The following is a 56562-nucleotide window of genomic DNA, read 5'->3' on the forward strand; positions in this document are numbered from 1 at the left end:
GAGAAGCTGGCCGACACCGACGCGTCGTTCGAAAAGCATCTGCTGGAAAACCGCGGGTTCGCGCGCTGGGTCGAACGTAACGTGCGTCCGCACAAGGTGACGGGCTATGCGTCGGTGACGCTGTCGCTGAAGCCGACCACGATCGCCCCGGGCGATGCGACCGACGCGCAGATGGAAGCCGTCGCCGACTGGGCCGACGAGTACTCGCTCGGCGAGATCCGCGTGTCGCACGAACAGAATCTGATCCTCGCCAACGTCAGGAAGCGCGATCTGTTCGCGCTGTGGGAAAAGGCCAGGGCACAAGGTTTCGCGACGCCGAACATCGGCTTGCTGACCGACATCATCGCGTGCCCGGGCGGCGATTTCTGCTCGTTGGCCAATGCGAAGTCGATCCCGATCGCGCTGGCGATTCAGGAGCGTTTCAGCGACCTCGATTACGTGTACGACCTCGGCGACGTGTCGCTGAACATCTCGGGCTGTATCAATGCCTGCGGTCACCACCATATCGGCAACATCGGCATTCTCGGTGTGGATAAGGACGGCTCCGAGTGGTATCAGGTGACGCTCGGCGGCGAGCAGGGCAACGGCACGAACGGCGCCAGCCTCGGCCGCGTGATCGGCCCGTCGTTCTCGGCGGAAGAAATGCCGGACGTGATGAGCAACGTGATCGATACGTTCGTCGAGAATCGCCAGGAAGGCGAGCGCTTCATCGAAACGTATAACCGCATCGGCATGGCTCCGTTCAAGGAACGTGTGTACGCCTCGCGTCAACCGGCTCACGCGTAACCGCGACAAGGATATCGAACAGATGGCTTCTATCATCAAGAATCGCGCGATCGTCAACGACGACTGGACGCTCGTGCGTCCCGCCGAAGACGGCTCGCTGCCGGAATCGAACGACCTGCCCGCGGGCAAGGTGCTGGTGCCGCTCGCGCTGTGGCAAGCGTCCCGCGACGCGCTGATCGCGTCGCGCAGCGCCGCCGAACTGGGCGTGTGGCTCGCGCCGGATAGCGAACCGGCCGACCTCGTCGCCGACTTCGACAAGATCGCGCTGATCGGCGTGGACTTCCCGGTGTTCCGCGATGGCCGCGGCTACAGCATCGGCCGTCTGCTGCGCGAGCGTTATGGCTACAAGGGCGAACTGCGCGCGATCGGCGACGTGCTGCGCGATCAGATTACGTTTATGTTTCGCTGCGGTTTCGATGCGTACGCGCTGCGTGAAGACAAGGATTTCGACGACGCGCTGAAGGCGTTCGACGAGTTCAGCGTGCAGTACCAGGGCGCGGTCGATAATCCGTCGCCGCTGTTCCGCCGCCGCGCTGCCGCAGCTTCGGCTGCCGCAGCTTCGGCTGCCGATTCGACCGCCAAGGTTTCGGCATGAGCGTGGCCACCTCGCTTACGCCGGAACTCGCCGCGAAGGTCGAGCGCCTGAACGCGCTGCTCGACTCGATCGCCGCGCGTCACGCGAACGTGAAGCTTGCCAGCAGCCTCGCGGCGGAAGACATGCTGCTCACCCACGCGATCCTGTCGCGCGGCGCGAAGATCGGCATCTTCTCGCTGAACACGGGCCGCCTGCACGCGGAAACGCTTGGCATGCTCGATCGCGTGAAAGACCGTTACGGTTACGAGATCGAACAGTTTCATCCGGTCGCCGCATCGGTCGACGAGTACGTGAATTCGCACGGTCTGAACGCGTTTTACGAAAGCGTCGACCTGCGCAAGCGTTGCTGCGAAATCCGCAAGGTCGAGCCGCTCAATCGTGCGCTGTCGGACGTCAGCGCCTGGGTGACGGGCCAGCGCCGCGAGCAGTCGGTGACGCGTGCCGAACTGCACGCGGAAGAACACGACGCCGCGCGCGGTATCGCCAAGTTCAACCCGCTCACCGACTGGACCGAAGCCGAGGTGTGGGATTACCTGAAAGCCTTCGACGTGCCGGTCAATCCGCTGCATGCGCGCGGGTATCCGAGCATCGGCTGCGAGCCTTGTACGCGCGCCATTCGTCCCGGTGAAGACAGCCGGGCAGGGCGCTGGTGGTGGGAATCGCGCGATACGAAGGAATGTGGGCTGCATATCACGACGATTACGCCGATTCCGGCCGATACCGGCGCGAACGCATCGGTCTGAAAGAAAGTTCTGGTCAAATCCGGGCCTTGGCTTTCCGTCCGGATACCGCACATACTGATTCGAATACTTCCGCCGCGGCAGGCGACAGCTTGCCGGGCGAATCTACGAAGGACCCAAACATGAGCACCACGCTCGATTCCACTGTGAACGCACCACTCGCCAACACGGCAAACCGGATGGATCACCTCGATTGGCTCGAAGCCGAGTCGATTCACATCCTGCGCGAACTGGTCGCCGAATGCAGCAAGCCCGCGCTGCTGTTTTCGGGCGGCAAGGATTCGGTGGTGGTGCTGCACCTCGCGCTGAAGGCCTTCGGCATCGGCGCGGGTCGCAAGACCGTGCTGCCGTTCCCGCTCGTGCATATCGACACCGGCCATAACTATGGCGAAGTGATCGACTTCCGCGATCGCCGTGCGAAGGAAATCGGCGCGGAACTGGTGATCGGCCATGTCGAGGATTCGATCAAGCGCGGCACCGTGCGTCTGCGCCGCGAGACCGATTCGCGCAACGCTGCGCAAGCGGTGACGCTGCTCGAAACCATCGAACAGTACGGCTATACCGCGTTGATCGGCGGCGCGCGCCGCGACGAGGAAAAGGCCCGCGCGAAGGAACGTATCTTCTCGTTCCGCGACGAGTTCGGTCAGTGGGACCCGAAGGCGCAGCGCCCGGAACTGTGGAGTCTGTATAACGCGCGTCTGCATAACGGCGAACATCTGCGCGTGTTCCCGATCTCGAACTGGACCGAACTCGACGTGTGGCAATACATCGCGCGCGAACAGCTGGAACTGCCGTCGATCTATTACGCGCATCAGCGCGAGATCGTGCGCCGCAACGGCCTGCTCGTGCCGGTCACGCCGCTCACGCCGATGCGCGAGGGCGAGACCAGCGAAACCGCGCTGGTGCGTTTTCGCACCGTCGGCGACATTAGCTGCACGTGCCCGGTGGAAAGCGATGCCGACGACATCGAGAAGATCATCGCCGAAACGGCCGTGACCGAAATCACGGAGCGCGGCGCGACGCGGATGGACGACCAGGTGTCGGAAGCCGCGATGGAACAGCGTAAGAAACAAGGTTATTTCTAAGCACACGAGAGTACGAAAATCATGACTGGTATTCACCAACCCGAAGACCTCGGCGTGCTGCGTTTCATCACCGCGGGCAGCGTCGACGACGGCAAGAGCACGTTGATCGGCCGCCTGCTGTACGACAGCAAGGCCGTGCTTTCCGATCAACTGTCGGCGCTGTCGCGGGCAAAGAACAAGCGGACCGTCGGCGACGAAATCGATCTGTCGCTGCTGACCGACGGCCTCGAAGCCGAGCGCGAACAGGGCATCACGATCGACGTCGCGTATCGCTACTTCGCGACCGCCAAGCGCAAGTTCATCATTGCCGACACGCCGGGCCACGAGCAGTACACGCGCAACATGGTGACGGGTGCCTCGACCGCGCACGCGGCGATCATTCTGGTCGACGCGACGCGCGTGACCTTTGTCGACGGCGTCGCGCAACTGTTGCCGCAAACCAAGCGCCATAGCGCGATCGTCAAGCTGCTCGGCTTGCAGCACGCGATCGTCGCGATCAACAAGATGGACCTGGTGGATTACAGCGAGCAGCGCTTCAACGAGATCCGCGACGCGTACGTCGAACTCGCGCGCCAACTGGGCCTGAGCGATGTGCGTTTCGTGCCGGTGTCGGCGCTCAAGGGCGACAACATCGTGACGGCGAGCGAAAGCATGCCGTGGTACGCGGGCGAGCCGCTGCTGGATCTGCTCGAAGCGTTGCCGGTTGATGTGCCGACAGGTCAGGCGCTGCGTTTCCCGGTGCAATGGGTGGCACGTCAGGACGGCAGCCAGGCCGACGATTTCCGCGGCTACATGGGCCGTGTCGAAGCGGGCGAAGTGAAGGTGGGCGACACGATCGTCGTGCTGCCGGCGAATCGCGAAGCGACGGTTGCGGAGATCATCGCGCCGGTGGTCGGCGGCACGGCGCAGGTGGATCGCGCCTTTGCCGGGCAGACCGTGACGATCCGTCTGGCGGAAGACGTCGACGTGTCGCGTGGCGATACGTTCGTGCTGAGCGAAGCCGCGCCGGAACCGGCGAAGAAGCTGGAAGCCGATCTGTGCTGGTTCGACGATGCGCCGTTGTCGACACAACGCAAGTACCTGTTGAAGCAGACCACGAACACGGTGTTCGCGCGGATCGGCGCGATCAAGGAAGTGCTCGACGTGCATACGCTGTCGCAGGCGACCGATCGCAAGGAACTGGCGATGAACGATATCGGCCGCGTTGCGCTGACGTTGCAGAAACCGCTGGTGTGCGATGTGTACGACTCGCATCAGGGCACGGGCGCGTTCGTGCTGATCGACGAAGCGACGCACCATACGGTGGCGGCGGGTATGATTCGGGCGTTTTCGGCTTAAGGTTGTCCACTTAAGATCCGTTGCGGGCGATTTTTGGTTTTTTTATTCTGTCGTTTTACTGCGTGCCGTTGACGGTTCCTCGGATAGGTTGATGCGAATGGGTAAGGTTTTCTTGATCGGCGCAGGGCCGGGTGCCGCAGACCTCATCACGGTGCGCGGTGCGCGGTTGCTGGCCTCCGCCGATGTCGTCCTGCATGATGCGCTGGTCGAACCGGCCATGCTGGACTATGCGCCGGCGCATGCCCGCAGGATCGCCGTCGGCAAGCGGTGTGGGCAGCTTTCTACCGCGCAGCAGTTCATCAATAAGCAGATCGTGGATGCTGCGCGCGAGCATGCGGTCGTGGTCCGGTTGAAGGGCGGCGATCCGATGCTGTTCGGGCGCGCCGACGAGGAGATGCGGGCGCTCGAGGCGGCTGGGGTCGAGTATGAGGTCGTGCCTGGGATTACGGCTGCGCTGGCTGGGGCGGCTTCGTTGAAGCGGTCTTTGACGCTGCGAGGTGTGTCCCGGAGCGTTGCGCTGGCTACTTTTAGCCGGGCGCCTGGGTCGGAGGAGATTCGGGAAAGCGTTAATGCCGATTCGATTGTTTTTTATATGGGCCGGGATAGTGGGGTTGAGATCGCTATTCAATTGATCGAGGCTGGGAGGGCGGGGTCTACGCCTGTGGCGGTTGTCGAGGCTTGTAGTACTTCGCGGGAACGGATGCTTACGCTGACGCTTGAAGGGCTTGCCTCCGGCGAGGCTCAGAGGTGGGTTGATGCTTCGCAGCCTAGTCTTGTGATGATTGGGGAGGCTTTTGCCGCGCGGCGGGGTGAGGTTGATGGGCGGCTGGATTTTGTTGCTGCGGCTTGAGGTTTTGGCCTTTTCTTGTTTTTGTTAGTGGTCTATTAGCGTTGCCCCTGTGCGGGGCGGCACTCACTTTTCTTTGCTGGCCGCAAAGAAAAGTAAGCAAAAGAAAGCGGCTCACACCGCTAGCTCATAAGCGGGCTCCGTGGTCCGCTACGCGGTAGTGGTGCATCTGGAATCCGTGCTCTCGCACATTCCGCGTTCGTGACACAGCAGTCATTATTCCGGCGGCGCTGCGCGCGCCGTCGTGGTCGTTCCTTTGTGGGGCTGAGTGGTTCTTGGCGTTCGCGATGCTTCTTTAGACGGTTGCCAGGATTAGACGCGCGGGCGTCGCGCCGATATGCAGGCCGTCGGTGCGGTTCGCGAGGTAGCGCTCGTTCAGATCGTCTGGGGTCCAGGTGGTCGTGCTGCTGAAGCCGAGTGCGTTCAATGTCTCGGTCAGGCTCGCCGGATCGAAGAAACTCTTCCATGGCTCGCCTCGCTCGGCAAACTGCGCCGTCAACTGCTCCATCGCAATGCGCATGATCGGCGGTAAGTTCGATAGCGGCATCACATACTCGAATAGCACGGCACTTCCCCTCGCGCAGCCGGCAATGAAACGCAAAGTCTCCATGACCGCCGCCTCGTCGAGGTACATCGTCACGCCAAGCCAACTGAAAAGGGCAGGTGCGCCGGCGTCGAAACCGGCACGCGCCAAGCCCTCCGCCAGGCCGACACTCTCGAAATCGATCGGCACGAAACGCAGCGGCGGCGGTGTCGTCATGCCGGTCTCGCGCAGGCGCGTCTGCTTCCACTGCTGGGTCTCCGGCAAGTCGACTTCGAAGATGCGGCCGGGTGCGTCAGGGTGCCGGTAAGCGCTGGTGTCGAGTCCCGCACCGAGGACGACATACTGGCGAATGCCCCGTTCTATCGCGTCGCCCCACACGTCGTCGGCAAGCCGGCTGCGCACGATCACCGAGCTGCGCATGCCAAGCGACGCGGGATGCCGGAAGCGGTCGATATGCTCACGCAAGGCCTGCGCGTCGGCCGTGCCGAGGATGGTCAGCGCGACCGGATCATCAAGCACCAGCGGCCGATCGAGCAACTGGTGCGCGGCCCGTTGCGTTGCCACCATCAGCGCGCTGGGCTTCGGCCCCGCGTTGACCGGCGCAATGTCGTGGCCGACGAGATGCGCCTTGTTCAGATAAGCCAACAGTGAATCGTCGAGGCCGATGCCCAGTTGCAGGTCCGGCTCGCGCATCAAGGCATCGCGCACGCGCGCTTCCAGGACTGCGTCGTTTCCGCAGAAGCTGTCGCGAAACAACTGCTGCCAACGCTCGACGATCGCCTGCACGGCGGGCGCACCGGCATCGGTGCCGGCCTCCATGTGTGTCCGCAGTTCGACCACCAATGCCGGCCATGCCTGGCTCTTCGCGCTGGCGAACTGGCGGCGCCTTACCTCGTCGGCCTGAGCCGGGCTGAGGTATCGGGCGAACAGCGCGCAGCGTGCATGCGTGAACGCCTCATCGATCCACGTCAGCATATCTGGCGTGATGCCGACGATCTGCTGGGCGCGAGGTTCGCCGAGTTGCATCATCGTGAGCTTGATGGCGAGTGCGGGATCGTTGCGGGTCAATTGAATCGCGAGGCGGACCCAGCGCCAGGCGAGCGCCTGTGCATCGCCGCTTTCGGGCGGGAGCGGTTGCTCGACCGCATGACGGACTTCGCCGACGAGCGCGGACCATGCTGGATCGGTTGGCGCGACCGTATCGGGCCCGGATGCGAGGAGCGCATCGAGTTCGTGGTCGTCGAGGTGTTTCTGGTACATGTTCATGAGCTCCAGCGTATCCAGCCAGTCGGGCGCCGAGGTTTCGGAGCCGTCGGCGATTGCGTCGACGAGATGTTGCAGATGACGACTGAGACGCTGTGCGCGCGAAGCTTGGGCGTCGAGCTCCGCGATCTGGCGCACGAGGATATCGAGCGGCGGCTGGACCGCGTGACCGTCGAGACTAGCCTTGATAACGGGAAGCGAGTACCCGAACCGCTTGAGCGCTTCGATGCGATGAAGCCGGATGAAATCATCGAGCCCATAGAGGCGTGCGCCGCCGCCGGTGCGCAGCGGGGGGGAGAGCAAGCCGATCGCATCGTAGTGATGCAGCGCCCGAACGCTCAATCCAGCCTTCTTTGCCAGTTCACCGATTTTCAGTCGCATGGCGTTCCCAATCGTCGATATCAACCATAGAAGGTAACGTAGCGTCAGGTGCAAGAGAAACCTACGCATTCGAGAACAGGATCTAGTAAATCGATTTGAAACTTTAAACAGCCATAGCCAATGCAGTTTGCTGTTAGCCAAACCGTTTACGGGACGAGCGCGCAAAGGCCGACAATCCGACCCGGCTCATAGACATGAAAATAGAGAAAGCAAAAAACCGGCAATAACCGCCCGACCGCGACGGCGCGCGCAGCGCCGCCGGAAGAATGACTGCTGTGTCACGAACGCGGAGTGTGCGAGAGCACGAATTCCAGATGCACCACTACCGCGTAGTGGGCCACGGAGCCCACTTATGAGCTAGCGGTGTGAGCCGCTTTCTTTTGCTTACTTTTCTTTGCGGCCGGCAAAGAAAAGTGAGTGCCGCCCCGCACAGGGGCAACACTAATAGGCCACTAAGACCAGCAAGGAAGGCCCAAAAAAAGGAAAAAAGAGAAGAGACGAGCAACCCCAACCCATCACCCCTGCCGAAGGCAATACATAGCAACGGCATCAAGCACACCATCATCCTCCCCAACAGCCCCAGCGCACCGAACCGAGACCGAAGGAAACAAACCCCGACACTCCTCAACCAGCGCCGGCAGATCCTTCCTGACATGCCCCCCTTGTCCGAAAAAAACCGGCACAACGGTAACAGCATCACACCCGCCGGAGGCAAGAACCCGAACCGCCTCGACGAGCCCAGGCTCCATCAACTCCAGAAAAGCCACCACAACAGGCCCAGCCTCACCCGCGGCGGCCCGTAACGCCTGCAACTTGCCGGCCAGCCGATCGAACGGCTCCCGCCACCTCACATCCCGCGCGCCATGCGCAAAAAGAACAATCCCACGCGTAGCCATGGCGAAGCTCCTAATGCCGATCGACCCACTTCAATCCAACCAACCCGAGCACGAGATAAACCAGCCCAGGCGTCGCCGCGGTCAACGGCGCGGGCCAGGTATTCAACGTACCGATATGCGAGAACAGCGTATTAAACAACTGAAAACTCATCCCCAGCATAATCCCGCCGAAAACCTTCACCCCCACCACCCCAGCCCGCGTATGCAAATACGCAAACGGCAATGACAGCACCAGCATCACGAACACCGCGAACGGATAAAGAATCTTGCGCCACAACGCAATCTCATACCGCTGTGTATCCTGATGGTTCTCCGTCAAATGCTGGATATACCGGAACAGATTGAACATCGACATCCGATCCGGCGACACCAGCAACACCGACAGAATCTGCGGCGTCAACTCGGAGCGCAGCGAATACTCCGGCAAGCTCACCTGCGTCGCGCGATACACCGGATTCAACGCATCGGCCGGCGTGCCCGGAGGAGGGGGCACGTCGATCAACTGCGTATCCGTCACATCGGTCAACTGCCAATGCCCCGGCGGCTGATACTTGCCGCTCTTCGCGATCCGCACGTTCGACAGACGGAACTTCGAATCGAACTCGTAAATCCGTACGTTGCTGATCGTCGCATCCGGCTTCAACTCGCCGACGTTCACGAAGCGCGTGACCTGCTCGCCATCGGCGCGCGCGGTGAGCGTGTCCTTCACCCACACGCCCGACTGGAAATTACTCGACACCGACGAGCCCAACGCCTCCAGCCGCACCCGCTCCGACAACTGATCCGTATACGGCCCGACCACTTCGCCGATCAGATAGGTGAGGAACACCAGCGGAATGCCGATCTTCAGCAGCGAGCGCAACGCCTGATTGGTCGCCAGCCCCGACACACGGAAAATCGTGTATTCGGAATTCGCCGCCATCTGCGCGAACACATAGATCGCGCTGATCAGCGCGGCCACCGGAATGATTTCGTAAAAGCGCGACGGCGTCTGCAAGGCGACGCGCAGCACCGCGTACTGAAACTTGTAGTTGCCGTGACCGACCGAATTCAATTCGTTGATCAGGTCGAAGAAAAAGAACAGACCCGAAAACGCAAACAGAATGAAGATGAACGTGAGGTAGATCTGACGCGCGAAATACCTTTCATAAATGCGCATCGGTCAGGTTCCTTGCGAACGGTTGAACATGGCCCGCGTGAACAGCGGCCGGTTGCGCACGCGCAGCCAGAAGATAAACGCGACGATCACCGCGACGATCACGTGCAGACACACCAGCCCGACGCCGAACGACATCTTGCCCTGCTCGATCCACGACTGCACCACGTTCAACAGATTCGAGTACGTCAGATAGATCAGCACGGCCATCACCAGATTGATCGTGCGACTGCGCCGCGGATTCTGGTGCGCGAGAGGAATCGCCAGCAGCATCAGGTTGATCGCGATCAGCGGCAGTCCCGCACGCCATGCGAATTCGGCGAGATTTTCATTGGTCGGGTTGCGCAGCAGCGCGAGCGTCGATGTGCCGGTGGTGGTCGACGTATTCACGACCGGCTGGCTCTGGATCTTCACGCCATAGCGCTCGAACTCCATGATGCGGAAATCCGGATGCCCCGGCTCGCCGTCGTAGCGCCGGCCGTTTTCGAGCACCACGAAGCGGTCGCCGTTCTTGTGCGTCTCGGTGTGGCCGTTCTTCGACACCACCACGTTGACCTTGCCGTTCTCCGTGCTGGTGACGAATACGTTCTCCACGTGCCCCTGATCGGGCGACATCTTCTCGATGAAGAACACGCGATGGCTCGTGGCCGATTCGCGGAACTGGCCCGGCGCGAGCAGCGAGACTTCATCGCGCTGCTGGAAGCGCGCGCGGATCAGCTTGCTCTGCTGGTTCGACCACGGCCAGCCGACGAACACGAAGAACATGATGAGGATGATGATCGGCGTGGCGAAGATGCCGATCGGCTTGATGAACTGCGTGAGGCTGACGCCCGAGGACAGCCACACGACCATCTCGGAGTCTTTGTACCAGCGTGTGAGCACGAACAGGATCGACACGAACAGGGTCGCGACGAGCATGATGGCCAGGTAGCCGATCACGGTGAGGCCGATGAGGACCAGCACGTCGCGCGGGTCGATCTCGCCCGAGGCCGCGAAGCCGACGATGCGGATCATCATCGTCGTCAGCACGAGCGTGAGCAGAACCATGAACACGGCACCAGCCGTATACGCGAGTTCGCGCTGGAGGGAGCGTTCGAAGATCATTATTGATGACGAGAGGGGGCGCTCTCAGTGGCGCGCGGATTACTTCCCGTCACACCTCCAATGCAGCCGCCGCGGGAAAAATAGCGGATAATTGCGGCTTTCATCCTAAGCCCAGATTTTATCCGAGGACAAGCGCGATGGACTTTAGCATAAAAGCCTGTGATTGGACCAAAGGCTCGTCAAACGGTTTCCTGACCGGTAAATCCGATTGCATCGTGATCGGCGTGTTCGAGTCGCAGACGCTTTCGGGCGCGGCGCTCGAGATCGACGCGGCCACCAAGGGGCTGCTGACCCGTGTCATCAAGGCCGGCGACATGGAAGGCAAGGCCGGCTCCACGCTGTTCCTGCACGAGGTGTCGGGCATCGGCGCATCGCGCGTGCTGCTGGTGGGTCTCGGCAAGCAGGACGCTTTCAGTCAGAAAGCCTACGCCGAAGCGACCCGCGCCGCATGGCGCGCATTGCTCGCCACCAAGATCGTCCAGGTCACCTTCACGCTCGCGCAATTGCCGGTCCTCGAACGCACGGCCGACTGGGGCGTGCGTGCCGCGATCCTGGCGCTGCGCGAACTGACCTACAAGTTCACGCAGATGAAGAGCAAGCCGGATACCACGCCGCGCGCGCTCAAGCGTGTCGTGTTCAGCGTCGATACCGGCGACGAGAAGGCCGCCAAGCTGGCCGCGAAGCAGGGCGCCGCGCTCGCCAACGGCATGGACCTCACGCGCGACCTCGGCAACCTGCCGAGCAACGTCTGCACCCCGACCTACCTCGCGAACACCGCGAAGAAGCTCGCCAAGGACTGGAAGCTGAAGGTCGAAGTGCTCGGCGAAAAGCAATGCGAAGCGCTGAAGATGGGCTCGTTCCTGTCGGTCACGGCCGGCTCGGTCGAACCGGCGCAGTTCATCGTGCTGCAGTACCAGGGCGGCGCCGCGAAGGCCGCGCCGGTGGTGCTGGTCGGCAAGGGCGTCACGTTCGACACCGGCGGCATCTCGCTGAAGCCGGGCGAAGGCATGGACGAGATGAAGTACGACATGTGCGGCGCCGGCTCGGTGCTGGGCACGATCCGCGCGGTCGCCGAACTGGGCCTGAAGATCAACGTCGTGGCGATCGTCGCGGCGGTCGAGAACATGCCGTCGGCCACGGCCACCAAGCCGGGCGACATCGTCACCAGCATGAAGGGTTTGACGATCGAAGTGCTGAACACGGACGCCGAAGGCCGGCTGATCCTGTGCGACGCGCTGACCTACGCCGAGCGCTTCAAGCCGGCTGCCGTGATCGACGTCGCCACGTTGACGGGTGCCTGCGTGATCGCGCTGGGTCATCACAACAGTGGCCTGTTCTCGAAGGACGACGCGCTGGCGGGCGAACTGCTCGACGCATCGCGCGAGGCATCGGACCCGGCCTGGCGCATGCCGCTCGACGACGAGTATCAGGAGCAATTGAAGTCGAACTTCGCCGACATGGCGAACATCGGCGGCCGTCCTGGCGGCAGCGTGACGGCGGCGTGCTTCCTCTCGCGCTTCACCGAGTCGTATCCGTGGGCGCATCTGGACATCGCGGGTACGGCCTGGAAGAGCGGCGCGGCGAAGGGCGCGACCGGTCGTCCGGTGCCCTTGCTCACGCAGTTCCTGATCGACCGCGCCGCGGATGGCCGGACCGCATAATGACGCAATGCAGTAACGCGGCAAGCGCGTCCGCAAGCCCGCTGGCCGATGGGGCCGCGGACGCCGTCGGGAGCCGCCGGTGACGAGAATCGATTTTCACTCGAACGTCGGCGACTCGTTGCTGTACGCGTGCCGCCTGATCCGCAAGGCGTATCAGGCGAACCAGCCGACCATCGTGCTGGCCGAGCCCGCGCGGCTGCGGGCTTTCGACGAACAGCTCTGGACTTTCTCGCCGCTCGACTTCGTGCCGCACTGCATGGCGGGCACCCCGCTCGCCGCGCAAACGCCGATCGTGCTGACGTCGTCGCTCGACGACCTGCCGCACCACCAGGTGCTGCTCAATCTGGGCGCCACGGTGCCTGCGCAGTTCGCGCGCTTCGAAAGATTGCTCGAAGTGGTCGGTAACGCACACGACGAACTCACTGCCGGCCGTGAACGCTATCGTTTCTATCGCGATCGCGGCTATGCTTTGAACAACTACAAGCAGGGCAGTTAGATTCCCTTTTGCCGCGTCGCGTGGTCTCCCGTTGCAGGGAGTCGGCGTCGATTCGGGCTGCCCGCTTCGACCCAAAACACGGAGAGCGCACGTGTCCGATCCCCACGACAATTCGATTCCGGTTCTGCACGAAATCCTCGTGCCGGGCAATCCTGTGCAGACGCGTCGTCCTTCAGGCGATGCCGCTGCCGACGAGACCTCCCCGCACGACAAGCATGCGCCGCGCGAACCCGGCTTTCGCGCGGAACCGGTGTTCACGCCGTCGTCGGACCATGCGCATGAACCGACGCTTGCGCGTGAAGCGCAGGCCGAGCCCGAGCCCGAGCTCGACCCCGAGCTTGCGCCGCAGCCGGTGCTGACCGAAGACGACATGCTCGCGGCCGAACCGGTACTGCCCGCGGAACCGATGGACGAGCCGCCGCCGCTGCCCACGCTCGACGAAGTGCTCGCGCCGGGACGCGGCATCGGCGCGGATGCCGCGCACGACGCCGATGCGCTTGCGCACGCGAAGAAGCGTGCGCGCGGTCATCACGCGCATGACGAAACACCCGAGCGCGACGCCGGCGTGTTCGGCCGTACCGAACCGTTGCCTCCCGCCGAAGCCGGCGCGATCGTGCCGCCCGATCTCGCGCATCAAGCCGGCGCGACACCGCAGCCGGGTCTGGATGCCGATCTGATCGCCGAACGTTTGCGTGGACGCTTCGCGGGTTTCCTGACCGGCGAGGGACGCGGCATCATCGAGGCGCGTTGCCGCGATGCGTTGCAGGAACACACCGGCTGGCTCGTCAATCAGATCACGCGTGAAGTCGCGCTGACGCTGGAAACGGAAATGACCGCGTGGGTGCGCGAAGCGGTGGAGGAAGAGATCGCGCGGCGCAACGGCCACGCGTGAATGTGGATGACTGCGAGGTTCAGGGCGTGGGTTGCTTCAACGACAACACCCAGTCCGCGAGCGTGGCCGCCTGATCGGGCGTGAGCTGCGTGTTCGCGGGCATCGGCACCGGTCCCCACACGCCGGCGCTGCCGTCCAGAATCTTGTGCTTCAGATAGGTGGCGGCGTCTTCGCGGCCTGCATATTTCGCGGCGACGTCGTGCAGTGCCGGTCCCATGAACGGACGTGTGACCGAGTGGCAGCTCATGCAGTTCTGCTGCTGGGCGAGTGCGAGACCGGGGGCGGCCTCGGCATGCGCGAGCGGACTGGCGGCGCTCAGAAGCGCGCCCAGCAGACCGGCAACCGCAAGCGCTGCGTGCGACATGGAATTCATTCTGGTCTCCGTCGGTGCAGATGCCCGACTCGTGGTGGACGCATTATAAAAGGAAAGGGGCGCACGGTTTTTCCGTGCGCCCCTTCGCTTTTACGTAGCCCTGCTACGGCGTCAACCGGTAATCGCCCCCTTGTTCGCGGGCAGCGCCAGCGCCGAATACTTCGCCAGCACGCCGCGCGTGTAGCGCGGTTTCGGTTGCTGCCACGCGGCTCGGCGGCGCTGCATCTCCGCATCGTCGATGTTCAGTTGCAGCAGCAACTGGTGCGCGTCGATGGTGATCGAATCGCCTTCCCGCACGAGCGCGATCGTGCCGCCGACGAACGCTTCCGGCGCGACGTGCCCAACCACCATGCCCCACGTGCCGCCCGAGAAACGGCCGTCGGTGATCAGCCCGACGCTTTCGCCGAGCCCCTTGCCGATGATCGCCGATGTCGGCGCGAGCATCTCCGGCATGCCGGGGCCGCCCTTCGGTCCGAGATAGCGCAGCACCACCACGTCACCGGCGACGATGCGATCCGCCAGGATCGCTTCCAGCGCGCTTTGCTCGTCGTCGAACACGCGCGCCGGGCCGGTGATCACCGGGTTCTTCAAGCCGGTGATCTTCGCGACCGCGCCGTCTTCCGCGAGATTGCCCTTGAGAATCGCGAGGTGGCCTTGATCGTAGAGCGCCTGGCCGATCGGGAAAATCACCTGTTGATCGGCGCGCGGTTTGCCGGGCACGTCCTTGAGTTCTTCGGCGAGCGTCTTGCCCGTGATGGTGATGCAATCGCCGTGCAGCAAACCTGCGTCGAGCAGGATCTTCAAGACCTGCGGGATGCCGCCGGCCTGATGCAGATCCGTCGCGACGTATTGACCCGACGGCTTCAGATTGCAGATCACCGGCACTTTTTTGCGGATGCGCTCGAAGTCCTCGATGCTCCATTCGACCTCGGCCGCGTGCGCGATCGCCAGATAGTGCAGCACGGCGTTGGTCGAGCCGCCGGTCGCCATGATCAGCGCGACGGCGTTCTCGATCGACTGCCTGGTGATGATGTCGCGCGGCTTCAGATCGCGCTTGACCGCCTCGACCAGCACGCGCGCCGATTCGGCGGCGGAGTCGACTTTCTCCTGGTCCGGATTGGCCATGGTCGACGAATACAGCAGCGACATGCCGAGCGCCTCGAACGACGAGCTCATCGTGTTGGCGGTGTACATGCCGCCGCACGACCCCGAGGTCGGGCACGCGTTGCGTTCGACCCCTTCGAAATCTTCCTCCGACATGCGGCCCGCGGTGAACTCGCCGACCGCCTCGAACGACGACACGATCGTCAGGTCGACGCCTTTCCAGTTGCCCGGCTTGATCGTGCCGCCGTACACATAGATGCCGGGCACGTTGGCGCGCGCGAGCGCGATCATCCCGCCGGGCATGTTCTTGTCGCAACCGCCGATCACGACCACGCCGTCCATCCATTGACCCTGCACGCAGGTCTCGATGCAGTCGGAGATCACCTCGCGCGACACGAGCGAGTACTTCATGCCTTCGGTGCCCATCGACATGCCGTCGGAGATGGTCGGCGTGCCGAAGATCTGCGGATTCGCGTCGGCACCCTTGATCGCGGCGACGGCCGCGTCGGCCAGACGTTGCAGGCCGGCGTTGCACGGCGTGATGGTCGAGTGGCCGTTGGCGATGCCGATCATCGGCTTGTCGAAGTCTTCCTTCTGATAGCCGAGGGCGTAAAACATGGAGCGATTCGGCGAACGCGCCACGCCCTGCGTGATGTTCTTCGAACGACGGTTGTATGCCATGGGGAACTCCAGTCGGTTTTGTTTTGATGCGTGCCGCGTCTCTGTTCTTGTCTTGACGTTGGCTTCTGTTCGCCGGCCGGGAGCCGCGCGATGCGTCGTTTCAGTGTAGTGCGCGACGCCCAATGCAAGGATGCGGTTTTGTAAAACACGTGTCCAATATATTATTGGCGGTCTATTAGGTCGTAAAATGTATCAATCATGCTGCCCAACGTCCCCGACCTGCGCCAGTTGCGCTATTTCGTGACCGTCGCCGAGGAAAAGCACTTCGGCCGCGCGGCGGTGCGTCTGTCGATGACGCAGCCGCCGTTGTCGCAGGCCATCCGCGCGCTCGAGGAAACGCTCGGCGCCGAGTTGTTCGCGCGGACCAAACGCTCGGTCGAGCTGACCCCGGTCGGCGCCGATCTGCTGCCTGAGGTGCGCCGCTTGCTGGCGGCCGCCGAAGGGCTGCGGCCGCTCGCGCAGAGTCTCGCGCGCGGCGAGGCGGGGGTGTTGTCGCTGGCTTTCGTCTCGACCGCGGACTATGGGCTGCTGCCCGCGCTGCTGCGCGATTTCGGCGCGCGGCATCCACGTGTGCGGCTCGAATTGACCGAAGCCACCAGCGACGTGCAACTCGACGAACTGATCGCCGGACGTATCGATGCCGGGCTCGTGATCGCACCGCTGCCGTCGCGTCACGCGACGCAACTGACCTGGCTGCCGATCGCGCGCGAACCGCTGATCGTGGCGATGTCGACCGAGATGGCGGCGAGCATCGGCCTTCGCGGCGAGCCGTCCGCCGAACGGCTCGACGCGCCCATCAGCTTGCGCGAACTCGCCGATGCGCCGCTCGTGATCTTTCCAAGGCGTTTGGCGCCTGGCTTTTATGACATCATTATGGATTGCTACGGCGTCGCGGGCCTCGTGCCTCGTGTCGGTCAGGAGGCGATCCAGATGCAGACGATCGTGAGCCTCGTGTCGGCCGGCATGGGTGTCGCACTGGTGCCGCAATCGTTACGTAATCTGCGCCGCACCGGCGTGGTGTATCGTCCGCTGGTCGAGTCGGTGCCCGCGATCGAAACCGGGCTCGTCTGGCGCACGGCGGAGGTGAGTCCGGTGCTGGCGGGCTTCGTCGACGTTGCCCGCGCGCAGGCGGCGATGGCCTCATGAACGACCGCCGCGATGAGAGGCGCAACCGCGGCAACCGAAGCAACCTCAGCGACCCAAGACTAACCGGCGATCCACCCACCTGCTTCTCAACTTGAACTGCCCATAACAACACGATGCACATTCACCCGAATTTCGACCCCGTTGCCATTCATCTGGGGCCGCTCGCAGTCCGCTGGTATGGCCTGATGTACCTCGTCGCGTTCATCGCGGCGATCGTCGTCGGCCGGTTGCGGCTGCGCTTGCCGTACGTCGCCGCGCAAGGCTGGACCGCGAAGGATATCGACGACATGCTGTTCTACGGCGTGCTGGGCACCATCCTCGGCGGCCGTCTCGGCTACGTGCTGTTCTACAAGGCAAGCTTCTATTTCGCGCATCCGCTCGACATCTTCAAGGTGTGGGAAGGCGGCATGTCGTTCCACGGCGGTTTTCTCGGCGTGACGATCGCGATGGTGCTGTTTGCGTATCAACGCAAGCGCTCGTGGCTGCAAGTCACCGATTTCGTCGCGCCGATGGTGCCCACCGGGCTCGCGGCCGGGCGTCTCGGCAACTTCATCAACGGCGAGTTGTGGGGCCGCGTGACCGACCCGTCGGCGCCGTGGGCCATGCTGTTTCCCGGCGCCGCGCCGGACGACGCCGCGTGGCTCGCCGCGCATCCGCAACTGGCCGCGCAATGGCATCTGAACGAAGTATTCGCGCAATATCACATGCTGCCGCGTCATCCGTCGGAGCTGTATGAGATTGCGCTCGAAGGCGTGGCGCTGTTCTTCGTGCTGATCTTCTTCTCGCGCAAACCGAAGCCGCTGGGCGCGATTTCCGCGGTGTTCCTGATCGGCTACGGCCTCGCACGCTTCACGGTCGAGTTCGCGCGCGAGCCCGACGACTTCCTGGGTCTGCTGGCCATGGGGCTGTCGATGGGCCAATGGCTGTCGCTGCCGATGATCCTCGTCGGTATCGGCATGCTCGTGTGGTCGTATCGCCGCGCGCGTCGCGAACCGGCGCAGGCGGTCAGCGCGAATTAAGCGCTGGGCTGACGCAAAAAAAAACGCCACGGCATGCCGTGGCGTTTTTTTATACATTCGCGAGGGACGCAGCGCGACAGACAACGCCCGCAGCGCTCTGCGTCTCATGCGGCCATTACTTCATCTGCACCGAACCAGACACGTTGACGGTGACCGTCGACGTGCCGCCTTCGATCGGCACCGGCGCCGACATCTTCGCGTCCGAGCTCATCGCACGCGCGCTCATCATCATCACCGGACGCGGCATCACGCCGCCGTTCTGGCCGACGTTGACTTCACGAATCGCATACCCGCTATAGCCGAATGCCTGCGCGGAAGAAGCCGCCTGCTGACGGAACGACTTGATCGCTTCGCCCGTGAGCTTTTGCTCGGCCGCGCGCTGCGCTTCCGGCGACAACGAGAACTGCACGTTGCCGACCTGCATGATCGAGGCCATTTGACCCGCGAGCTTCGAGGCCGCGGCGAAGTCGTGCGATTCGAGCACGATCTCCGTGCGGCCGCGCCATGCGGAAATGCGGCCGTCGCGATCGGTGGACGGATAGATCGAGAACGACCCGGTGCGGGCCGTCACGCCGCTCACGCCCTTGGCTTTCTGTAGCGCGGCATCGGCGCGCTGATTCAACGTGGCGGTGAGCGCTGACGGATCGCTCGCTTCCTGCTCGAAGAACAGCGTGATATCGACGACGTCCTGCGGCACTTCCGCGCTCGCCTGCGCATTCAGCGACAGCACGCCGGCGGGTTGATACGGTGCAACGGATTGCGCGCGAGCGATGGTCGGCGCGAGTGCGAGCGCAACCGGCGTGGCGCATGCGAGTGCGAGAGCGAGTGCCCGTGCGGTGTTTTTCGTCATTGTTGGACTCCTTGCCTGAACAGGTTGTGCAATAAAAGCGAACGCCGTGCAGTCGCACGACATTTGCGCGACCGTTAGGCGCTTGTAACCTTCATCTGGTTCCCTGATTTGACAATGTGCTCACGATTGCTTGCAAATCCGCAGGTCAGGGCGCGTGCTTTGCATAGCGCTCACGCATCGCGCATGAGCGTTACGCAAAGCACGCGGCGGGTTCGAACAGAAACAACGCGTGCTTTCGCAACTGCGACAATTTCACGCAAGTCGTTTGGTGATGAAACGCCACTCGGCTTCGGTCACCGGCGTGATCGACAGACGGTTGCCTTTGGCGAGTACCCGCATGTCCTTCAATTCCTCGTGCTCGCGCAAGGCGGCGAGCGGAATCAACGGAATCTTCTTCTTGAACACGACGTCGACGAGCAACCAGCGCGGCGTTTCCTGCGACGACTTGGGATCGTAGTACGGGCTTTTCTTATCGAACTGCGTCGGGTCCGGATAAGCGCTCGATGACACTTCCGCGAGCCCCGCGATGCCGGGCTCCGGACAACTCGAGTGATAGAACAGCACGCCGTCGCCGACCTGCATGACATCGCGCATGAAGTTGCGCGCCTGATAGTTGCGCACGCCGGTCCACGGCAACGTGCGTTGCGGTGCGTGCTCGAGATGATCGATGCTTGCTTCGTCCGGTTCGGACTTCATTAGCCAGTAGCGCATGAATCGAATTGAACGTGAGAGGAAGGTTGGAGAAGCGCTAACGAAAACGCGGCCCAAAGAAAAACGGCATCGAACCGAAGTCCGATGCCGTTCTAGATAAGGTCCCCGCCTTAGCCGCTAGGCCGGCATCCTGAACCGGGGGTTCAGAATTGGTCGCAGTTAGCAACACTTCGGGTACATCAGACAGAGTGACGCGCACACCCGTGCTACAAATTTCCGCAACCGTGCACATGGCATTGGTTCAAGGAATATATGACCTTGGCGAACCAGGCAGGGAAGCTAAACCGATGAAGCTTGAACGATGATTTACTGCATGCTGTACTGCTGAATCACAGTACCGAGTTGTTCGTTCATTTGATGCATTGTACGCCGGATTTCCTCTGCGGGAAATGCTTCTCCGTGTCGCACGCTCGATTGCAGCTTAAGCAGTTCCGATGCCAGCGACAGCGCAGCCATGACGGCAATACGATCCGTGCCACGCACGTTGCTGTTATTGCGGATCTTCGACATTTCCGCGTCGACGCGCGCGACGGCTTCGAGCAGCGCGCCTTCCGTTTCCGGCGAGCAGGCGAGACGATAGGGCACGCCGAGAATCGACACTTCGATCTGCTTGGTGGTCATGCATTTTCTCCATGGCGGGTCGCGTCGGCCTGTGCTTCGACTTCCTGCTGCTCGGGTTCGAGCAGATCGAGCTGGTTATCCGGCTCGCTGTGCGAACGGGCGCGCGGCAGCTTTTCGAGAATCGCATTCAGGCGCACCTGAGCGTCGTCGATCTTCGCGGACAGCGCGTCGCGTTCCGCCTGCAGCGCATCGCGTTCCTCGCGCAGCAGCGCAAGTTCCGTGCGCGTGGCTTCCACCTCGGCACGTGATTGGGCGAGCTGCTCTTCGAGCGCGACACGCGCTTCGTTGTGGCGTTGGCTGATCGCAATCAGCTTGCCGATATTCTGTGAAAGTGATTCGAGTTCGGTGAGCATCTGCTGCGTCCTCTAAAGACATCGCATTTTAGCGCGGAATGTCGCAGGTTCCGATAAATGTCTCGTTTCGAGACGTAACAACATCGCTTTGTGCAGGCTTTTATCGACCCTACGATGAATCGGGACGCGAGCATCGGACAATAACCTGCATTTAACAGAACAGATCGCGCGCGCGGATTCACCGGTCCGGATCGTCTGTTCGAAGTTCAACACGCGAGTGTGCCATTGTGCGTTGCGCATGGGAAGGCGCGTTCGGGGCGGGCCGAGCAGTTACTATCTCGGCTGCGGCGTGGCGGGGCTGTTTCGCGCGCCATCGGAATCGATTCGACTTTGATCAAGACCACGACCACGGCAATGAACCGGCCTTTCCCTCATCACTGCGCGGGCGAATCGCGCTGGCCTGATGTTCCCCATGCGCCGCGCGTCCTGCACACGTCAGGATCGCGCGGATGAACCGTCACGCGAGTTCTCCGCCCGCCACCTTGCGCGTGATGAACGCGAAACGTGCGGCTGTCATCTGGCTCGTGCTGGCGCTGCTGGCGTTGGCCGTGCTGATGGCGTCGCTCGCGCTGGGCAGCGTGTCGCTCGCGCCGACGCGCGTGCTGGCCGCGTTGCTGCCGTCGCATGCGTGGTTCGGAACCGCGTCGCCGGTGCCGGGCGGCGCGGGCGAGCTGGCCGGCGAGATCGTTCGTTCGTTGCGCCTGCCGCGTGCCATCGCGGGCTTCGCGTGCGGCGCGCTGCTCGCGTTGGGTGGCGCCCTGCTTCAGGTACTGCTGCGCAATCCATTGGCCGAGCCGTATGTCCTCGGTGTGTCGGGCGGCGCGGCGACCTTCGCGCTGGTGGCGATGATCGCCGGTTGCGCGTGGTGGATCGTCGATGCGAGCGCCTTCGCCGGCGCCTTCGTGTCGATCCTGCTGGTGCTCGGTCTCGCGCGTCGCGAGTTGTGGCGCGGCGAACCGCAGGACACGTCGCCGCGTCTGCTGCTGACCGGCGCGGTGATCGCCGCCGGCTGGGCCGCGCTGATTACGTTGCTGCTGAATCTCGCGCCCGACAATCGTTTGCGCGGCATGCTGTTCTGGTTGACTGGCGACCTTAACGGCGGCGCGATGCCGTGGCTCGCGTTGGCCGCCTTGGTGGTCGCGCTGGCGGCGATCGTGCCGGTCGCGCCGCGTTTGAATGTGCTGCTGCGCGGCGACGCCGCCGCGCAGGCGCTGGGCGTCGCGGTGATGCCGCTGCGACTGCGCGTGTATCTGGTGGCATCGCTCGCGGCGGCGGCCGCGGTGACAACCGCGGGCACGGTCGGCTTCGTGGGGCTGGTGGTGCCGCATATGCTGCGGCTCGCGTTCGGCAACGACCAGCGCATGCTGTTGCCGGCTGCCGCGCTGGGCGGCGGCGTCGCGGTGATGGGCGCGGACCTGATCGCGCGGACAGTGATTGCGCCGGCGCAATTGCCGGTGGGGGTGATTACGTCGCTGGTCGGCGTGCCGGTGTTTCTGTGGATGCTGCTGCGCAAACGCCGATGACTAAAACGCCGATGACTAAAACGCCGACGACTAAAACGCCGATGATTCATAACTCGCCGCCCCCGACGACTTCCCAAACGTCGCTCAGCGCGCAGCGCGTGAGCCTGCACGCTGGCCCGCGCACCTTGCTCGACGCGTTCACGCACACGTTCTACGCCGGCGAGATGTGGTGCATCGCCGGGCCGAACGGCGCGGGCAAGACCACCTTGCTGGCGACGCTCGCGGGCTTGCGGTCGCCGTCGGCGGGACAGGTCGAACTCGACGGCGTGCGCGTCGCCGACTGGCCGCCGTTGCCGCTCGCGCAGCGCCGCGCGCTGATGCCGCAAAGCGTCGCCGATGCATTCAGCGCGAGCGTGCTCGATATCGTGATGCTGAACCGCTTTCCGCATCTGAACGGTTGGGGTTGGGAAGGCGCGGCGGATCGCGAAGCCGCGCGCGCCGCGCTCGATCTGCTCGGTCTCGGCGGATTCGCCGCGCGCGACGTGCTGTCGCTATCCGGCGGCGAGCGGCAACGCGTGGCGCTGGCGGCGGTATTGTGCCAAGACGCGCCGCTGCTGCTGCTCGACGAGCCGTTATCGCATCTCGACCTGCATCATCAGATCGAGTGTCTCGAAGCGCTCGCCGCGTGGATGCGCGAAGCGGGCCGCACGGTGCTGTTTTCGTGCCACGATCTGAATCTGGCGCGCCGCTTCGCGACGCATGCCTTGCTGCTCGACGGCGAGGGCAGCGCTTATGCCGGCCCGGTCCATGACGTATTGACACCGGCGCTCGCGAGCCGCGCGTTCGGCTATCCGCTGATTCTGATTCGCGACGGCGAGCACGAGGCCTTGATACCGGCGCCGCGTGCACGTCAGGAACGTCATGAATCGCAGGCCAACCATGACACACCGGCAGGTTGACGTTTTACTCAAACATTTTCTTCAAGACACGCTTATGACTTCTTCGTCCTATCCGGCCGGTTTGCCCGAGGTTGCACCGCTCGATCAAACGCTGCGGGCCGAGTTGCAACACCTCATCGATACGAAGACCAAACCGCCCGGCAGTCTCGGCCGGCTCGAAACGCTCGCGCGCCAGATGGGATTGATCCAGCGCACCACGCGGCCGAGCGTGCAGCGTCCGGCGATGATCGTGTTCGCCGGCGATCACGGCATTGCCAACGAAGGCGTGAGCCCTTATCCGCAGGCGGTCACCGCGCAGATGGTCGCGAATTTTCTCGGTGGCGGCGCGGCGATCAATGCGTTGAGCCGTGTCGCGGGCATGGAACTCGAAGTGGTCAATGCAGGCATCGCGACACCGCTGCCGTCGACGGAAGGACTCGTCGACATCCCGGTTGCCGCCGGCACGCGCAACTTCGCGCACGAAGCGGCGATGACCACCGCCCAGGCGCTTGCCGCGATGCAGGCGGGCGCGGCGCGCGTGCGTCATCACGCGGCGCTCGGCACCAACGTGATCGGCTTCGGCGAGATGGGGATCGCGAACACGTCGGCGGCCGCGTGCTTGATGAGCCGGCTGTGCGGCGTGCCGATCGACGAATGCGTCGGACGCGGCACCGGTCTCGACAACGCGGGCCTCGCGAGAAAGCGCAACGTGCTGGCTTCGGCGCTGGCCCGTCATCCGGTGTCGAACGATCCGCTCACGGTGCTCGCCACCTTCGGCGGTTTCGAAATCGCGATGATGGCCGGCGCGTATCTCGCCGCCGCCGAGGCGCGCATGACGATTCTGGTGGACGGCTTCATCGCGACCTCCGCGCTGCTGATCGCCGACGCGCTCGCGCCCGAGGTGCGCGAGTACTGCGTGTTCGCGCATGCGTCGAACGAAGCGGGGCACCGGCGCATGCTCGATCATTTCGGCGGTCTGCCGTTGCTGTCGCTCGACCTGCGGCTCGGTGAAGGCACGGGCGCGGCGCTCGCCGTGCCGTTGCTGCGCGCGGCGGTGGCATTCGTGAACGAGATGGCCAGCTTCGAATCGGCCGGCGTCGCGAATCGCGAAGGGTGATTCGGCGCATGCGAAGCGAGCGACCGAGCGACAGTCCCAGCAACAGACCCAGCGAGCGACCCAGCGAACAGCGCAGCGCACAAGGCTGCGCGCCACGCACCGCGCGAGGCTACCCATGAATCCGCTCGCTGAACTGCGCTATTTCTTCACCGCGCTCGGTTACTTCACGCGCGTGCCGGTGCCGCGCTGGGTCGGCTTCGAACCGCACTATCTGAACGCGGCGGCGCGCTATTTCCCGCTGGTCGGCGCCTTGGTCGGCGCATTGAGCGCGCTCGTCTACCTGGCCGCGTTGCACGTCTTTCCCGCGGGCGTCGCGGTGCTGCTGTCGATGGCGGTATCGCTCGTCGTCACCGGCGCATTCCACGAAGACGGTCTCGCCGATTGCGTCGATGCGTTCGGTGGCGCCTATACGCGCGACGACGTGCTGCGCATCATGCATGACTCGCGCATCGGCGCCTTCGGCGCCATCGCCCTGGTGATCGCGCTGGCGCTGAAGTGGCAAATGCTGGCCGCATTGCCGCCGCTGCGTGCGGCAAGTCTGATGATTGCCGCGCACGCGGCGAGCCGCACCTGCGCGATCAGCTATCTGGCGACGCTCGATTACGTGCGCGCCGAAGGCAGGGCCAAACCGGTCGCGCAGCGCCTGAGCGGGCCGGCCTTGCTGTGTGCCGCGCTATTCGGCCTGCCCTGGCTGTGGTGGCCGAACGGGCCGGTCTCGCCCGATGCGCCGGCATGGCGCTTCGCGGTGACCGCGCTGGTCGTGCTGCTGGCACTACGCTTCGCGTTGGGCCGCTATTTCGTCCGACGCATCGGCGGCTATACCGGCGACTGTCTCGGCTTTGCGCAGCAGATCTTTGAACTGAGCATTTATCTGGTGGGGCTCGCATGGATATCGTCCTGATTCGCCATCCCGCCGTCGCGCTCGATGCGGGCGTGTGTTACGGCCACAGCGACGTCGCGCTCGCCGAGGACGCGGAAGTGTCGTCGGACGCGCTCGCGTTGAAGCTCGCCACCTTGCAGGTGCCCGCGCCGCGCGTGTTGATGTCGAGTCCGCTCAAACGCTGCTCGGCGCTCGCGGCCGAAATGGCGAATGCGTTCGGGTGCGTGGTGAGTCACGACGATCGTCTGAAGGAAATGGATTTCGGCACGTGGGAAAGCCAGCGCTGGGATGCGATCGATCGCGAATTGCTCGACGACTGGGCGGCCAACTTCGAACATGCGCGCGCGCACGGCGGCGAAAGCGTCGCGCAGTTCGTCGAACGGGTGCGGGCCTGGCTCGATGCGTTCGCGCAGACGCGCGAGCTGTCGCCCGCGTATGTGGTCACGCATGCGGGCGTGATGCGGGTGATCGCGTCGCTCGTGCTGGAGGTGCCGCTCGAGCGATGTTTGCGCTGGGCGCTGGATATGACCGGCATCGTCTGGTTACGGCGCGACGATGAAACGCAGCAGTGGGCGCTGGTGCGGTGGAACGCGTGAGGGCGGCTGCGTGAAGGCGTTTGCTTTACTGCGCGCCCGGCTTGCGCCGCGAGCGCGCGAGCTCCAGGTCCTCGCATAACTGTTTCGCGCCTTGCGCGATGCGCGGCGCGGGGCGGTTGATCAGATCGCCGTCGATCGCGAAGAGATTGTCGTTCGCCACCGCCGTCAGACTCGGCCACGCGCGCCACGTTGCGAGTTGCGGCAACGGCGTGTTGGGCTGCGTCGCGCCCGGCGCGGCTGTCACGATCGCTTCCGGATTGGCCGCGAGCACCGCCTCGGTCGATACCGTCGGCACCAGCGGCGCGAGCTTCGCGAATACATTGCGCCCGCCGCATAGCGCGATGACGTCGCTGATCATATGATCGCCGTTGAGCGTCATCAACGGTTGATCCCACACCTGATAGAACACGCCGACCGGCGGCCGGCTCGCATAGCGCGCGCGTAGCGTCGCGATGTCGTGCCGATACGTGGCGGCCGCCGCATCGGCTTGCGTCGAGGTGCCGAGCAACTGGCCGAGCTTCACGAGCGACACGGCGACGTCGTCCAGACGATGCGGCTCGCTGAAGAACATCGGCACATGCAGTTCGCGCAGGCGATCGAGTTGCCGCTGCGCATTGCCATGCCGCCACACGACGATCAGATCCGGCTTCAATGCGACGATGCGTTCGAGGTCGAGCGCCTTGTTGTCGCCGACGCGCGGCAGTTGCCGGGCCTCGGCGGGATAGTCGCTGTAGGAGACGGCGCCGACCATCTTCGTGCCGCCGCCCGCCGCGTAGAGAAGTTCGGTGACGTGCGGCGCGAGGCTGATCACGCGTTGCGCGGGGGCGGACAGGGTGACGGCGGCGCCGGTGTCGTCGGTGACCGTTATCGCGGCGCGCGCTTGAATCGCGGCCACGCACAGCGAGACGGCGATAGCGAAGCGGAGTGGGGCGGTCATGGACTTCTCCAGGTTCATGCTTTGTATTCCCGCACTGCTTCGCACAGGCTCTGTTCGAAGCGCAGCCACTCCGTTTCGTTCGCGGGCAAGCCGAAGCGCACGCTTTCCGTCGCTGCAAAAAGCCGCGTCCACACGCCACGTCGCGCGAGCGCTTCGTGCAGCGCGGGCGCGTGTCGATCGGCGGTCCATGCGAATAGCGGCGTGTGACGCGTGGCCAATCCTTGCGCCTGCAACAACGTGACGAGACGCGCGCTGTCGATAGCGAGTCGCGCACGCATCCGTTCCTGCCATGCGTGATCCGCGAACGCGGCTTTGACCGCGTGCCGCGCCGGACCGCTGACGGTCCACGCGCCGAGCGTGCGCCGCAACGTGTCGAGCAAGGCGGGCGCGCCAAGCACGAAGCCCGCGCGCACACCCGCGAGCCCGAAGAACTTGCCCGGCGAGCGCAACACGATCAAACCGTCGCGATGCGTCTGGGCCGCGAGCGACGCCTCGGGCATCGTGTCGGCGAAGGCTTCGTCGATCAGCAGCGTGCCGCCGCGTGCGCTCAGTTGCGCATGCCACCGCATCAGCTTCGCGGCGTCGAGGTGCTCGGCGGTCGGATTGTTCGGGTTCACGACGACCGCGTGCGTGAGCGTGGCCGGCAGGCGGTCGTCACGCACATCGAGCGACACGACGCGATGACCGGCGCGCTCGAAAGCGGGCGCGTATTCGCTGTACGTGAGCGGCGCAATCCCGGTTTCGCCGCGCGGCAGCAGCGCAGGCAGCGCGCGAATCGCCGCCTGACTGCCCGCGACCGGTAGCACGTGCGATGCGTCGGGGGCGCCGTAGTAACGCGCGGCGCAGGCGGCGAAATCGTCGCCGTCGTCGGGAAGGCGGCGCCATGCTTCGGCGGGAACCGGCGGCACGGGATAGCCGTGCGGATTGATCCCCGTCGAGAGATCGAGCCAGGCGGTGTAGGGAATACCGTAGCGTGCGGCGGCTTCGTGCAGATTGCCGCCGTGGACGACGGGGGCGCTCATGTTGAAAACGGCACGCTCAGCAGCGCGAGCACGATCAGCATCGCGAGCCACAGGATCAGCGTGCGCTCCACCAGCATCAGCGCGGCCGTCACATGCGAGGCCTTCGCGGCGTGACCGAAACCCAGCGTCGGCCTTTGCTCCAGCGCGCCGTGATACACGGCCGGCCCGCCGATCAGCACGTTCAGACTGCCCGCGCCGGACGCCATCACCGGCCCCGCGTTCGGACTGTCCCAGCGCGGCGCCTGTTCGCGCCAGCAGCGCAATGCCGTGCGCGTATCGCCGAGCAGCGCATAGCTGAGCGCGGTCAGGCGGGCGGGAATCCAGTTGAGTACGTCGTCGATGCGTGCGGCCGCCCAGCCGTAACGTAGATAGCGTGGCGTGCGATAGCCCCACATCGCGTCGAGCGTGTTGGCGAGGCGGAAGCCGAGCGCGCCCGGGCCGCCCGCGATCGCGAACCAGAACAGCGCGCCGAAGATCGCGTCGTTGCCGTTTTCGAGCGCCGATTCGACGGCGGCGCGCGACAACGCGCCTTCATCGGCATGGGTGGTTTCGCGCGATACGATGCGCGCGGTCAAGAGACGCGCCTGCGCGAGGTCGCGTTGCGCGAGCGCCCTGGCGATCGGTTCGATATGGTCGTGCAGACTGCGCGCGCCGAGCGCGAACCACAGCAACGCGACGTGCACCGCGCAGGCCTCGAAGAACGGCAGCACCGAGACCAGAAGCCACGCGATCAGCACCGGCGGCAGCACCGCGAGCGACCACGCGAGCAGGCCCTTCAAGCGCAGACGGCGGCCGGTGTTGTAGCGCTTTTCGAGGCGCTTCGCCCAATGACCGAAACCGACCAGCGGATGCGCGGTGCGCGGCTCGCCGAGCCAACGATCGACGGCGACGCCCGCGGTCGCGAGCGTGACGATGAGAGGTAGCGACAGCATCAGACGTGGTCCGCCGTTTTCAACGCGAGCGGCAGACCCGCGGCCATGAAGGTGGCTTGCGTGCTCAACGCGGCGATGCGCTGGTTGAGCCGCCCGAGTTCGTCGACATAAAGACGCGTGGCCGCGCCGAGCGGCACGACACCCAGGCCGATTTCATTGCTGACGACGATCACCTTGCCGCGCGCGGCGACCAGCGCCGCCTCGAGTGCCGCGACATGCGCGTGGTAGCGATCGAGCGACACCGCTTCGCCATCGGCGGGACACAGCAGGTTCGCGAGCCACAGCGTCAGGCAATCGATCAACACGCAATGCCCGGCGGCGTCGGCTTGCGCGAGCGCACCGGCCAGATCGGCGTCCGCTTCGACCAGCCGCCAATGCGCCGGACGCCGCTCGCGATGATGCGCGATGCGCGCGGCGAATTCGGCGTCGTTGCCGACGCGCGCGGTGGCGATGTAGGTGACGGGGAGGGCGCTGCGGTCGGCCAGTTGTTCGGCGTGCGCACTCTTGCCGGAGCGCGCGCCGCCAAGGACGAAGGTGAGGTCGCGGGGAGTCATCGCGTGATTGTACCGGCGCGTGGATCGTGGCGGCGGGGTGGGATAATGCCGCGTCCGGACGGTGCCGCCGTCCCTGTGTTCGTTCATTTGTTCACGCCGCCGTTTTCGACCCTCGCTATTCCGTGACTGCTACTTCGACTGTTCCTTTGAGCGCCGCATCGGCCGTTGCTTCGACCACGCCCTCAGCCGCGCAAGACGTCGCACCTGTACCGCGCGGCACGCTGATGATTCAGGGCACCACGTCCGATGCCGGCAAGAGCACGCTGGTCGCCGGCCTGTGCCGTCTCGCGCGGCGCGCGGGCGTGCGGGTCGCGCCGTTCAAGCCGCAGAACATGGCGCTCAACAGCGCGGTCACGGTGGACGGCGGCGAGATCGGCCGCGCCCAGGCGCTGCAGGCGGTGGCCGCCGGCATCGCCGCGCACACCGATCTGAACCCGGTGCTGCTCAAACCGACCAGCGATCGCGGCGCACAGGTGATCATCCACGGCAAGGCGCGCATGAATCTCGACGCGCGCGCTTACCACGACTACAAACCGGTCGCGTTCGAGGCGGTGCTGGCTTCGTATGCGCGCTTGCAGGCGAGCTACGACACGATCTTCGTCGAAGGCGCGGGCAGTCCCGCCGAGATCAATCTGCGCGATCGCGACATCGCCAACATGGGTTTTGCGGAAGCGGTGGATTGTCCGGTGGTGCTGGTCGCCGACGTCGATCGAGGCGGGGTGTTCGCGCACCTGACCGGTACGCTCGCGTGTCTGTCGGCGAGCGAGCAGGCGCGGGTGCGGGGCTTCATCATCAACCGCTTTCGCGGCGACGTGAGCCTGCTGCAGCCCGGGCTCGACTGGCTCGAAGCGAAGACCGGCAAGCCGGTGCTCGGCGTGGTGCCGTATCTGCACGGCCTGACGCTCGACGCCGAGGACATGCTGCCGCCCGAGCTGCGCGCCGCGCAACGAGGCGACGCGCAACGGATGCTGCGCGTGGTCGTGCCGGTGCTGCCGCATATCAGCAACCACACGGATTTCGACGCGTTGCGCGCGCATCCGCAGGTGGATTTTCATTACGTGCGCGGTGGCATGCCGATGCCGCCAGCCGATCTGATCATTCTGCCGGGTTCGAAGAACGTGCCCGGCGATCTCGCGTTTCTGCGCGCGCAGGGCTGGGACGCGGTGCTGCAACGGCATCTGCGCTACGGCGGACGGGTCATCGGCATCTGCGGCGGCATGCAGATGCTGGGGCGCGAAGTGGCCGATCCGCATGGCGTCGAAGGCGCGCCGGGGACGTGGGCGGGGCTCGGCTGGCTCGATTATTCGACCGTGCTCACGCGCGAGAAGACGCTGAAGAACGTGCGCGGGCGTCTGGCGTTGCCGGGGTTGCCGGGGTTGCCGGAAGCGGCCGAGGTGGCGGGTTACGAAATCCATATGGGCGAGACGCGCGGTCCGGCGCTGGATGCGCCGGCGTTGTATCTCGGCGATGCGGTAAGCGCTGCTGGCGCGGCGGGTGAGGCTGATGACGCAGATGCGGCACAAGAATGTGCTGCGAACGTATTGACGGCAACGTCACCCGCTTCCGCTTCGCGTCCCGATGGCGCGCTGTCCGCCGATGGCCAGATTCTCGCCACCTATGTGCACGGGCTGTTCGATACACCCGCTGCCTGCGCCGCGTTGCTCGCGTGGGCCGGATTGAGCGATGCCGAGGCGATCGATTATCCGGCGCTGCGCGAGGCATCGCTGGAACGGCTGGCGGATACGCTGGCTGAGCATCTTGATCTGGCCAGGCTGTTCGGGGCTATCGGCTGACCTGAACGTGCGCGTTAGCGTTAGCGGGATCGACTCGCTTGCCTGGTTGGCTCGGTTGGCTCGGTTTGTTCGGTAGGCTCGGTAGGCTCGGTAGGCTCGGTAGGCAATTAACTCCCAATAAGAATTAATCTAAGCCTGCGACGTGGTTTTTCACGCTCCACGGTTCGAATACAGTCCTGATACCGACGGCGCGCACGGCGCCGCCTTTCTCTTATCAAGGACACGTCATGAACTCGAACCGCTCCGCCGATCTGGCCGCTCTGCTGCTCCGCGTCGCCTTGGGCGTGCTGTATCTCGCCCATAGCCTGCAAAAAATCTTCGTTTTCACGCTGCCGGGAACGGCGCAATTCTTCGTCTCGCTCGGGTTGCCGGGCTGGCTCGGTTACGTGACGGCGTTCGTCGAACTGCTCGGCGGCATCGCGCTGCTGCTCGGCGTGCAAGTCCGCTGGGTTGCGCTGGCGTTGCTGCCGTTCATGCTAGGCGCGATGTCCGCGCATCTGCACAACGGCTGGGGCTTCGCATCGCCGAACGGCGGCTGGGAATACCCGGCGTTCTGGGCAGTGACGCTGGCGGTGCAGTCGCTGCTGGGCGGCGGGGCGCTCGCGCTGGGGAGCGCGAAGGTGGCGCGGACGGTGGCGGCCTAGAGGTTTTGCCTCGACCGACCGCTAAATGCGCTATTTTCGGACGAAAACGTAGGGCAATCGCTTTGTTTTCGGACATATGGCGCCACCAGGCTAAGCAAATTAAGTAGTTTCCGGCGGTCAGCTAGGAAGACGGCTACGAAAATCATCTATGTTTCGGACAATAATGCACTTAATTGCATTATTTTTCGGACATCGAGATGAATGTCGACCCCACAATGAGTCAAATTTCGGACAGCGATACGGCCGAAATCCTATTCTCCATCGGAGACGGCGCATTTGCCCGAGCGCTGCGCCGTCTCGCCGATGCGGGGACAATCCGGCGCATCTACGCAGGTATCTATACACGCAATCTCGATAGTCCCGTCGAAGCCATCGTGCTTCGCAACTGGGCCGCGATTGTCAGCCATCTTCTCCCCGGTGCGGTGCTGGCGTACCGGTCAGCCCTGGAGCAGCGGCCGGTCGATGGGGTGATTTACGTCCGCCGTGGCCGCACCCGTCGCAAGCTCGAACTTCCCGGGCTCGTTGTCGAGGTGTTCTCGGGGGCGGGTGCGCCTGCGCTACTTGACCCGCCTGCCCCAGATTTACTGCATCGAACGATTTATTTGCCAAGCGAAGCCCGTGGCTTTCTGGAAAACATGGGGGCGGCTCGAGGCGCAAGCCGGCGGGTGCTGCCTCAGGAGGATATTGAGACTCGACTCGATAAAATCCTGACCATTCGAGGCGATTTCAAGCTCAACGATCTGCGAGATCAGGCCAAAGCCATTGCTGAGAAGCTGGACCTGGGGGCAGAGGGGAAGCGTTTTGACGGCATTGTCGGCGCACTGCTAGGCACGCACGAAGAAAAGAAATTGCGGAGCAAGCTCGCGCTTGCCCGGGTGGCAGGAAAACCTTATGACCCGGATCGGCTCGAACTCTTCGACGTACTGCATGGCGCCTTGTCTGGCAGTGTGTTCGCGCATCCCGTCGACGCATCGAACAGGGGCGTGGCGTTAGAGAATTTCGCGTTCTTCGAGGCTTATTTCTCGAATTTCATCGAAGGAACGACGTTCGAGGTGGAAGAGGCTGAACAGATTGTCTTTGCTGGAGCCATTATCGCGAACCGGTCCGAAGACTCTCACGACATTCTGGGGACCTTCCGGGCGGCGAGCTCAACGCCGTGGAGAAACCAGTCCGCGTCGATGCCCGACGGTTTTCTCGACTGGCTCAAGAGCGTAAATGCCCTGGTCATGCAGGCGCGGCCGGATAAGCGGCCTGGGCAGTGGAAGGAGAAGCGCAATATGGCCGGCAACACCCTCTTCGTGTTGCCGGAGCAGGTTCCTGCGACTCTTGCCGAAGGTTTCGAACGAATCGTTTCGTTGACGGACCCTGTCGCGAGAGCGCTGATGACCATGTTCGTCGTCTCGGAGGTTCATCCTTTTCAGGACGGCAACGGACGCACGGCACGGTTAGCCATGAACTGCATACTCAGTGAGGCCGGCATGTGCCGGATCATCATTCCGACCGTGTATCGGGAGGATTACTTGCTGCCGCTGAAGCGACTGACCAATGACCGGGATGCGGTGCCCTATGTTCGTAGCATGCAGCGTATTCACGACTGGACGTCGCGTTTTGACTATGGCCAGCAGCGGCACGACGTACAGCGTCAGCTTGCTCGCGGCAACGCTTTCAAGGAAGACTTGAGAAACTATCGGCTGATCTTTCCGGACGATGCCGCGAGTCGCGGCTGACCCGTCGGGAGAACACCGATGGCAGCCGTGACGTCTTCCCTCAATACAACACGATCTGCGTACACCGAAACAGCGCGATCGTCTTGCCGTTCGGATCGGTGACCGTCGCATCCCACACCTGCGTGCTGCGCCCGAGATGCACGCCCCTGGCGACCGCGCGGATCGTGCCTTCGGTCGCCGTACCCAGAAAATTGCTCTTCAGTTCGACGGTCGTGAAATTGCGCGCCGTTTCCGGCAGATGGGCGAGGCACGCATAACCGCACGCGGTATCCGCGAGCCCGATCACGGTCGCTGCGTGCAGAAAACCGTTCGGCGCGAGCAATTCCTCCCGCACGGTCAATTCCGCGCTCAACCCGCCTTGTTCCAGCGACAGGACCCGCACGCCCAGCAAGCCGGGCAGCTTGCCCTGCTGGCGTTCGTGCAGACGTTCGACGGTGTATTCCGGGCGCAGATTGCTCATGGAGTAGCCATTCCTCGATGGAAAAATTCGACGACGCGTGACGCGCATTTGACCGGCGGGGCTTCGACCCCGCGGCATTTGTCGATATTATCAACGGCTGGATCGGCACGCTCAGCCGTCAATCCGCAACGCGCGGCGCGGGCCGGCACGCGGTCGGGGCGGAAAAGCGGCAAGCAAGCGACAGAAAAGCGGCAAACAAGCGGCAGAAGAGTGGCAGAAGAGTGGCAAGCAGGCGGCAAACCGGCTGGCGGCGCCCAGCCTTCTTTCCGGGAGAATTCATGACGGTGATCGTGGTGGCGAATCCGAAGGGCGGCGTGGGCAAGAGCACGCTGTCCACCAATCTGGCCGGCTATTTCGCCGCGTCGGGCGAGTGGGTCGCGCTGGCGGACCTGGACAAGCAGCAGTCCGCGCACGCGTGGCTGTCGTTGCGCCCCGACACGCTGCCGGCCATCGAAACCTGGGAGGTCAATCCCGACACGCCGGCCAAACCGCCCAAGGGCCTGGAGCACGCGGTGATCGATACGCCGGCCGGCCTGCACGGCAACCGGCTGAACATCGCGCTGGATCTCGCGGACAAGGTGATCGTGCCGCTGCAGCCGTCCATGTTCGATATCCTGGCCACGCAGGAATTTCTCGAACGGCTCGCGAAGGAAAAGGCCGTCCGAAAAGGGGCGATCGAGATAGGCGTGGTGGGCATGCGGGTCGACGCGCGCACGCGTTCCGCAGAGCAACTACACCGCTTCGTGGAAGGGCTGAAGCTGCCGGTGCTGGGCTTCCTGCGCGATACGCAGAACTACGTGCAGCTCGCCGCGCACGGGCTGACGCTGTGGGACGTCGCGAAAAGCCGCGTCGAAAAGGATCTGGAGCAGTGGCAGCCGATCGTCGAATGGACGAACGGCGCGGCCAGAAAAGAGTAAGCCGGCAGGGCCGGCGCGACAGGCCGAGCGCGCAAGGCGTCGCTCGGGTTCGACTCAGGTCCAGCTCTGGGTCGGCACGTGGTCGCGGCTGCCCTTGATCTTGTTGTTGTCGTCGACGAATACCAGGTCGGGCTTCCAGCCGGCCTTCAGCTCGGCCTCATCGACCACCGCGAACGCGGCGATGATCACCAGGTCGCCCAGCTGCGCACGACGCGCGGCCGAACCGTTCAGCGAAATCATGCCGCTGCCGCGTTCGCCCTTGATCGCGTAGGTCGAGAAACGCTCGCCGTTATTGATGTTCCAGATGTCGATCCGTTCGTTTTCGACGATGTTCGCCGCTTCCAGCAAATCTTCGTCGATCGCGCACGAGCCTTCGTAGTGCAGCTCGCAGTGCGTGACCGCGACGCGGTGGATCTTCGACTTCAGCATGTTGCGTTGCATGACCAATCAATCCCTTAAGGCTACTTGTTGTCGTCCGCGCCGGCCGAGGCCGCCATGGTTGACATGGGGCCCTGGCGCATCCGGCGGCGGACGCTGCGTCAGATTTCGAGGTTGTCGATAAGGCGCGTCGCGCCGAGCTTGGCGGCGGCCAGCACGACCAGTTCCGCTTCCGTGTCCTGCGGACCCGGCGGCAACAGATTCGAGCGCTTGCGCACCGCGATGTAGTCCGGCTGCCAGCCGCGCGCGGCGAGCGTCGACATGGCGGCCTGTTCAATTTTTGCGAAGTCGCGATCGCCCGACAGCACGGCTTCGCGCACGCGTTGCAGCTCGGCGGCCAGCACCGGCGCCTCGGCGCGCTCGGCGGCCTGCAGATAGCGGTTGCGCGAGCTGAGCGCGAGGCCGTCGGTATCGCGCACGGTTTCGGCGGCGATGATGTCGGTCGGCAGCGCGAACTGATTGCACATGCGGCGCACGATCATCAACTGCTGATAATCCTTCTTGCCGAACACCGCGACGCGCGGCTGCACGCACGACATCAGCTTCATCACTACCGTGCACACGCCCTGGAAGAAGCCCGGACGGAATTCGCCCTCGAGGATGTCGCCCAGATCGTGCGGCGGATGCACGCGATACTCCTGCGGCTCCGGATACAGATCGCGCTCGGTCGGCGCGAACAGCACGTAGACGTTTTCCTTCTGCAGCTTGTCGATGTCGGCTTCGAGCGTGCGCGGATATTTGTCGAAATCCTCGTTCGGGCCGAATTGCAGACGGTTGACGAAGATGCTCGCCACCACCGGATCGCCGTGCTGGCGCGCGAGGCGCATCAACGATAGATGCCCTTCGTGCAGATTGCCCATGGTCGGCACGAAGGCCGTACGATTCTGGCCGCGCAACTGGTCGCGCAATTCATGGATCGAGCTGATGACTTTCATGATCGGACAGGGGTTTCCTCGCGCGGCGCGAGACTCGGTCGACGCGACCTTTCAGGAAGATCGCACGGCCCGCCGCCTCACTGGTAATGACATGTTCGGAGCGCGGGATTGTAGTGGATTTGCACGCCCGGCGCACCGGAATGAGGCGGATCGAATCGTGCTGGTGCACCCGGCGCGTTTCACGCCGGCGAATAGGCAAGCCGCACGTAAATCGGCGCGAACGGCTCCGCCTGGGTGATTTCGACGAGCGACTCGCGGCACAGTTCGAGCACGGCGATGAAATTCACCACCACCACCGGCACGCCCTTGCTCGTGTCGAACAGGTCGGAGAACTCGACGAAACGCGCATTCTGCAACTGCCGCAGGATCAGGCTCATGTGCTCGCGCACCGACAGTTCCTCGCGCGAAATCTTGTGATGCTGGACCAGCTTCGCGCGCTTGATCACGTCGGCCCACGCGGCGCGCAGGTCTTCGCTGTTCACGTCGGGGAAGCGCGGCGTGATGCTCTGCTCGATGTAGACCTCGGCGCGCAGGAAGTCGCGCCCCAACTGCGGCAACTGGTCGATGCGCTGCGCGGCGAGCTTCATCTGCTCGTATTCGAGCAGGCGGCGCACCAGTTCCGCGCGCGGGTCCTCGGCTTCCTCGCCGCTGTCGGCCTTTTTCACCGGCAACAGCATGCGCGACTTGATCTCGATCAGCATCGCGGCCATCAGCAGATATTCGGAGGCGAGTTCGAGATTGGTCTGGCGCAACTGGTCGACATAACCGAGGTACTGCGCGGTGACATCCGCCATCGGAATGTCGAGCACGTTGAAGTTCTGCTTGCGGATCAGGTACAGCAACAGATCCAGCGGTCCTTCGAATGTTTCGAGGAAGACTTCGAGCGCGTCCGGCGGGATGTACAGGTCGGTGGGCAGCTTGAAGAGCGGCTCGCCGTACAGACGTGCAAATGCGATGCCGTCGACGGTGTCGGGCGTCGAATCGGTGGCGGGCGCGGCGAGCGCGGCGTCGGGCGACGCCGGCGGTACGCCGTGAGCCTCGTCGGCGTGACTCACGCTCACCCGGTCAGAAGTTCTGGTAGTACGAGTAAGGCGTCTGCTCGACGCGCGAGGCTTTCTGCTCGGCGCGTTCTTCCAGATCGATCGGCTGTTTGTCCCACAGCAGCGCGCGGCCGCGGCGTTGCTCGGCTTCCAGATTGGGTTTCTGTTGCTTGAGCTGGTTCAGGAACTGGGTGATGTCCGATTGATACATGGCTCGACGTCCGTGGTGGGTGAAATGGCGGCTGCTCGCCCGGATTGCGCCGCCGCATGGGCGGCTTGCAGATCGTTGCCAATCGTGGCCGGGTGGCGGCGCCGTTATTCCATAATTTTACCGCATGCGCCGCGCGCGGTCGAAAAAGGTCGGAGGATGCCGGGCAATGACCGGCCGCAACCGATTACAGGCGCGGCAATGCCGTCGCATCGTCCGGAAAATTCCCCGGAACCGGTTTATGTGCAGTGCGTCAAAGCCGGGCGCGTGGCGGCGTGCATCGAACCCTTTAGAGATGTCGCGGCCTTGCGCCGATGTGGTCAAATAGCGTGCTTCGGCCGCCGTGGCGCGGCTCGGCGACAAGCCAGCATCCATTCAGCAACAACTATCATCAACCGTGGCCGGAGGTCCTGTTTGGCGGGATGTGCGATCGTTAAGCCGCAGGCGCGGCGCGGCAAGGCCGGTTCCGGACGCGGCACGGCCTCGGCCGCCTCGGCCGTATCGTCCGCGCCGCGCTGGCTGCGCGCGTGGCTGGCCTTCGGCATCGTCATGCTGTCGTTGGCCTCGGGCGCGGCGCACGCGGCGCGTGCCGCCGCCAGCTACAAGGTCGACATCGAAGCCACGCCGCGCTCGCTGCGCAAGCTGCTCGAAGCGCACCTGGATATCGCGCGCTTCGCCAAACGGCCCGACGTCAGCGACGACCAGTTCGAGTTTCTGATCACGGCCACGCCGCAACAAGTGCGCGATCTGGCCGCCACCCAAGGTTATTTCACGCCGGTCGTGCGGACCGACGTTCGCACCGTCGACGCCACCAAACGCGTCACCGTGAGCGTCGACCCCGGTCCGCAGACGCGTATCTCGTCGGTGTCGCTGTCGTTTCGCGGACCGGTGCAGACCGAGGACCCTGCCCAGGAAAACGCCGCGCGCTTCGCGTTCTCGCTGCACGAGGGCGAGCCGTTTTCGCAGGGCGACTGGGACGACGCGAAGAACGCGTCGCTGAAGGCCTTGCAGGCGCGCCGTTACCTGGGCGCGAAGATCTACCACTCGGAGGCGCTGATCGATCCGCGCACGCACGAGGCGAAGCTGTCGGTCGAGTTCGACAGCGGTCCGACTTTCACGATGGGCAAGCTCGATGTCTCGGGCACGCGGCGCTATCCCGAACAGATCGTCGACAACGTCAATCCGATCTCGGTCGGCGATATCTACGACGTGCAGCGCGTCGCCGAGCTGCAGCGCCAGTTGCAGAACACGCCGTACTACGCGAGCGTCGCGATCGACGTGGACAGCGACCCGGCCAAACCAGTCGACACGCCGGTGCACGTGAAGGTGTCCGAGTATCCGTACAACAGCATTCGCGGCGGTCTCGGCTATTCGACCGACAACGGCCCGCTGCTGCAGGGCGCGTACTCGTATCTCGACACGTTCGGCAAGGCGTGGCCGTTCACCGTCGAGGGCCGCGCCGATCAGATCCAGCAGTACGGCCAGATTCAACTGGCGATGCCGCCGGGGCCGCGCGCGTGGACCAATAGCGTGCTGGCGTCCTACACCACCACAGATGTCTCCGACACGCGCATCTACAGCATCCGGGGCGGCGTGCAGCGGGCCCGTACCTCGCAGTTCATCGACTACAACTACTCGATCCTGTACTACCAGGACCGGCTCGACCAGAACGCGATCGCGCCGACCACCAGCCGCGCGCTGGTGCCGGCGTGGTCGTGGACCCGCCGCAATACCGACGACCCGCTGTTTCCGCGCAAGGGCAACCTGATTCACGTCGAGGCGGGCTTCGCGGTGAAGGGCCTGCTGACCGATCAGACCTTCGTGCGCGGCTATGCGCGCGGCCAGCAGTATCTGCCCATCGGCAAGCAGGATCTCGTGCTGTTCCGCGCCGAACTCGGCGGCGTGTTCACCAGCGGCAGTTCGAGCGGCGTCCCGGCCTCGCTGCTGTTTCGCGCGGGCGGCTCGAACTCGGTGCGTGGCTACGGCTATCAGAGCATCGGTAACGAGGTGGACGGTTCGGTGCTGCCCACCAAATATCTCGTGACGGCCGCGACCGAATACCAGCACTGGTTCACGCACGACTGGGGCGCGGCGGCGTTCTTCGATATCGGCACCGCCACCGACACCTGGGGCGAAAAAGTCTTTTACCCCGGCGTCGGGGTGGGCGCGCGCTGGCGCAGCCCGGTCGGCCCGGTCAATGTCGACGTCGCCTACGGCATCCGCAACAAGAGCGTGCGGCCGTACCTGACGCTGGGCATTGCCTTCTGATGAACACTCGCCTCGACATGATTTCCGCATGACCACGGACGTTTCCGCTCAACCGCCTGCCGGGCCGCCCGGGCCGCCCACGCAGCCGCCTGACGCCCAGCCGCCTGGGCAGCCGTCGCCTGATGCGCCGCCGCCGAAGCGTCGGCGCGGTCCAGGCCTTGGCCGTGTACTGCTGAAGACGCTTGCGTGGACGCTCGTCGTGCTGGTGTTGCTGGCCGCGCTGACGGTCGGCCTCGTATATGGCGCTTTGACGACCGAGCGCGGTACGGCCTATGCATGGCAGGCGGCGGTCAAGCTGCTCGGCGGCAAGCTGGCCGGCACGCTGGAGCGCGGTTCGCTCGCGAACGGCCTGCAATTGCGCGACGTGCGCTGGCGCAGTCTGGATGGCAGCGGCACCGATATCCGCGTCGATCGCGTGGCGGCGCGCTGGGCGCTGACGCGTGCGCCGTGGCGCTTGACCATCGACTATCTGCACGTCGGCACCGTCGATGCGCGCATCGGTTCTTCGTCGTCGAGCAGCAGCGAACCGTTGAAGTTGCCGGAAGATCTGCGTCTGCCGATGCAGCTCGACATCCGCGACGTGCAGCTCGACAGGCTGTTGCTGCACGACGGCGGGTCGACGAACGAGTTCTCGCACTTCGCGTTCCATGGGCGCAGCGACGGGCGGCATCACGAAGCGGCGATCGAGCGGCTCGATACGCCGTTCGGCGCGGTCACGGCGTCGGCGAAGCTCGACGGTGCGCGGCCATTCGCGCTGACGGGCGATGTCGGTTATTCGGGCAAGGTCAACGACGAAGCCGTGCAGGTGGGCGGCCATCTCAGCGGGTCGCTCGAAAACCTCGTCGCCGAACTCGACGCGAGCGGCATGAAGCTCGCCGGGCATGCACGGGTCGAGGCCACGCCGTTCGGCGCGGTGCCGTTGCAGCGCGCGACGCTGACTTTCGATCACGTGAATCCGCAGGCGTTTGCACCGGGCGCGCCGTTGGCCGATCTGGCGGTGCGGGCGGAGTTGCAGCCGGTGGGGCAGGCGGGGGCGGAAACGGTTGTGCTGGGGGCGAGCGGCGCGGCTACGGCAAGCGCAACCGGCGCGGCCAGCAGCGCTTTAGCGCACGAACACGCCGGCGGTGATCGCCACGGCAAGTCCGGTGGTGCGGGCGCTACCGCCGCGAATTTCGCCGTCGCCGGTCACGTGTCGATCGTCAATGCCAAACCCGGCGCGATCGATCAGAACCTGCTGCCGGTCATCGACGCCAACGCGGACGTCCGCCTCGACGCGCAATCGCAGCGCATTTCGAACCTCGCCGTGCGGCTCGTCAAAAGCGCGACGCTCACGGGCGGCGGCACACTGACCGGCAAGCGCGGCCAGTTCGACCTGCAGGTTGCCGGGCTCGACCTGAACGCGCTCGAAGCCACCGTGCGGCCCACTCAACTGTCCGGTCCCATCGGCATTCGCCTGAACGACGACATACAGAGCCTGACGCTCGATCTCGCCGATCCGAAAGCGGCGCTGCGCGCACAGGGCAAGATCACGTTCGACCCCGCCCGCATGAGCTTCAACGACGTGCGCGTGACCTCGGGCAAGGGCCGCATCGAACTGTCGGGCGCATTGAAGCATGACGCGAATTCCACCTACAACCTCAAGGCGCAGCTCACCGACTTCGATCCGCTGACGCTGACCTCGCAGATGCCGTCGCGCAAACCGGTGACGGCGTCGGCGTCTGGGGCCACGGATGTGGGTAAAACCGGCGGGAACACGAAAGGCAAAAAAGGCGCGGCCGAAGCGCGAAGCGGGCACACCAAACAGACCGAGGCAGCGTCCGGGCAACGCCAAACCAAAAACCGCCAGACCGAAGCCGCCGCCGAGTTCGGCAGCACGGCCGGCGCGAAAAGCGCGGCGCCTACCGACCAGGCCGCCGCTGTCGTGAAAAATACCGCCAAGGCAGCGGTCAAAACGGAAATCGTCCAGCGCAAAGCGTCCGCACCCAAACGTGCCGCGCCCGCGCCCGCGGCGCGCAAGATCGAAGCGCGCGTCACCGGCACGCTCACGGCGGCCGGCATGCTCGGCCCGGTCTTCACGACCAGGGCCGAATTCAAACTCGGTCCGAGCGTCTACGACAACCTGCCGCTGACCGGCGGCGGCACCGTCCAGCTGGCGGGCTCACGCATTTTGCCGAGCCGCGCGAATGTGTCGGTGGCGGGAAACCTGGTGGACCTGCAAGGCAGTTTCGGCGCGCCGGGCGATCGTCTGCGTTTCCGCATCGACGCGCCGCAGCTCGAGCGTCTCGGTTTCGGCCTCGCCGGCCTCGTTGCCGCCGACGGCGACGTGACCGGCTCCTTCGCGCATCCGAACGTCGTGGTCAACTACAAGGCCGACGGCGTGGCGTTCGGCGGCAATCGCGTCGGTCACGCGGAAGGCCACGCGGAGTTGCGCGACGGCGCGAACGGCGCGCTCGCCTTCACGACCGACGCGCGCGATCTGAGCGCGGGCGGTGTCGACCTGGCCACGCTCGCCGCGCGGCTCTCCGGCACGCGCGCCAACCACACGCTGGAAGCCGCGGCGACCGGCAAATTGCAGGGCCGTCCGCTCGACCTGACGCTCGCCGCCAACGGCAAGCTGACCGATGCGCGCGACGGCACGCGTTGGGACGGCACGCTCACGCGTCTGCAGAATCGCGGCACGCCCGCGCTGAATCTTGAGGCGCCGCTCGCGGTCAGCGCGGGGCCGCAGCATCTGACGCTCGGGGCCACGCGCCTGACGCTCGAAGGCGCGGTGCTGAGCCTGAAAACCTTCGCGTTCGATCACGGCAAGATCCAGTCGACCGGTAGCCTGACCGATATCTCGCTCGCGCGTTTGCAGGATCTGCGCCACGAGATCACCGGCGAGCCGGCCGTCGTCAAGACCGATCTGGTATTCGACGGCGACTGGGATTTCGCGCTTGGCACCACGGCGAGCGGCCACATCCAGTTGAAGCGGCGCGGTGGTGACGTGACGGTCGAAATCGGCCGCGGCCTGGCGTCGCTGGGCATCACCGACATGACCGCGCGCGCCGAATTCAGCGGCGGCAACCGGCTCAACACCACCGTGCATGCGCAGGCGAGCCGCATCGGCGTACTGGATGCCGATGCGCACACCACGCTGGTCGCGCGCGACGGCTTTCTGACCGTCGACGAGGAAAGCGCGCTCAGCGGCAACGTGAACGCGAATATCCCGTCGCTGAAAACGACCGGCGGACTGTTCGGCCCAAGCTATCTGCTCGACGGTCACCTCGCGCTCAAGGTCGCGCTGGGCGGCACGCTGGCCAAGCCGAACCTGACCGGTTCGCTGCTCGGCGACGGTCTGTCCGCGACACTCGTCGACCAGGGCGTGCAGCTGAAGGACGGCGTGGTACGTATCGCGTTGTCGCATAACCTGGTGGACTTCCAGCAGGTCGAATTCCACGGTGCGAGCGGCACGCTGCGCGCCACCGGCCGCGTACGGCTGGACGGCGCGGAACCGGACCTGACCGCGAGCATCGTCGCCGACAAGCTCGAACTGTTCGCGGCGCCGGACCGCAATCTGTCGCTGTCGGGCAGCGCGAGCGTCGCGAATGCCGGCGCGCAGGGCGGCCTCGCGATCAACGGCAAATTCGCCGTCGATCACGCGTTGTTCGACCTGCCCGAACAGGCCGCGCCGAAGCTCGGCGACGACGTGGTGATCGTGCGTCCGGACGGCACGGTCGCGGGCGAACGGACGCCGCAGGTGGCCGGCACCAACAAGCCGATCGGCCCGTTCGCGCCGCGCGCGGATATCGACATCAGCCTCGGCGATCACTTCCGCTTCCGTGGTCAGGGCGCCGATCTTGGCCTGACCGGCACGATCACCGCGCTGAGCGCGCCGAACCTGCCGCTGCGCGCGGTGGGCAACGTGCGCGTCACGCAGGGATCGACGTACACCGCGTTCGGCCGCAAGCTGAACATCGAAAATGGCTTCTTCACGTTCAACGGTCCGGTCGCCAACCCCGGCATCAACATCCTGGCGATGCGCCGCAACCAGCAGGTCGAGGCAGGCGTGCAGGTGACCGGGACCGTGCAGTTCCCGGTCGCGAAGCTGGTGTCGGAACCGAACGTCGCGGATAACGAAAAGCTCTCGTGGCTGCTGTTCGGTCACGGCACGGATCAGGGCAATAACCTCGGTCAGCAAAGCACCATGACGACGGCGCTCGCGCTGCTCGGTAGCGCAAGCGGCAAGCGGATCGCGCAGACATTCGGGCTCGACGAGTTCTCGGTCGGCCAGAGCGAAGTGGGGCTGACCGATCCGCAGGTGGTGATGGTGTCGAAGGCGATCAACGAATGGCTGGTGCTCGGTTACGAGCAGGGCTTGCAGTCGGCCAGCAACGCGATCAAGGCGACCGTCAACCTGACGCGCTACTGGTCCGTCGCGGCGTTCGGCGGCACGTTCTATGGCGCGACGCTGCTGTACACGCGGCGGTTCGACCGGATCAGATGGTGAGGTGATCGCGGGTCGATGCGGCGTGTGGAGTGAAGCACGGGTACGCGCGCATGAGAGAGGGCATAAAAAAACGGCACGCTTTAAAGCGTGCCGTTTTTTGTTGGTGCTTGCGCTGAGGTTGAGAGCAGAGCGCTACAGATTCATGGCGCCACCGTGCTCTTCACCGCGCGTTTTACTTCACGCGCATGCCCGGTTTCGCGCCGCTGTGCGGTTCAAGAATGTACAGACCCGGTTCGGCTTTCTCATCCGTTGCCGACGCGGCCAGCACCATCCCTTCCGACAGGCCGAACTTCATCTTGCGCGGCGCGAGGTTCGCGACCATCACCGTCAGCTTGCCGATCAACTGCTCCGGCTGATACGCGGACTTGATGCCCGAGAACACGTTGCGGGTCTTTTCCTCGCCGACGTCGAGCGTGAGTTGCAGCAGCTTGTCCGAGCCTTCCACCGCCTTGCAGTCGACGATCTTCGCAATGCGCAGGTCGATCTTCGCGAAGTCGTCGATCGAGATGATGCCGGACGCGTCGTCGCCGTTCGCCGGCGCGGCCGCTTTCGCGGCCTTCGCCTTGTTCTTCGCGTCAGCCGGCGCCGCCGCTTCCGGCGTGGCTTGCAGCGAATCGCGATTGGCGGCGAGCAGCGCCTCGATCTGCTTCGGATCGACGCGCGTCATCAGATGCTTGTACGCGTTGATTGCGCGCGTGGAGCTGAGTGGCACGTTGGCGTCGGCCCACACCAGCGGTTCGATGGCGAGGAACGCCTCGACCGCTTCCGCGAGCTTCGGCAGCACCGGCTTCAACGCCAGCGACAGCAGGCGGAACGCCTCCAGACTCACGCTGCAGGTCTCGTGCAACGCGACCGCGTTCGCCGGGTCTTTCGCCTGGTCCCACGGCTTGGCGCTATCGACGTACGCGTTCACCGCGTCCGCCAGTTCCATGGTCTGACGCAACGCGCGATTGTATTCGCGTGCTTCGTAGTTCGCGGCGATCTGCGGCACGGCGGCGCGCAGCGTGGCCAGCAGCGGATGCTGCATCGCGCTGTCCTGCACCTTGCCGTCGAAACGCTTGATCAGGAAACCGGCCGCGCGGCTCGCGATGTTCACGTACTTGCCGATCAGGTCGCTGTTCACGCGCGCCTGGAAGTCGTCGAGGTTCAGGTCGAGGTCTTCCATCGTGCTGTTCAGCTTGGCCGCGAAGTAGTAGCGCAGCCATTCCGGATTCAGGCCCGTGTCGATCACGCTCTGCGCGGTGATGAAGGTGCCGCGCGACTTCGACATCTTCGCGCCGTCCACGGTCAGGAAGCCGTGCGCGAACACGTTGGTCGGCGTGCGATGACCCGAGAATTCGAGCATGGCCGGCCAGAACAGCGTGTGGAAATACAGAATGTCCTTGCCGATGAAGTGATACTGCTCGGCCTTCGAACCGTGCTTGACCCACGCGTCGAAATCGAGCCCGCGTTTTTGCGCGAGATTCTTGAAGCTCGCGTAGTAGCCGATCGGCGCGTCCAGCCACACGTAGAAGTACTTGCCCGGCGCGCCCGGAATTTCGAAGCCGAAGTACGGCGCGTCGCGCGAGATGTCCCAGTCGGCGAGCTTCGCTTCGCCCGCGTCGCCGAGCCATTCGCGCATCTTGTTGGTCGCTTCCGGCTGCGCCAGACCGCCCACCCACGCGCGCAGGAAATTCTCGCAGCGCGGGTCCGACAGACGGAAGAAGTAGTGCGTCGAGGTCTTGCGCACCGGCGTGGCGCCCGACACGACCGAGTACGGATTGATCAGCTCGGTGGGCAGATAGGTCGAACCGCAGACTTCGCAGCTGTCGCCGTACTGGTCTTTCGCGCCGCATTTCGGGCACTCGCCCTTGATGAAGCGGTCCGGCAGGAACATTTCCTTGACCGGGTCGTACGCCTGTTCGATGTCGCGTGCCTCGATCAGGCCCGCTTCCTTCAGCGCGAGGTAAACGTTTTCACTGAGGACGCGGTTCTCTTCCGAATCCGTCGAATAGTAATTGTCGAAGGAAATGCCGAAGTTATCGAAGTCGCGCTTGTGCTCCTGCCACACGCGGTCGATCAACTGCTTCGGCGTGAGACCTTCCTTCTCCGCGCGCAGCATGATCGGCGTGCCGTGCGTGTCGTCGGCGCCCACGTAATAGACCTCGTGCCCGTGCATTCGCAACGTCCGGACCCAGATGTCCGTCTGGATATATTCGACCAGGTGGCCGATATGGATTTGCCCGTTCGCATACGGAAGGGCCGACGTGACGAGAATCTGGCGACGGCCTGACGGCGCGCCTGCGGAGAGATCGGTTGCGGGTGCTGACATAGGGATGGTGGGAGCCTGCGGTGGGACGAAAGGTTGATTCTAGCAGGGCAGCCGCGCGAGACGGGATAGGCCGGATGGCCAGGGGCAGCGCATGCCGCGTGTTGCCGGACGTGTGCGCCGCATGAAAAGCGGGCGCCCAAAAAAAACCGGGGTTATTAACCCCGGAGCAACAACGACAAGAGGAGAATGGTGACGCGGCGGCTTCGCCAGCCACGTACCGTAAAGACAGACAGCGGATTTTCGGCAGAGTTCGAAATTTTTTTCGGTCCGCGCGAGATTTCGATTGTTCCGCTTTCCGCGTGTTTGACGGTCTGTCACCGGCCGGCAAAAACTTCGCGCCGGCCGGCGCCACTGTCCCCTGAAGTCAGATGCTTATTGCGTAGCGTGCTGAGCCGTGGCGCGCAGATAGATTTCCACGCGACGGTTGGCCGCACGGCCGGCTTCGGTGTTGTTGTCGGCGATCGGCTGATTCTGGCCCATGCCTTGTGCCGACAGGCGTTGCGGCGCGACGCCGCGTTGACCCAGGTAACCCGTCACGCTTTCCGCGCGATTGACCGACAGCGTCTGGTTATAGGCCGGCTGACCCGTGCTGTCCGTATAGCCGACCACTTGCGCGATCAGTTCCGGGTTCTGCTGCATGGTTTGCGTCAGCTGGTCCAGCACCGGCGCGAACGACGGCTTGACCGCGTAGCTGTTGGTGTCGAACGTGACCGAGCTCGGGATGTTCAGCTTGAGCGAGCCGTCCGGCTGTTCGGTGATCTGCGTGCCGGTGCCCTTCGTCGCGCCCGACAGCTTGTTGTGGATGGCCTGCCAGTTGTAGCCGGTGATGCCGCCCACCGCCGCGCCGACGCCCGCGCCGATCGCCGCGCCCTTGCCGCCGCCGAAGATCGCGCCGAGTGCCGCGCCGGTGCCGGCGCCCACGCCCGTACCGACCGCGGTGTTAGTGCCCTGCTGGGTTGCGCAGCCGGCCAGCAGCGAGCCGGCAACGGCGAAAACAGCCAGGCGAGTCATGTTTTTTGCGTTCATTTTCGATTTCCTCTTGAATCAAGCGGGTGAAGCAGCGAGTGGCGGTCAGTCGTTCTGGCCGGCGGTTGTTTCAGCTATTTCAGTAAAGCAGACGGATCGCGAGACGGGAAATTCCGCCGCGCCGACGGTCCCGGCCGACAGTCGAACAGGGTCTTCCGGCAAGGCCAGGCGTCAACCACTACAATGTCGGCTGAAGTACGCGGCGATGCGGCCCCATGAGGTTGCGTCTGCCCGAAGCGTGCCCGGCGAGCATGGTTTTCGCAATGCCGTCTAACAATTTCTTTCAAATTCCGGCGCGTGGCCGAGACTTCGATTCCGCCGCGCCGCAGGTGTTCCCCACGGAGTCTCAATGAGTATCGATCGGGCATTGGTCGACGCCGCTCTCGCGGCCGTCACTGACCCCAACACCGGCCGGCCGTACGCGGCGGCTAAAAACGTCAGGAACGTGGCCGTGGAGCATGACACGGTCAGTCTTCAGGTGGTACTCGGCTATCCGGCCAAACGGCAGTTCGAGGCGATTCGCGCGCAGTTCGCGCAAGCGCTTCAGGCCGTGCCGGGCGTGGCGAACGCACGCGTCGAGGTCTCGCAGGACATCGCCGCGCATACCGTGCAGCGCGGCGTGAAACTCTTGCCGAACGTTAAAAATATCGTCGCCGTGGCGTCGGGCAAGGGCGGCGTCGGCAAGAGCACGACCGCCGTCAATCTCGCGCTCGCGCTGGCGAGCGAGGGCGCGTCGGTCGGCATTCTCGACGCGGACATCTACGGCCCCTCGCTGCCGATGATGCTCGGCATCGAAGGCCGTCCCGAATCGCCCGACGACAAGTCGATGAACCCGATGACCGGTCATGGCCTGCAAGCCAATTCGATCGGCTTTCTGATCGAGCAGGACAACCCGATGGTGTGGCGCGGCCCGATGGCCACGTCAGCGCTGGAACAGCTGCTGCGGCAGACCAACTGGCAGGATCTCGACTACCTGATCGTCGACATGCCGCCGGGCACCGGCGACATCCAGCTCACGCTGTCGCAGCGCGTGCCGGTGACCGGCGCGGTGATCGTCACCACGCCGCAGGACATCGCGCTGCTCGACGCGAAGAAGGGCCTCAAGATGTTCGAGAAGGTCGGCATTCCCATTCTCGGCATCGTCGAGAACATGGGCATGCATATCTGCTCGAATTGCGGCCACGAAGAGCATATCTTCGGCGCCGGCGGCGGCGAGCGGATGGGCAAGGAATACGGCGTCGACGTGCTGGGCAGCCTGCCGCTCGACATCGCGATCCGCGAGCAGGCCGACTCGGGCAAACCGACCGTCGCGGCCGATCCGGACGGGCGCATCGCGGAGATCTACCGGTCGATCGCGCGCAAGGTTGCGGTGCATATCGCCGAGCGCGCGCGGGACATGACTTCGAAGTTTCCGAACATCGTCGTGCAGAACACCTGACTGGCCATCCGGACGAGGCGCTTTGGGGTCGTTTTGGGGTCTATTCGCGGGTGCTCTCGCGGTATCATGTCGGCTTCACAAGTTCGGCTCGGCGGCCGCAGGGGCGGCCGCCAGGCCGGCAAGAGGATCGCATGGGAAAACGAATCGACGGGCACGCGGTACATGCGTTCATCGTCCTGGCCGCGGGCAGCGTACTGCTGTGCGGCTGCAGCACGTTCCTGAGACCACAGGAAAAACGCGCCGACGCGCAACTGGTGCCCACCATCGGCAATCAGGCGCGCGGCCTCGTCACGTTCATCGAGCGTTCGGACGGCGTGCAGGTCACCTACAATCTCGCGGGCTTGCCGCCCAATAGCGACCACGCGTTGCAGGTTCACGAACGCGGCGACTGCAATGCCGCGGACGGCGCGAGCGCCGGCGAAGTGTTCTCGCCGGCCGCCGAGCGCCTGAAGGCAGGTGCGCGGGTGGAAGGCGACCTCGGCAATATCCACGCGGACGCGAACGGCGTGGCCACCGGCTTCATCGTCGCGCCGGATGTGGCGCTGGACGGCATCCGCTCGGTGCTGCAACGCGCGGTGCTGCTGCATCGCGATCCGAGCGATTCGTATGCGTATCCGCCGCACGGCGCGGGGCCCGCGCTCGCTTGCGGCCTGATCCGGCAGTAAGCGGCGCCTCCCGCGCGCCGCTTTGCGTTCCCCATCACGGCAGCCTGCTCGCGATCGCGTAAAATAAGCGCCTTTCGTCGTCCGCGGCCGTTCGCGGCGGCTTCTCGCGGCGCCTGGCACCAGCCGGCGCGCAATCAAGGCGCGAAGCCGGAACGCGAAATCACGGCGCAAAGCAAGAAGTTCACTGTCGCCCGGCACTTCCCGGGTTGTTTTCCGTCACACACCTGTCATTCACGTCGAGCAGCGTTCACCTATGACTATCAAATCCGACAAGTGGATCCGGCGCATGGCCGAGTCGCACAAGATGATCGAGCCGTTCGTGCCCGATCAGGTTCGCGTCTCCGAAGACGGCCGGAAGATTGTCAGCTTCGGCACGTCGAGCTACGGCTACGACATTCGCTGCGCCGACGAATTCAAGATCTTCACCAACATCAACTCGACCATCGTCGATCCGAAGAACTTCGACGAGAAGTCGTTCGTCGATTTCAAGGGCGACGTGTGCATCATCCCGCCGAATTCGTTCGCGCTGGCCCGCACGGTCGAGTACTTCCGCATTCCGCGCAGCGTGCTGACCGTGTGCCTCGGCAAGTCCACGTACGCGCGCTGCGGGATCATCGTCAACGTGACGCCGTTCGAGCCGGAATGGGAAGGGCACGTCACGCTGGAATTCTCGAATACGACACCTTTGCCTGCGAAAATCTACGCGAACGAAGGCGTCGCTCAAGTGCTGTTCTTCGAAAGCGACGAAATTTGTGAGACGTCGTACGCGGATCGCGGCGGCAAATATCAAGGTCAGCACGGCGTCACGTTGCCCAAGACGTGACGCCGGCAGCGTACTGATCCACCAGCTACACCGGGTGACCGCTGCGATTGACAGAATGCAGCGGTCGTTCTTTTTGGAGAATCGCCCATGAAGTTTCGTTTTCCCGTCGTCATCATCGACGAAGATTTTCGCTCCGAGAACATCTCGGGTTCCGGCATCCGGGCTTTGGCCGAAGCAATCGAGAAAGAAGGCGCGGAAGTCCTCGGGTTGACGAGCTACGGCGATCTGACGTCGTTCGCGCAGCAGTCGAGCCGCGCGTCGTGCTTCATCCTGTCGATCGACGACGACGAGTTGCTGCCGTACGTCGAGAACGTGGTGGTGGAAGGCGAGACGCCGGAGCTGGCCGCCGCGATCGTCGCGCTGCGCGCGTTCGTGACCGAAGTGCGCCGCCGCAACGCGGACATTCCGATCTTCCTGTACGGCGAAACGCGCACCTCGCGCCATCTGCCGAACGACATCCTGCGCGAACTGCATGGCTTCATCCACATGTTCGAGGACACGCCGGAGTTCGTCGCGCGCCATATCATCCGCGAAACCAAGGTGTATCTGGATTCGCTCGCGCCGCCGTTCTTCAAGGAGCTGGTGCAGTACGCGGACGAAGGGTCGTACTCGTGGCACTGCCCGGGGCACTCGGGCGGCGTGGCGTTCCTGAAGAGCCCGCTCGGCCAGATGTTCCACCAGTTCTTCGGCGAGAACATGCTGCGCGCGGACGTCTGCAATGCCGTCGACGAACTCGGTCAGCTGCTCGACCACACCGGCCCGGTGGCGGCCTCGGAGCGCAACGCCGCGCGCATTTTCAGCGCGGACCACGTGTTCTTCGTGACCAACGGCACCTCGACCTCGAACAAGATCGTCTGGCACGGCACGGTCGCGCCGGGCGACATCGTGCTGGTGGACCGCAACTGCCACAAGTCGATCCTGCACGCGATCACGATGACTGGCGCGATTCCCGTGTTCCTCACGCCGACGCGCAATAACTTCGGCATCATCGGTCCGATTCCGCGCAGCGAGTTCGAGCCGGAAAACATCCGCAAGAAGATCGAGGCGAATCCGTTCGCGCGCGAAGCGCTGGCGAAGAACCCGAACCTCAAGCCGCGCATTCTGACCATCACGCAGAGCACCTACGACGGCGTGATCTACAACGTCGAGATGATCAAGGAAATGCTCGGCGACTGGCTCGACACGCTGCACTTCGACGAAGCGTGGCTGCCGCATGCCGAGTTCCACGAGTTCTATCAGGACATGCACGCGATCGGCGCGGGCCGTCCGCGCATCGGCGCGCTGGTGTTCGCGACGCACTCCACGCACAAGCTGCTGGCCGGCATTTCGCAGGCGTCGCAGATCGTCGTGCAGGATTCGAAGAACAGCCGCTTCGACAAGCATCGCTTCAACGAGGCGTACCTGATGCACACGTCGACGAGCCCGCAGTACGCGATCATCGCGTCGTGCGACGTGGCCGCCGCGATGATGGAAGCGCCGGGCGGCACCGCGCTGGTCGAGGAATCGATCGCCGAGGCGCTCGACTTCCGCCGCGCGATGAGCAAGGTCGACGCCGAATACGGCGACGACTGGTTCTTCAAGGTGTGGGGCCCGGACCAGTTCGCCGAGGAAGGCATCGGTTCGCGCGAGGACTGGATGCTGCGCCCGAACGACGCGTGGCACGGTTTCGGCCCGCTCGCCGAAGGCTTCAACATGCTGGACCCGATCAAGGCGACCATCGTCACGCCGGGTCTGGACATGGACGGCGGCTTCGGCGAATCCGGCATTCCGGCCGCGATCGTCACGAAGTATCTGGCGGAGCACGGCATCATCGTCGAGAAGACCGGGTTGTACTCGTTCTTCATCATGTTCACGATCGGCATCACGAAGGGCCGCTGGAACTCGATGGTCACCGAACTGCAGCAGTTCAAGGACGACTACGACAACAACCAGCCGCTGTGGCGCGTGCTGCCCGAGTTCGTTTCGCATCATCCGATGTACGAACGCGTCGGCCTGCGCGATCTGTGCGAGCAGATTCACAGCGTGTACCGCGCGAACGACATCGCGCGTCTGACCACCGAGATGTACCTGTCGAGCATGGAGCCGGCGATGAAGCCGTCCGACGCGTTCGCCAAGCTCGCGCACCGCGAGATCGACCGGGTACCGATCGACGAACTCGAAGGCCGCGTCACGTCGATCCTGTTGACGCCGTACCCGCCGGGTATTCCGCTGCTGATTCCGGGCGAACGCTTCAACAAGACCATCGTCAACTATCTGCGTTTCGCGCGCGAGTTCAACGAGCGCTTCCCGGGCTTCCATACGGATATCCACGGGCTGGTCGGCGAAACGGTCAACGGGCGCATCGAGTACTTCGTCGATTGCGTGCGCGTTTGACGATGCGGGGGATCGCGCTTCGGCCGCTCGGGGAGCGCGCGCTGCGCTTGCCGGCGGCGTGTGCGGCGGCGCTCTCGGCTGTGCTGCTGAGCGTGGCGCTTGGCGCGGCGCCATCGCTGGCGCATGCCGAGGTGGCCGCGGCCGATCCGATCGATGCGTCGATGCGCGCGTGTCTGGCGCGCAGCGACATGTCGTCGACGATGGGACAGGTGCAGTGCATGGACAACGCGCGGATCGGCTGGAAGACCGCGCTCGACAATGCGTGGCAGCAGCTTCAGCAGAAGTTGCCGCCCGCGCGCCGCAAGCAGTGGGAAAAGAGCCAGACGAGCTGGCAGGCATCGCGCGATGCCGAGAAGCAACTGCTGGCCGCCGTCTTCGCGACGACGCACGGCACGATGTACGTGCTCGCCGAAGCCGACATGCAGTTACAGCCGGTGCGCGACCGTGCGCTTGTGCTGCGTAGCGCGGTCGCCAATACGGGTAACACGCCGGCCGTGCGGTTGCGGGCCTGTCGCGTGGACGCGCAATGCGAACACGCGATGTTCGATCTGAACCGCTACTACCGTCGCTTGCAGACGAAGATGCCGGCGCGTTCACGGCCGACGCTGGTGCGCGCGCAACGTGCGTGGAATGCGTATCTGAACGCCAGCACGCCGTTGCTCGACGAGCGCGGCCGCATCGACATCATCGGTGCGCGGGTGGCGACGCTCAAGCGTTTGTCGGAGACCGCGGGCAATAGCTGAGCGCCCGGCGCCGGGCGCGCCGGCAATCTGGTCAATCCCGTCGGTTCAATCAATCCAGCGCGTAGCTTTCCGCCTGCGGCGTCGGCTGTTGCAGAGCCGGTTCGCCGAGCAGGTCGCGCGTGGCGTCTTCGATCGTTGCGGACATGGTGTTGAGGGCGAGGTCGTTGTCGTCGGTGCCGAAGGGTTCTTCGATCTGCGACGCGATGGCTTCGTGCGCCATGAACGTGTATGCGACGAACACCGCGAAGACCGGCGTGAAGATGCCGATGCTGTCGACGAGTCCGAACGGCAGCGACGCGCAGAAGAAGTAGACCGTGCGATGGATCATCACCGAGTACGCGAACGGCAGCGGCGTGGAGGCGATGCGCTCGCATCCGCCGATGACATCCGACAGACCATTCAGATTTCGATCGAAGGCGTTCACGGCCATGGGGTCGAGCGTACCTGCGCGCGCCTGGCGTTGAACCCATTCGCCGAGGACGAGCATCAAGGTAGCGGGCTTATAGCGCGACGAAATGACGCGTTCGAAGAGGGCGGGCGGGAGGCGTTTGGCGAGGTCGTCGGCGGGATCGCTTTTGCGGAGTTGATGACGGAGCGCGTGGGGGAGGGCGCTGAGCGCGGCGATGAAGGACTGGACGTCTTCTTTGGGTAGCGGATTGTTGGGGAGGGTGAGGATTTCGCGGGTCAGCGAGCGGGACTCGTTGAGAAGTTGGCCCCAGAGTTTGCGGGCTTCCCACCAGCGGTCGTAGCTGGCGTTATTGCGGAAGCCGAGGAAGACCGCCAGCGCGATGCCGATCAGCGAGAAGGGAGCGGTGGTGTTGAGATTGATCGAGACGGGCAGCAGATGGTCGTGGGCCGCTACCGCGATGATGGAAATGCACAGGATCAGGAAGAGGCGCGGCAGCAGGCGAGGGAGGACGGAGCCTCGCCAGGCCAGTAGCATGCGGAACCAGTGGAGGTGGGGGCGGATGATCATGGTTGGGGCCTTCGGCGGGTTTGGGGGGATTTTAGCGGGTTGGGGTTGGGGTTTTCTTGTGTTGTTAGTGGTCTATTAGTGTTGCCCCTGTGCGGGGCGGCACTCACTTTTCTTTGCCTGCCGCAAAGAAAAGTAAGCAAAAGAAAGCGGCTCACACCGCCAACTCTTAAGCGGAGCCCTCGCACAGCGCTGGTAGTGGCCCATCTGGAATCCGTGCCCTCGCGCACTCCGCGCTCGTGACACAGCACTCATTCATCCCGCCTCGCGCACGCGCTCGGCGGCGCGGTCCGCTTAAAACCCGTGGCTTCGATTGTGTGGTGGGGGCGTCGGCTACGCCCTGGCGAGGCGCCGAAAAACGGAGTGATTAAAATGTCGAGGCAGAACGATGGAGGGCGGCGTTTGATAGTCGCGGGGCGCGCGCAGCGCCGCCGGAAGAATGACTGCTGTGTCACGAGCGCGGAGTGCGCGGGAGCACGGATTCCAGATGGGCCACTACCGTGGCTGTGCGGGGAACCCACTTAAGAATTAGCGGTGTGAGCGGCTTTCTCTTGCCTACGTCTCTTTGCCGCGGCAAAGAGACGTAGGTGCCGCCCCGCACAGGGGCAACGCTAATAGACCAAAAGCAAAAACCCAGACCAGAAAAAACCCAGACCAGCAAAAAACCCAAACCAGAAAAAAACCCCAACAATCAATCCCGCGCCGAAGAAGCGGCCCCATGACTCAACCAGTCCAGCACAGCACTAGCATCATCATCCGCCCCAACGCGGGCCTTAGCGACCGCCTCCGCCACATCCTCACTCGGCGCAGCCCGTCGAATCGCCACTCCCACAGCCAGAATATCAATCATCACCAGATGCAGAATCCGCGAAATCATCGACAACTGCGACTCGCGAATTTCAATATGATCGGTCTCCAAAGCAACGGTAGCCCGCTTCGCCAACGGCGTATTGCTCGACGTAATGGCAATCACCTTAGCCCCCGCCTGCATCGCCACATCCAGCACGCGCAGCAACTCCGGCGCGCGCCCGGATTTGGACACCGCAACGATCACATCCCCCTTCCCCAACAATGCGGCCGACGCGGCCTGCATATACAGATCGCCATAAGCGATGGTCGGAATCCCAAACCGGAAGAACTTGTAGTGCGCATCCTGCGCGACGATGTTCGAATTGCCGAGCCCGTAAAACTCGATACGCCGCGCACCGTTCAACAGATCGATCGCGCGCTCGACATGCTCGAAGTTCAGATGCTCGCGCAACTGCAGAATCGCCGACACCGTGTTGTCCAGCACCTTCGCGCCGAAGTCCGTCGCGGTATCGCCCAGATGCACCTGGCTATGACTCACCGGAATCGTCCCGGTCAACCCGGTCGCCAGCTTCAGCTTGAAATCCGATAGCCCCTGGCAACCCAGCGAACGGCAGAAACGGATCACCGTCGGCTGACTCACGTCGGCCTTGCGCGCAATGTCGACGATCGGATCGTTGATGATCGAACGCGGATGATTCAACGCCAGATCGGCCACGCGGCGCTCGGCCGGCGTCAGCGCGTCGCGCATCTGACGGATGCGCTCGAATACGGCAGACGAACTGCCACCCGCGCGATTCGACAACTGCTCGGCGAGAATCGCCGACACGCCGAGAAACGCCGGATACTCGGCGGTAATCACATACGTCGGCACGTTCTGCAGATAGGCCTCGAAGCGGCCCTTCGCCTCGAAACGCCGACGGAACGACGAACGCTCGAAAAACTCGCCCAGCCGCGGCACCACGCCGCCGCCGATATAAATGCCGCCCAGCGCGCCCAGCGTCACCGCGATATTGCCGGCGAAGGTGCCGAGAATGCCGCAGAACACGTCGACGGATTCGGCCGCGAGCGGTTCGCCGTCCAGCGCGCGCTTGACGATCTCGATCGTGTCGACGTTCGCCGCCACGCGCTTCTTGTCGCGGCCCGCGAGCGCCCGGTAAATCACCTCGATGCCGGGGCCGGCGGCGACCCGCTCGAACGATACGTGCGACCACTTCTTGCGCGCGTATTGCAGCACGATGTCTTCGCGTTCGTCGGCCGGCGCGAAGGTCGCGTGACCGCCTTCGCTGCCGAGCGCGATCCAGCGATCGTCGGCGGGAATCAGGCCGGATACGCCCATGCCGGTGCCCGGGCCCAGCAAGCCGATCACGCTGTTCGGCCGGCGCGCACCGCCGCCCACCTGC

General features: G+C 64.3%; 51 protein-coding genes and 1 other RNA gene (2 of these 52 only partly in view). 28 read left to right on the forward strand and 24 right to left on the reverse strand.

Annotation, left to right across the window (positions count from 1 at the left end; all coding sequences use genetic code 11):
- The 6 genes from LFL96_RS03940 to cobA all read left to right on the forward strand — a co-directional run.
- On the forward strand, nt 1-786 hold the 3' end of the coding sequence (locus LFL96_RS03940) for a nitrite/sulfite reductase (RefSeq protein WP_280998252.1). It extends 894 nt beyond the left edge of the window; the window shows 786 of its 1680 coding nt (coding positions 895-1680); its start codon lies beyond the left edge, outside the window; its stop codon occupies nt 784-786.
- A 22-nt stretch (nt 787-808) separates the two neighbouring features.
- On the forward strand, nt 809-1381 hold the full coding sequence (locus tag LFL96_RS03945) for a DUF934 domain-containing protein (RefSeq protein ID WP_280998254.1): 573 nt from the start codon (nt 809-811) through the stop codon (nt 1379-1381).
- Nucleotides 1378-2124, forward strand: a complete 747-nt coding sequence (locus LFL96_RS03950) for a phosphoadenylyl-sulfate reductase (protein ID WP_280998256.1) — start codon at nt 1378-1380, stop codon at nt 2122-2124. Before LFL96_RS03945 ends, LFL96_RS03950 begins: the two co-directional genes overlap by 4 nt.
- 119 nt (nt 2125-2243) lie before the next feature.
- Entirely contained in the window at nt 2244-3206 is a 963-nt protein-coding gene (gene cysD, locus LFL96_RS03955) for a sulfate adenylyltransferase subunit CysD (RefSeq protein WP_280998258.1), read from the forward strand.
- 21 nt (nt 3207-3227) lie between these two features.
- Nucleotides 3228-4544, forward strand: a complete 1317-nt coding sequence (locus LFL96_RS03960; protein ID WP_280998260.1) for a GTP-binding protein — start codon at nt 3228-3230, stop codon at nt 4542-4544.
- Nucleotides 4545-4641: 97 nt separating this feature from the next.
- The gene (gene cobA / locus LFL96_RS03965; RefSeq protein ID WP_280998262.1) at nt 4642-5394 is read left to right on the forward strand and encodes a uroporphyrinogen-III C-methyltransferase; all 753 of its coding nucleotides are present in this window, start codon (nt 4642-4644) and stop codon (nt 5392-5394) included.
- 292 nt (nt 5395-5686) lie between these two features.
- Here the strand turns inward: cobA and LFL96_RS03970 are convergent, their stop codons facing one another.
- The 4 genes from LFL96_RS03970 to lptF form a co-directional block, all read right to left on the reverse strand.
- Nucleotides 5687-7579, reverse strand: a complete 1893-nt coding sequence (locus LFL96_RS03970; RefSeq protein ID WP_281000545.1) for an SAM-dependent methyltransferase — start codon at nt 7577-7579, stop codon at nt 5687-5689.
- A gap of 515 nt (nt 7580-8094) precedes the next feature.
- A complete protein-coding gene (locus LFL96_RS03975; RefSeq protein ID WP_280998263.1) occupies nt 8095-8475 on the reverse strand; it encodes a CbiX/SirB N-terminal domain-containing protein in 381 nt (126 codons plus the stop codon).
- A gap of 10 nt (nt 8476-8485) precedes the next feature.
- Nucleotides 8486-9634 carry an LPS export ABC transporter permease LptG gene (gene lptG, locus LFL96_RS03980; protein ID WP_179743366.1) on the reverse strand — a complete coding sequence of 383 codons (1149 nt, stop codon included), beginning with the start codon at nt 9632-9634 and terminating at the stop codon, nt 8486-8488.
- Nucleotides 9635-9637: 3 nt separating this feature from the next.
- Nucleotides 9638-10735, reverse strand: a complete 1098-nt coding sequence (gene lptF, locus LFL96_RS03985; protein WP_280998267.1) for an LPS export ABC transporter permease LptF — start codon at nt 10733-10735, stop codon at nt 9638-9640.
- A gap of 137 nt (nt 10736-10872) precedes the next feature.
- Between lptF and LFL96_RS03990 the strand changes: the two genes are divergently transcribed.
- From LFL96_RS03990 to LFL96_RS04000, 3 genes are all read left to right on the forward strand, one after another.
- Nucleotides 10873-12396, forward strand: coding sequence for a leucyl aminopeptidase (locus LFL96_RS03990; RefSeq protein WP_280998269.1), 1524 nt, complete (start codon nt 10873-10875; stop codon nt 12394-12396).
- Between the two features lie 79 nt (nt 12397-12475).
- Nucleotides 12476-12892, forward strand: a complete 417-nt coding sequence (locus LFL96_RS03995; RefSeq protein WP_280998271.1) for a DNA polymerase III subunit chi — start codon at nt 12476-12478, stop codon at nt 12890-12892.
- Between the two features lie 91 nt (nt 12893-12983).
- Entirely contained in the window at nt 12984-13784 is an 801-nt protein-coding gene (locus tag LFL96_RS04000) for a DUF2486 family protein (RefSeq protein ID WP_280998273.1), read from the forward strand.
- Between the two features lie 19 nt (nt 13785-13803).
- On the opposite strand, the gene LFL96_RS04005 is transcribed toward LFL96_RS04000, so the two are convergent.
- Together LFL96_RS04005 and ilvD are read right to left on the reverse strand one after the other, a co-directional pair.
- Nucleotides 13804-14157 (reverse strand): c-type cytochrome, encoded by a 354-nt coding sequence (locus LFL96_RS04005; RefSeq protein WP_280998275.1) that lies wholly within the window; start codon nt 14155-14157, stop codon nt 13804-13806.
- 111 nt (nt 14158-14268) lie between these two features.
- Complete coding sequence (ilvD, locus tag LFL96_RS04010; RefSeq protein ID WP_280998277.1) at nt 14269-15942, reverse strand: dihydroxy-acid dehydratase; 1674 nt, start codon at nt 15940-15942, stop codon at nt 14269-14271.
- 198 nt (nt 15943-16140) lie between these two features.
- On the opposite strand from ilvD, the gene LFL96_RS04015 reads away from it, so the two are divergent.
- The gene (locus LFL96_RS04015) at nt 16141-17088 is read left to right on the forward strand and encodes a LysR family transcriptional regulator (RefSeq protein WP_280998279.1); all 948 of its coding nucleotides are present in this window, start codon (nt 16141-16143) and stop codon (nt 17086-17088) included.
- A 113-nt stretch (nt 17089-17201) separates the two neighbouring features.
- A complete protein-coding gene (gene lgt, locus LFL96_RS04020) occupies nt 17202-18107 on the forward strand; it encodes a prolipoprotein diacylglyceryl transferase (RefSeq protein ID WP_280998281.1) in 906 nt (301 codons plus the stop codon).
- A gap of 115 nt (nt 18108-18222) precedes the next feature.
- Here lgt and LFL96_RS04025 read toward each other — a convergent pair whose 3' ends face one another.
- The 5 genes from LFL96_RS04025 to LFL96_RS04045 all read right to left on the reverse strand — a co-directional run bounded on the left by LFL96_RS04025 (nt 18223) and on the right by LFL96_RS04045 (nt 20642).
- Nucleotides 18223-18957, reverse strand: a complete 735-nt coding sequence (locus LFL96_RS04025) for an SIMPL domain-containing protein (protein ID WP_280998283.1) — start codon at nt 18955-18957, stop codon at nt 18223-18225.
- A 252-nt stretch (nt 18958-19209) separates the two neighbouring features.
- Nucleotides 19210-19668, reverse strand: a complete 459-nt coding sequence (locus LFL96_RS04030) for an EVE domain-containing protein (RefSeq protein ID WP_280998285.1) — start codon at nt 19666-19668, stop codon at nt 19210-19212.
- Nucleotides 19669-19766: 98 nt separating this feature from the next.
- Nucleotides 19767-19948, reverse strand: a non-coding RNA gene (ssrS, locus tag LFL96_RS04035) — 6S RNA.
- Nucleotides 19949-19974: 26 nt separating this feature from the next.
- The gene (locus LFL96_RS04040) at nt 19975-20289 is read right to left on the reverse strand and encodes a cell division protein ZapA (protein WP_007175941.1); all 315 of its coding nucleotides are present in this window, start codon (nt 20287-20289) and stop codon (nt 19975-19977) included.
- A complete protein-coding gene (locus LFL96_RS04045) occupies nt 20286-20642 on the reverse strand; it encodes an ATPase (protein WP_280998293.1) in 357 nt (118 codons plus the stop codon). The genes LFL96_RS04040 and LFL96_RS04045 overlap by 4 nt, the downstream gene beginning before the upstream one ends.
- Nucleotides 20643-21091: 449 nt before the next feature.
- Between LFL96_RS04045 and LFL96_RS04050 the strand changes: the two genes are divergently transcribed.
- The 5 genes from LFL96_RS04050 (at nt 21092) to cobC (ending at nt 25636) form a co-directional block, all read left to right on the forward strand.
- The gene (locus tag LFL96_RS04050; protein ID WP_280998295.1) at nt 21092-22165 is read left to right on the forward strand and encodes an iron ABC transporter permease; all 1074 of its coding nucleotides are present in this window, start codon (nt 21092-21094) and stop codon (nt 22163-22165) included.
- A 41-nt stretch (nt 22166-22206) separates the two neighbouring features.
- The gene (locus LFL96_RS04055) at nt 22207-23064 is read left to right on the forward strand and encodes an ABC transporter ATP-binding protein (RefSeq protein WP_281000546.1); all 858 of its coding nucleotides are present in this window, start codon (nt 22207-22209) and stop codon (nt 23062-23064) included.
- A gap of 34 nt (nt 23065-23098) precedes the next feature.
- Nucleotides 23099-24160 carry a nicotinate-nucleotide--dimethylbenzimidazole phosphoribosyltransferase gene (gene cobT / locus LFL96_RS04060; RefSeq protein WP_280998297.1) on the forward strand — a complete coding sequence of 354 codons (1062 nt, stop codon included), beginning with the start codon at nt 23099-23101 and terminating at the stop codon, nt 24158-24160.
- 115 nt (nt 24161-24275) lie between these two features.
- Nucleotides 24276-25061, forward strand: coding sequence for an adenosylcobinamide-GDP ribazoletransferase (locus tag LFL96_RS04065; RefSeq protein WP_280998299.1), 786 nt, complete (start codon nt 24276-24278; stop codon nt 25059-25061).
- Nucleotides 25046-25636 carry an alpha-ribazole phosphatase gene (gene cobC / locus LFL96_RS04070; RefSeq protein WP_280998301.1) on the forward strand — a complete coding sequence of 197 codons (591 nt, stop codon included), beginning with the start codon at nt 25046-25048 and terminating at the stop codon, nt 25634-25636. The genes LFL96_RS04065 and cobC overlap by 16 nt, the downstream gene beginning before the upstream one ends.
- A gap of 25 nt (nt 25637-25661) precedes the next feature.
- Here the strand turns inward: cobC and LFL96_RS04075 are convergent, their stop codons facing one another.
- From LFL96_RS04075 to cobU, 4 genes are read right to left on the reverse strand one after another with little or no spacing between them, the layout of a single operon-like run.
- A complete protein-coding gene (locus LFL96_RS04075; RefSeq protein ID WP_280998303.1) occupies nt 25662-26573 on the reverse strand; it encodes a cobalamin-binding protein in 912 nt (303 codons plus the stop codon).
- A gap of 14 nt (nt 26574-26587) precedes the next feature.
- Nucleotides 26588-27595 (reverse strand): threonine-phosphate decarboxylase CobD, encoded by a 1008-nt coding sequence (gene cobD / locus LFL96_RS04080; protein WP_280998305.1) that lies wholly within the window; start codon nt 27593-27595, stop codon nt 26588-26590.
- Nucleotides 27592-28527 (reverse strand): adenosylcobinamide-phosphate synthase CbiB, encoded by a 936-nt coding sequence (gene cbiB, locus LFL96_RS04085; RefSeq protein ID WP_280998307.1) that lies wholly within the window; start codon nt 28525-28527, stop codon nt 27592-27594. The genes cobD and cbiB overlap by 4 nt, the downstream gene beginning before the upstream one ends.
- Nucleotides 28527-29081 carry a bifunctional adenosylcobinamide kinase/adenosylcobinamide-phosphate guanylyltransferase gene (gene cobU / locus LFL96_RS04090; RefSeq protein WP_280998309.1) on the reverse strand — a complete coding sequence of 185 codons (555 nt, stop codon included), beginning with the start codon at nt 29079-29081 and terminating at the stop codon, nt 28527-28529. The genes cbiB and cobU overlap by 1 nt, the downstream gene beginning before the upstream one ends.
- Nucleotides 29082-29305: 224 nt before the next feature.
- Between cobU and LFL96_RS04095 the strand changes: the two genes are divergently transcribed.
- The 3 genes from LFL96_RS04095 (at nt 29306) to LFL96_RS04105 (ending at nt 33245) form a co-directional block, all read left to right on the forward strand.
- Nucleotides 29306-30874 (forward strand): cobyric acid synthase, encoded by a 1569-nt coding sequence (locus tag LFL96_RS04095; RefSeq protein WP_281000547.1) that lies wholly within the window; start codon nt 29306-29308, stop codon nt 30872-30874.
- Nucleotides 30875-31101: 227 nt separating this feature from the next.
- Nucleotides 31102-31518: a DoxX family protein gene (locus LFL96_RS04100; protein WP_280998311.1), complete on the forward strand. Its 417-nt coding sequence runs from the start codon at nt 31102-31104 to the stop codon at nt 31516-31518.
- A 197-nt stretch (nt 31519-31715) separates the two neighbouring features.
- A complete protein-coding gene (locus LFL96_RS04105; RefSeq protein ID WP_280998313.1) occupies nt 31716-33245 on the forward strand; it encodes a Fic family protein in 1530 nt (509 codons plus the stop codon).
- A 40-nt stretch (nt 33246-33285) separates the two neighbouring features.
- On the opposite strand, the gene LFL96_RS04110 is transcribed toward LFL96_RS04105, so the two are convergent.
- On the reverse strand, nt 33286-33705 hold the full coding sequence (locus LFL96_RS04110; RefSeq protein ID WP_280998315.1) for a PaaI family thioesterase: 420 nt from the start codon (nt 33703-33705) through the stop codon (nt 33286-33288).
- 278 nt (nt 33706-33983) lie between these two features.
- On the opposite strand from LFL96_RS04110, the gene LFL96_RS04115 reads away from it, so the two are divergent.
- The gene (locus LFL96_RS04115; protein WP_280998317.1) at nt 33984-34622 is read left to right on the forward strand and encodes a ParA family protein; all 639 of its coding nucleotides are present in this window, start codon (nt 33984-33986) and stop codon (nt 34620-34622) included.
- Between the two features lie 54 nt (nt 34623-34676).
- Here LFL96_RS04115 and panD read toward each other — a convergent pair whose 3' ends face one another.
- The 4 genes from panD to LFL96_RS04135 all read right to left on the reverse strand — a co-directional run bounded on the left by panD (nt 34677) and on the right by LFL96_RS04135 (nt 37246).
- Entirely contained in the window at nt 34677-35063 is a 387-nt protein-coding gene (gene panD, locus LFL96_RS04120; RefSeq protein ID WP_280998319.1) for an aspartate 1-decarboxylase, read from the reverse strand.
- A 98-nt stretch (nt 35064-35161) separates the two neighbouring features.
- On the reverse strand, nt 35162-35995 hold the full coding sequence (panC, locus tag LFL96_RS04125; RefSeq protein WP_280998321.1) for a pantoate--beta-alanine ligase: 834 nt from the start codon (nt 35993-35995) through the stop codon (nt 35162-35164).
- 179 nt (nt 35996-36174) lie between these two features.
- Nucleotides 36175-37050: a ScpA family protein gene (locus LFL96_RS04130; RefSeq protein WP_280998323.1), complete on the reverse strand. Its 876-nt coding sequence runs from the start codon at nt 37048-37050 to the stop codon at nt 36175-36177.
- A gap of 10 nt (nt 37051-37060) precedes the next feature.
- Complete coding sequence (locus LFL96_RS04135) at nt 37061-37246, reverse strand: DUF3460 family protein (protein WP_007175923.1); 186 nt, start codon at nt 37244-37246, stop codon at nt 37061-37063.
- 411 nt (nt 37247-37657) lie between these two features.
- Here LFL96_RS04135 and LFL96_RS04140 point away from each other — a divergent pair, with 411 nt between their 5' ends.
- On the forward strand, nt 37658-39511 hold the full coding sequence (locus LFL96_RS04140) for an autotransporter assembly complex family protein (protein WP_280998336.1): 1854 nt from the start codon (nt 37658-37660) through the stop codon (nt 39509-39511).
- 28 nt (nt 39512-39539) lie between these two features.
- Complete coding sequence (locus LFL96_RS04145; protein WP_280998338.1) at nt 39540-44000, forward strand: translocation/assembly module TamB domain-containing protein; 4461 nt, start codon at nt 39540-39542, stop codon at nt 43998-44000.
- 172 nt (nt 44001-44172) lie between these two features.
- Here the strand turns inward: LFL96_RS04145 and metG are convergent, their stop codons facing one another.
- Both metG and LFL96_RS04155 read right to left on the reverse strand, forming a co-directional pair.
- Entirely contained in the window at nt 44173-46311 is a 2139-nt protein-coding gene (gene metG, locus LFL96_RS04150; RefSeq protein ID WP_280998340.1) for a methionine--tRNA ligase, read from the reverse strand.
- 372 nt (nt 46312-46683) lie between these two features.
- On the reverse strand, nt 46684-47337 hold the full coding sequence (locus LFL96_RS04155) for an OmpA family protein (protein WP_280998342.1): 654 nt from the start codon (nt 47335-47337) through the stop codon (nt 46684-46686).
- On the opposite strand from LFL96_RS04155, the gene LFL96_RS04160 reads away from it, so the two are divergent.
- The 6 genes from LFL96_RS04160 to LFL96_RS04185 all read left to right on the forward strand — a co-directional run bounded on the left by LFL96_RS04160 (nt 47321) and on the right by LFL96_RS04185 (nt 53379).
- Entirely contained in the window at nt 47321-47611 is a 291-nt protein-coding gene (locus tag LFL96_RS04160; protein ID WP_280998345.1) for a hypothetical protein, read from the forward strand. The genes LFL96_RS04155 and LFL96_RS04160 overlap by 17 nt on opposite strands.
- A gap of 75 nt (nt 47612-47686) precedes the next feature.
- Entirely contained in the window at nt 47687-48775 is a 1089-nt protein-coding gene (gene apbC / locus LFL96_RS04165) for an iron-sulfur cluster carrier protein ApbC (protein WP_280998347.1), read from the forward strand.
- Nucleotides 48776-48906: 131 nt separating this feature from the next.
- Nucleotides 48907-49440 (forward strand): superoxide dismutase family protein, encoded by a 534-nt coding sequence (locus LFL96_RS04170; protein ID WP_280998349.1) that lies wholly within the window; start codon nt 48907-48909, stop codon nt 49438-49440.
- Nucleotides 49441-49693: 253 nt separating this feature from the next.
- A complete protein-coding gene (gene dcd / locus LFL96_RS04175; RefSeq protein ID WP_280998351.1) occupies nt 49694-50263 on the forward strand; it encodes a dCTP deaminase in 570 nt (189 codons plus the stop codon).
- A gap of 87 nt (nt 50264-50350) precedes the next feature.
- Nucleotides 50351-52636: an arginine/lysine/ornithine decarboxylase gene (locus tag LFL96_RS04180; RefSeq protein WP_280998353.1), complete on the forward strand. Its 2286-nt coding sequence runs from the start codon at nt 50351-50353 to the stop codon at nt 52634-52636.
- A 2-nt stretch (nt 52637-52638) separates the two neighbouring features.
- Nucleotides 52639-53379, forward strand: a complete 741-nt coding sequence (locus tag LFL96_RS04185) for a lysozyme inhibitor LprI family protein (RefSeq protein WP_281000551.1) — start codon at nt 52639-52641, stop codon at nt 53377-53379.
- A gap of 49 nt (nt 53380-53428) precedes the next feature.
- On the opposite strand, the gene LFL96_RS04190 is transcribed toward LFL96_RS04185, so the two are convergent.
- Both LFL96_RS04190 and LFL96_RS04195 read right to left on the reverse strand, forming a co-directional pair.
- Entirely contained in the window at nt 53429-54355 is a 927-nt protein-coding gene (locus LFL96_RS04190; protein ID WP_280998355.1) for a bestrophin family ion channel, read from the reverse strand.
- Between the two features lie 688 nt (nt 54356-55043).
- Nucleotides 55044-56562: the 3' portion of a bifunctional transcriptional regulator/glucokinase gene (locus tag LFL96_RS04195; RefSeq protein WP_280998358.1), read on the reverse strand. Its footprint extends 398 nt past the window's final position; 1519 of the gene's 1917 nt are visible here — the last part of the coding sequence; its start codon lies off the right edge, out of view; its stop codon occupies nt 55044-55046.

It is taken from the genome of Paraburkholderia sp. D15, from assembly GCF_029910215.1.
Classification (GTDB): Bacteria; Pseudomonadota; Gammaproteobacteria; order Burkholderiales; family Burkholderiaceae; genus Paraburkholderia.

Bases quoted from the DNA above. Each gene is read 5' to 3' on its own strand.
- cysD (WP_280998258.1), top strand. From the start codon at position 2,244: ATGAGCACCACGCTCGATTCCACTGTGAACGCACCACTCGCCAACACG.
- LFL96_RS04135 (WP_007175923.1), bottom strand. From the start codon at position 37,246: ATGTATCAATCGGACATCACCCAGTTCCTGAACCAGCTCAAGCAACAG.
- LFL96_RS04040 (WP_007175941.1), bottom strand. From the start codon at position 20,289: ATGACCACCAAGCAGATCGAAGTGTCGATTCTCGGCGTGCCCTATCGT.
- LFL96_RS04100 (WP_280998311.1), top strand. From the start codon at position 31,102: ATGAACTCGAACCGCTCCGCCGATCTGGCCGCTCTGCTGCTCCGCGTC.
- panC (WP_280998321.1), bottom strand. From the start codon at position 35,995: ATGAAAGTCATCAGCTCGATCCATGAATTGCGCGACCAGTTGCGCGGC.
- dcd (WP_280998351.1), top strand. From the start codon at position 49,694: ATGACTATCAAATCCGACAAGTGGATCCGGCGCATGGCCGAGTCGCAC.
- LFL96_RS03950 (WP_280998256.1), top strand. From the start codon at position 1,378: ATGAGCGTGGCCACCTCGCTTACGCCGGAACTCGCCGCGAAGGTCGAG.
- LFL96_RS04155 (WP_280998342.1), bottom strand. From the start codon at position 47,337: ATGAACGCAAAAAACATGACTCGCCTGGCTGTTTTCGCCGTTGCCGGC.
- LFL96_RS04190 (WP_280998355.1), bottom strand. From the start codon at position 54,355: ATGATCATCCGCCCCCACCTCCACTGGTTCCGCATGCTACTGGCCTGG.
- cobA (WP_280998262.1), top strand. From the start codon at position 4,642: ATGGGTAAGGTTTTCTTGATCGGCGCAGGGCCGGGTGCCGCAGACCTC.
- LFL96_RS03960 (WP_280998260.1), top strand. From the start codon at position 3,228: ATGACTGGTATTCACCAACCCGAAGACCTCGGCGTGCTGCGTTTCATC.
- LFL96_RS04115 (WP_280998317.1), top strand. From the start codon at position 33,984: ATGACGGTGATCGTGGTGGCGAATCCGAAGGGCGGCGTGGGCAAGAGC.
- LFL96_RS04185 (WP_281000551.1), top strand. From the start codon at position 52,639: ATGCGGGGGATCGCGCTTCGGCCGCTCGGGGAGCGCGCGCTGCGCTTG.
- LFL96_RS04005 (WP_280998275.1), bottom strand. From the start codon at position 14,157: ATGAATTCCATGTCGCACGCAGCGCTTGCGGTTGCCGGTCTGCTGGGC.
- apbC (WP_280998347.1), top strand. From the start codon at position 47,687: ATGAGTATCGATCGGGCATTGGTCGACGCCGCTCTCGCGGCCGTCACT.
- cobC (WP_280998301.1), top strand. From the start codon at position 25,046: ATGGATATCGTCCTGATTCGCCATCCCGCCGTCGCGCTCGATGCGGGC.
- LFL96_RS04075 (WP_280998303.1), bottom strand. From the start codon at position 26,573: ATGACCGCCCCACTCCGCTTCGCTATCGCCGTCTCGCTGTGCGTGGCC.
- ilvD (WP_280998277.1), bottom strand. From the start codon at position 15,942: ATGGCATACAACCGTCGTTCGAAGAACATCACGCAGGGCGTGGCGCGT.
- cbiB (WP_280998307.1), bottom strand. From the start codon at position 28,527: ATGCTGTCGCTACCTCTCATCGTCACGCTCGCGACCGCGGGCGTCGCC.
- LFL96_RS04030 (WP_280998285.1), bottom strand. From the start codon at position 19,668: ATGCGCTACTGGCTAATGAAGTCCGAACCGGACGAAGCAAGCATCGAT.
- LFL96_RS04110 (WP_280998315.1), bottom strand. From the start codon at position 33,705: ATGAGCAATCTGCGCCCGGAATACACCGTCGAACGTCTGCACGAACGC.
- LFL96_RS03975 (WP_280998263.1), bottom strand. From the start codon at position 8,475: ATGGCTACGCGTGGGATTGTTCTTTTTGCGCATGGCGCGCGGGATGTG.
- LFL96_RS04025 (WP_280998283.1), bottom strand. From the start codon at position 18,957: ATGACGAAAAACACCGCACGGGCACTCGCTCTCGCACTCGCATGCGCC.
- LFL96_RS04045 (WP_280998293.1), bottom strand. From the start codon at position 20,642: ATGCTCACCGAACTCGAATCACTTTCACAGAATATCGGCAAGCTGATT.
- LFL96_RS04015 (WP_280998279.1), top strand. From the start codon at position 16,141: ATGCTGCCCAACGTCCCCGACCTGCGCCAGTTGCGCTATTTCGTGACC.
- cobT (WP_280998297.1), top strand. From the start codon at position 23,099: ATGACTTCTTCGTCCTATCCGGCCGGTTTGCCCGAGGTTGCACCGCTC.
- LFL96_RS04180 (WP_280998353.1), top strand. From the start codon at position 50,351: ATGAAGTTTCGTTTTCCCGTCGTCATCATCGACGAAGATTTTCGCTCC.
- lptG (WP_179743366.1), bottom strand. From the start codon at position 9,634: ATGCGCATTTATGAAAGGTATTTCGCGCGTCAGATCTACCTCACGTTC.
- LFL96_RS04145 (WP_280998338.1), top strand. From the start codon at position 39,540: ATGACCACGGACGTTTCCGCTCAACCGCCTGCCGGGCCGCCCGGGCCG.
- LFL96_RS03970 (WP_281000545.1), bottom strand. From the start codon at position 7,579: ATGCGACTGAAAATCGGTGAACTGGCAAAGAAGGCTGGATTGAGCGTT.
- lptF (WP_280998267.1), bottom strand. From the start codon at position 10,735: ATGATCTTCGAACGCTCCCTCCAGCGCGAACTCGCGTATACGGCTGGT.
- LFL96_RS04105 (WP_280998313.1), top strand. From the start codon at position 31,716: ATGAATGTCGACCCCACAATGAGTCAAATTTCGGACAGCGATACGGCC.
- LFL96_RS04055 (WP_281000546.1), top strand. From the start codon at position 22,207: ATGATTCATAACTCGCCGCCCCCGACGACTTCCCAAACGTCGCTCAGC.
- LFL96_RS04095 (WP_281000547.1), top strand. From the start codon at position 29,306: ATGATTCAGGGCACCACGTCCGATGCCGGCAAGAGCACGCTGGTCGCC.
- metG (WP_280998340.1), bottom strand. From the start codon at position 46,311: ATGTCAGCACCCGCAACCGATCTCTCCGCAGGCGCGCCGTCAGGCCGT.
- panD (WP_280998319.1), bottom strand. From the start codon at position 35,063: ATGCAACGCAACATGCTGAAGTCGAAGATCCACCGCGTCGCGGTCACG.
- cobD (WP_280998305.1), bottom strand. From the start codon at position 27,595: ATGAGCGCCCCCGTCGTCCACGGCGGCAATCTGCACGAAGCCGCCGCA.
- LFL96_RS04050 (WP_280998295.1), top strand. From the start codon at position 21,092: ATGAACCGTCACGCGAGTTCTCCGCCCGCCACCTTGCGCGTGATGAAC.
- LFL96_RS04160 (WP_280998345.1), top strand. From the start codon at position 47,321: ATGTTTTTTGCGTTCATTTTCGATTTCCTCTTGAATCAAGCGGGTGAA.
- LFL96_RS03945 (WP_280998254.1), top strand. From the start codon at position 809: ATGGCTTCTATCATCAAGAATCGCGCGATCGTCAACGACGACTGGACG.
- cobU (WP_280998309.1), bottom strand. From the start codon at position 29,081: ATGACTCCCCGCGACCTCACCTTCGTCCTTGGCGGCGCGCGCTCCGGC.
- LFL96_RS04065 (WP_280998299.1), top strand. From the start codon at position 24,276: ATGAATCCGCTCGCTGAACTGCGCTATTTCTTCACCGCGCTCGGTTAC.
- LFL96_RS03990 (WP_280998269.1), top strand. From the start codon at position 10,873: ATGGACTTTAGCATAAAAGCCTGTGATTGGACCAAAGGCTCGTCAAAC.
- LFL96_RS04170 (WP_280998349.1), top strand. From the start codon at position 48,907: ATGGGAAAACGAATCGACGGGCACGCGGTACATGCGTTCATCGTCCTG.
- lgt (WP_280998281.1), top strand. From the start codon at position 17,202: ATGCACATTCACCCGAATTTCGACCCCGTTGCCATTCATCTGGGGCCG.